Source organism: Demequina sediminis (assembly GCF_039545075.1).
Lineage (GTDB): Bacteria > Actinomycetota > Actinomycetes > Actinomycetales > Demequinaceae > Demequina > Demequina sediminis.
The window spans coordinates 169,563-224,941 of the sequence record NZ_BAABRR010000001.1 but is presented as its reverse complement, the minus strand read 5'-3'; the positions used below and the strand labels follow the sequence as shown (position 1 = coordinate 224,941).

The window sequence follows — 55,379 nt, the reverse complement described above, 5'->3', positions numbered from 1 at the left end:
ATCACCTTGCCAAGGTGAGGGTCGCGGGTTCGAATCCCGTCGTCCGCTCGGAGCGCCGGCGCCGGTGACGGTGGCGGCACTACGGTGGAGTGGCCGAGAGGCGAGGCAGCGGCCTGCAAAGCCGTATACGTGGGTTCGAATCCCATCTCCACCTCGGGCGATTGGCGCAGCGGTAGCGCGCTTCCCTGACACGGAAGAGGTCACTGGTTCGATCCCAGTATCGCCCACGACGAGGACGAGTCACCCGAGAAATCGGGCCTCGGCCTGTCGGCCGGTTCCGACCGGCAAACGCGGACGTGGCTCAGTTGGTAGAGCATCACCTTGCCAAGGTGAGGGTCGCGGGTTCGAATCCCGTCGTCCGCTCGAATGATCGCCCCTCGGGGCGATCTTCGTGTTTTACCTGGCTTCTTGCCGGGCGATTGGCGCAGCGGTAGCGCGCTTCCCTGACACGGAAGAGGTCACTGGTTCGATCCCAGTATCGCCCACTCCCCTGATCTCCACGCGGCTCGCACGCAGCCCGCGGACATTCCTCAACGACTCACGCGCACCGCGCCCCTCACGGACTCGGCGGCACCCCGCAGGTCGCCGGTGTCCACGGGCGCGGCGAGGCCACGGCAGCGGGCCGCGAGCGCCGTCAGCGCCGCCATGTCCCTCATTCCCTCTCCCAGCCGTGCATCGATGGGGGCGAGGCCTGCCGACAGCCGCTCGCCCACTCCGCTGCGCACCACCAGGGTGCGCCAGTTCGCGAGCAGTCGCTGGAACTCGAGCAGCCGCTGGTGCGCGTCGTCGACCGCGTCCGCCGCGGCCAGCAGGCCCGCGGCGGCGGCACGGCGGGTCTCCTCCCCCTCCTCGATCGACACGGCGACCGCGCTCGCGAGATCGCCGATGCTGCGGGCGGGGTCGCCGATCGCGGTGCCCGCGATGAGGTCGGCCGCGACCAGCAGCGCCATGTCGGTGTGGAGCACGGACAGCGCGAGCGCCGCGCGCAGATCCAGGAGACGCGTGCGCTGCGCGTCGAGAGCGACACTCAGCGGCCGCACCGTCTCGCGAAGTGCCCGAGCAAGGGTCACCGTGGCGCGCGCGGTGGGCGGCAGCACCGGAGCGGACGCCGCGACGGCCTCGGATGCCTCCGCCGCGGCGTCCGCGGCACTGGCCAGCGCGTCGAGGCTGACGTGAAGCGTTCCCGCGACGCGGCCGAGCTCCGCGGCGACCTCGGCGGCGTCCTCGTAGCGCGCGCGAAGTTCGCCGAGCTCATGATCGATCGTGATGAGCCCCCGTACGACGTCGTGCCAACGGTCCCCGGGCCGCGTGAGGGGCCGAGCGGAGCCTCCCCCCGCGGCGCGGCGCCCGTCGACCTCGGCGGGCAGCAGCGTCCTGATGACGTCGTCATAGTCGTCGAAGCCCAGTCCGCGGAGTCTCCTCAGCAGGTCCTGTGCGCCGATCGTCGCCGCCTCCGCACGGCTCGCGCCCGCGCGGCGCACGCCATTCTCGAGCGCACGCGTGAGCCGATACGCGTCGACCACGGGCTCCCAGAGGTCGGGGCACGTGACGGCCGACCTCACCGAGAGGAAGCCGTCGCCCAGCGGCGTCACGGTCGAGAACGTGCGGTAGGGCACGCCATCGGCGGCGAGGTTCACCACGTAGGCCGCCATCGACCGGCCGGCGAGCAGGCGGTCCCACATGATCCGGAAGGCGCCGCCGGGCATATCGGGGTGGCGGATGAGGTTGTGCGGGGCACCCACGAGCGCGTCCTCGCTGAACCGCGAGAGCCGCACGAACGTGGAGTTCACCGTCTCGATCACCCCGCGCCGATCGGTGGTCGAGTAGAAGACCTCGTCGACTCCATACGGCCGTTCATGCTCCATCGACAGCAGCGCCACTGACACCGGGCACCTCCTTGTGAGCCAGGCATGGGGGACCTGGTCCGACGCTAGACCCGCGGCCGGGACGTGGGGCTCGCGACGCGCCGCTCTCCGCCCGCAGGTCGCCGCCGGTCAGCCCGGAATGGGCGCGAAGAGCTCTCCCACCTCGACCGCTTCCGCGAGCGTGTTTCCCGGTCCGGGGAGCGGGCACACCCAGTCCGAGGAATACGCGCACGACGGCTGGTAGGCAAAGTTGAGGTCGATCACGAGCGCGTCTCGAGTGCCTCCGAGATCGGCCCCCTTCACGGTGTCGAGCACGTATCGTCCTCCACCGTAGGTGCGTGCCGAGGGGTCGCGCAGGGGCACAAAGATCCCGCCGCCGTACGAGTCGAGCCACCACACGTCGAGCCCTCCGAGGCCCGGAAGCTCGACCCTTCCGACGCGTTCGAACGGGACCACGCCATCGGTCGCCGTGGGCACCTCACGCCGCTCCGGCGGCGCGTCGAGGACCGGCACCACGAAGCGGGCGGCGGGGTCGTACGGGGCGACGCTGGGACGGAACGATGCACGGGCGGCCGGAGGCACGGGCGTCGCCGGGTGGTCGCGGAGCAGCGTCGCGCGACGCTCGCGCCACTCCTCGTGGGCCGCACGCGGGTCGGAGTGCGCGCGCACCGCGGCGTACATCTCGGCGACGCGCAAGCGCCAGTCCCTGATCTGCCACGCGGCGCTCACGGACGCCCGCCCAGGAGCGTGCCCATCGCGTTCGCGAGGCCCCGCGTGACGGCATCGGGATCGCGGTCGAGGTAGCCAGCGACGAGCGCACCATCGCGCAACATCATGATCTGATGCGCGAGCAGCGCCGTGTCGGCACCGTCGCGCGCGACGCCGGCGGAGACGAGCCAGCCCTCGATCGCGCGCATCATCACGGCGCGGAAGTCCGCGACGACGCGGCGGACGGGATGCTCCGCGTCGGGGTACTCGGCCGCGGCGTTGATGAAGGGACACCCGCGAAAGCCGGGGCCGCACATGTCCTCCGTCAGCGCGGCCGCGATCGTCGTCAGGTCTGGCGGCACCCCCGTGCCCTGTGCGATGGCCGCTCGAACCCGGGCGAGTTCGCGCTCGAGATAGGCGACCACGACATCGTCCTTGCTGGGGAAGTGACGGTAGAAGGTGACCTTGGAGAACCCGACCTCGGCGAGAATCCGATCCGCGCTGACCGCACGGATCCCGTGCGTGGCGAAGAGCCGGGACGCCGCCTCCACGATCTCCTCGGCCACGGCGGGACCTCGCCGTGGCGCGATGCGGGAGCCGAGCGAGCCCGTGGCCTGGGACGAGGCGCGGCGGTCGTCTCGCGTGCCGGTCGCGGTGGGCGCGTGCGTCGCGGTCATGGGTGCTCCTTGCGTGGGGCGAGTGCAGGGAATCGATTGTGCCTGCCCTGCGCTACAGTCGGTGTAGACGTACTAGTAACTCTACAGGACACGCCACGAAGGAGCACTCATGACCCTCGACCCCACGGCCGAATCCCCCGCTACCGACGACCTCGCCGCGGCGGCCGCCGAAGACGAGCAGCCGCGCGGCAAGGCCCCTCGCCGCCCCAAGGCCTTCTACACGGCCGAGGCCACCGCGACCGGCGACGGACGCAACGGCCGCGTCGCCTCGAGCGACGGCCTGCTGGACCTCGACCTCGTGATCCCCAATCCGATCACGCAGCCCAAGAAGACCAACCCCGAACAGCTGTTCGCGGCGGGCTTCTCCGCGTGCTTTAACTCTGCGTTCCAGGGCGCGGCGAAGCTCCTCAAGGTCAAGCTGATCGAGTCGACCGTCACCGCGCGCGTAGGCATCGGACCCGTGGCGCTCAACCGCTTCGGCCTGGGAGTGAAACTCCACGTGACCGCCGTGGGAATCGACCAGGAGACGGCCGAGCGGGTCGCCGTGAAGGCCGAGCAGATGTGCCCGTACTCGAACGCGACGCGCGGCAACATCCCCGTCGACATCGAGGTCAGTGTCAGGTAAATCCCGCCTCAAGGGAATGCCAGCGCCTCGGGTCGCGTCTGTCATGATGGTCAGATCCGAGGAGGCTGGTTTTCTCTATGTCCGACGTCACGCACGAACGTACGAGAAGCACGAAGAGGCTGGGTCATCGCCCGGACGCGCCGGTGCCGCTGTCGACCTATCGCCTGCAGTTGAGCGCGGCATTCACCTTCGCCGATGCCGCGGCGCGGCTGGATTACTTCGCCGCGCTGGGCGTCACGCACCTGTACCTTTCCCCCATCCTCACGGCCGCTCCGGGATCGACGCACTTCTATGACGTGGTCGACCACGCGCGCATCTCCGACGTGCTCGGCGGGGAGGAGGGACTGCGCGAGCTGTCGTGGCAGGCAGGTGAGCGGGGAATCGGGCTCATTGCCGACGTGGTCCCCAACCACATGGCGGTTCCCACCCCCGCGTATCACAACCAGGCGCTGTGGTCGGTGCTCGAGGAGGGGCACGACTCGCCATTCGCGCACTGGTTCGACGTCGACTGGGAGTCGGGCGAGCCAGTATTGATGCCGGTGCTGGGCCAGCGTATCGGCACGGTGCTCGCCGCGGGCGAGCTGGCCGTCGACCGCATGGTCGTGCCGGGACTCGAGGACCGCGGAGAGGTGCCGGTCCTGCGGTACTGGGACCACGTCTTCCCGATTCGCGAGGGCACCGAACACCTCCCGCTGGCCTCGCTCGTCGAGCAGCAGCACTATCGCCTCGCGTACTGGCGGGTCGCCAACGAGGAGCTCAACTACCGCCGCTTCTTCGACGTGGGCTCGCTCGTCGCCGTGCGCGTCGAAGACCCCGACGTTTTCGATGCCACCCACGCGCGCATCGTCTCCCTCATCGAGGACGGAACGCTGCAGGGCCTGCGCATCGACCACCCCGACGGCCTCGCGGACCCCGAGGGCTACCTGGCGCGGTTGTCCGCCGCGACCCACGGAGCGTGGATCGTGGTTGAGAAGATCCTCGAGGACGAGGAGCGGCTTCCCACGCATTGGAAGACGGCCGGGACCACCGGATACGACGCCTCCTGGCGCGTCGGGGCGCTACTGAGGGACGCGGCTGGCGCCGCGCCGCTCGCTGGCACGCTCCATCGCGTCGCCGGGGACGCGATGGGCGAGCTGCCGGACATGATCGACGCCGCCAAGCGGGAGATCGTGAAGGAGTCGCTGTCGAGCGAGGTGCACCGACTCGCGACGATCGCGCACCACGTGTGCACGACGGACGTTCGGCTCCGGGACCACACGTGGCGCGCGCTCTACGACTGCTTGCGGACCATGCTCGTCACCTTTGATCGGTACCGCGCATACGTGGTCGCCGACGCCCCGCCGCGCCCCGACTCGCTCGAGACCATCGATCACGCCGCGGAGCGCGCGCGCCGCCTCCTCGACCCCGAGCGTCACGAGACGCTCGATGTGGTGGTGGACCTGCTCAAGGGCGCCGAGGTGGGTTCCGCCGGGCGCACGACGGACGCCAAGCGACGCGAGCTCATCACCCGCTTCCAGCAGGCCTGCGGCGCGACGATGGCGAAGGGCGTGGAGGACACCGCGTACTACCGCTGGACGCACCTGTTGCCGCTGTGCGAGGTGGGCTCCCCCGCGGGACGCTTCGCGATGCCGCCGGCGGCCTTCCACGCGTGGGCGCACGAGCAGCAGCAGCTCTACCCCCACGCGATGACGTGCCTCACGACTCACGACATCAAGCGCTCCGAGGACGTGCGCGCGCGGCTGGGAGTGCTGTCCGAGGCGGCCGACGAGTGGGACGAGTTGGTGCAGCGGCTGCGCGAGGTGACTGCCGAGTTGCGCCCCGCGGAGCTCGACGGTCGCACCGAGAACCTGTGGTGGCAGACGCTGGTCGGGACGTCCGACGAGGACGGGGTGATGGAGTGGGACCGCCTCGAGGGCTACCTGGTCAAGGCGATGCGTGAGGCCAAGTCGCACACCACGTGGACGTCGGTCAACGAGACCTACGAGTCGCAAGTGCTGTGGTTCGCGCAGACGACTCACGCCGACCCCGCCGTGCGGGACGAGCTCATCGCCTGGCACCGCGCAACCGCGACCGGCGTGCGCGCGGCGATCCTGGGCCAGAAGCTTCTGCAGCTCACGATCCCCGGCGTGCCCGACGTCTATCAGGGCACCGAGGTGGTCGCCCCGAGCCTCGTCGACCCCGACAATCGCCGGCCCGTCGACTTCGAGTTGCGGGCGGAGATGCTCGCGCGAGTGATGGGACGCGCCAAGCCGCGGGGCCTGACCGAGGAGAAGATGCTGGTGACGGCCTCCGCGCTGCGGTTGCGGCGCGCCCAGCCTGCCGCCTTCATTGGCGACGATGCCGGCTACGTCCCCTTGGCATCGTCCTCCGGCCACGCCGTGGTCTTCGCGCGCACGGTGGGCGAGGAGGCCGTCACCATCACCGTGGTGACCCGCGCGGCGCTCGAGCTCGAGCGGCTCGGCGGGTGGGGCGAGCACACCGTGCAGCTTCCGGAGGGTCGCTGGCGCGACGTGATTGGCCGTCACACGGTCGAGGGAGGCCCGGTGCCGCTCGCGCAACTGCTCAAGTCTCACCCCGTCGCGCTGCTGGAGCGCGCGTGAGTGCGCCGGTGCGGGTGTGGGCGCCCGCCGCGTCGCGTGTCGAGGTCCTCGTGGGACCGGCCGACTCCGCGGTCACTCAGGTGATGCATCCGGCCGGTGAGTCCGGGTGGTGGGAAGGCCCCGCGCTTCCCGACGGCACCGACTACGCGTTCGCGATCGACGGCGCGGGACCGTTCCCCGATCCCCGCAGCGCGTGGCAGCCCCATGGCGTTCATGGTCCGTCCCGCATCTTTGACCCGAGCGCATTCGCGTGGACCGACTCCGACTGGACGGGCCGCGACGCCCGCGGAGCCGTGCACTACGAGGTGCATGTGGGCACCTTCACGCCACGGGGCACCCTGGATGGCATCGACGATCATCAGTTGAGCGACCTCGCCGCGCGAGGCATCGAGATGATCGAGTTGATGCCCCTCGCGGCCTTCCCCGGCACGCGCGGATGGGGCTATGACGGCGTCGCGCTGTACTCGGTCCACGACGCCTATGGCGGACCGGCGGCGCTCCAGCGGTTCGTCGACCGCGCGCATCGGCATGGACTGGCCGTGTGCCTCGACGTGGTCTACAACCACCTGGGACCGGACGGCAACTACCTCGCACAGTTCGGGCCGTACTTCACCGACGCACACGAGACCCCATGGGGCTGGGCCGTCAATCTAGACCAGGCCCATGCGCAGGGGATGCGCCGCTTCATCATCGACAACGCCCTGCGGTGGTTCACGGACTTCCACGTCGACGCGCTCCGGCTCGACGCCGTGCACGCACTCGTGGACGACTCACCGAGGCACATCCTCGCCGAGCTCGCCGACGAGACCGCCGCGCTCTCCGCGAGACTCGCCCGACCGCTGTCACTCACGGCAGAGTCCGACCTCAACGACATCAGGATGGTCACGCCGACCTCCGCAGGCGGGCTGGGCATGACGGCACAGTGGGCGGACGATGTCCATCACGCGCTCCACGCGTATCTCACCGGGGAGCGGCACGGCTACTACGTCGACTTCGGCTCCGTCGAGGCCCTCGACAAGGTCTACCGCGACGTCTTCCTTCACGACGGCGGCTTCTCGACATTCCGCGGCACCGACTGGGGGCGGCCGGTTCCGCACGACGTCGATCGCCGCCGATTCGTGGTGTTTGCGTCCAATCACGACCAGGTGGGCAACAGGGCGATCGGCGACAGGCCGGCGAGCAGGCTCAGCCCTGGTGGGCAGGCGGCCTCGCTCGCCCTCGTCTTGCTGTCCCCCTTCACGCCCATGCTGTTCATGGGCGAGGAGTACGGGGAGACCCGGCCCTTCATGTTCTTCACCGACCACGACGAGCCGCTGGGCACCGCGGTATCCGAGGGCCGCATGGGCGAGTTCGCCGGGCACGGATGGGACGAGTTGTATGGCGGCCACGTCGAGGTTCCGGATCCGCAGGATCGCCAGACCTTCCTCCGCTCGAAGCTCGGCTCCGGGCTTGCCTCGACCACCACGACGAACGCCCGCATCGAACGGTGGGTCGCGATGGTCATGGAGGTCAGGCCCCGCACGCTGGCAGAGGGCGCGTGGTCCCGCCATCCGGCGGCGGTGACCGAGCAGGCGCCGCGCCAGCTGACGATGCACGGGCCGGTCTACGTTCATGCGAATCTGTCCGACGAGCCGATGCGCGTGCTCGGCGGCACTCTTCTGGGGGCCTTCGGCACGGTGACGGACGAGGGGCGCGAGATCGTGCTCGAGCCCGACGCCGTCGCACTCGTAGCCGCGTAGCGACGTAGCGACGTAGGGGCGCGACGCGTGAGGGCACAGCGCGCGGGTGGTGGGGGCGCGTCGGGTGGTCATGCTGCCTGTGGTGGTGCTTGGGGTGGGTGGATCTCGAGTGCGCGTTTGCCTCCTTGGACGGGGGTACGCGTGGGGTCGACCGATGCTGGTGGGATGAACCACACCTCGGTCGCTGTGGTGCGGACACTCCAGCCGTCGTCGTGGAGTCGATGATGGCAACGCGTACACAGCATCAGCCCGTCGCGCAGGTTGGTTTCACCGTGGTCGCGGTCCCATTCGTTGACGTGGTGGGCATCGCACCACGCGGCCGGGGCGTGACAGAACGCACATCCCCCATCGCGTTCGATCAGTGCGAGGCGTTGCGCAGGCGTGAAGAACCGCACCGCCCGACCCAAATCCATGGGAAGCGAGTCACCACCGCACACCATCGGCAGGATCTGGGCATCCACCGCCATCAGCCTCAACTGCTTCGCGGTCAGTGGTGTCGCCATCGAGTCGCAGTCCCCTACCCCCAGCCCGGTCCGGAGTGCCTCTTCCGACACGCGCACCACCACGGTCGTGGACACACCCGTGCCGGGCTGGGTGCAGCGCAGCCCATGCCTGGCGAGATCGGCGAGGGCGTCAACACGCATCCAACCGGCCTCCCGCGGATCACGCGACGTGTCGCCCGCATCGCGCTTGTGGGCGAACCCTGCCCGTACCCGAGCATCCAGGAACGCGATCAACGGCGCCGCGCAGACAGGATCAAGGAGCCCGTTGACCGCGACCATCCCATCCACGGTCTCCTTGAAATGCAGAAACCTGGCTTCGTGGACGCGTTGTTCACGCTCGAGCGTGTGATCCGCATCCCACGAGGCAAGAACCTGGCGACCGGCGTGACGCAGATCCTCCAGCGACACCTTCCTCGCCTTCACGACCAGCGCCTGCTCCACCTCGGCGCGCTCGGTGTCGCGCCCCTCACCGGAGCACTGGGCAATCACCTCACTCACCAGTGCCGCCTTCGCCGCCGACACCTCACCCGCCCTGAACGCCTCCGCCACCACCGCACCCAGCGAGCGGGCCCCGTCACCGTCACCGTCAGCATTGAGCAGCGTCCCGGCGGCGATCAGATCACGCGCCCCACCACGCGTACCACCCATCCCCGCAGCCACCATCGCCACCGCATTACGAAACCCCTGCTTACGGGCCAGGCCGCCACCGACCTCGGGAGAAGACCTCCGCGCCACCTCCCCCGCCACCATCGCGACAGGCACCTCCACCGCACGAGCCAGACCCGCCACCACCCCCTGCAACTCCACCAGCTCCGCATCCGACAACGAGCCCAACTCCCGCCCCTCGAACACCCGCAACTGCGCGACCACGCCAGCCACCACATCGGCCACCCCGGCAACCACCGGCCCAAGCGAAAGATCCATGACAACAGTCAACACACAAGGTCTGACAATCAGGACAAAAGGGGCTCCCCGCCAAGCGAAAAGACACGAATACCAGGCATCACCCTGGCGCCCCCCGCTCTACCCCGCGAGTGCCCTGAAGCCCTCGTAGACCATGAAGGCGGTCCAGAAGATGCCCTGAAAGATCGCGCCGACGTGCTCCCAGAACCCCTCAGCCTGCGTCCAGAACCAGACGATCCCGCCAAAGATCCCGAGCCCGTAGAGCGCGCCACCGCTCGCCGCCGCGCCGCCGTCCCTGCTCACCGCACACCTCCCTCGTGGCCACGCTGTGCGCCCCTCCTGCCAGGTCTATCAGGGCGTGAGCCCGCGTGCACGGCTACGGTGAGAGGACCCGATCCAACGGAGGACGACATGGTCAAGAAGTCCGGCAAGAAGCGGTCAGCCACGGCCGGCTGGGAGGGACGCGCCGCGGACGCGTTGCGCGTGGGTCCCGGCTTCGACCTCGGTGAGCTCGACACGTCCGCGACGCCCGGTTTCGATGGGGACGATGCCGCGGGAGAGGCCCTCATGAAGCGCCTGGGGCGCAGGCTGTCGGACCTTCAAGAGATGCTCTACGCAGAGGGGCGCTCGGGCGGCACCAGAGCGGTGCTGTTGGTCCTGCAGGGGATGGACACGTCCGGGAAGGGAGGCATATCGCGGCACGTACTTGGAATGGTGGACCCTCAGGGAGTCACGGTGCGGGCGTTCGGCGTCCCCACTGAGGAAGAGAGACGGCACCACTACCTGTGGCGCATTCGTCGCGCCCTTCCGCAGCCGGGGCGCATCGGCGTCTTCGACCGCTCGCACTATGAGGACGTGCTCGTCGTGCGCGTCGATGGACTGGTCGAGGACGACCCGTGGCTCGAGCGCTACGAGGAGATCATCCGCTTCGAGAGGGAGACCGAGGCCGCACGCATCACCGTGCTGAAGTGTGCCCTCATGATCTCTCCCCACGAGCAGCTCGAGCGGCTCTCGGAACGCCTCACGCGGCCCGACAAGTTCTGGAAGTACAACCCCAGCGACCTCGATGTGCGCGCGAAGTGGGACGACTACATGCACGCCTACCAGGACGTCTTTGATCACACGTCGACGGCATCGGCGCCGTGGCACGTGATTCCCGCGGACCACAAGTGGTACGCGCGACTCGCGGTCACCCAGCTCCTCGTCGACACGCTCGAGGACATGAACCTCACGTGGCCCGCGGCCGACTTCGACCTCGACGCCGAGCGCGCTCGACTGGCCCGCATGCTCGAGGAGACCCCCTGAGCTAGACGGGCCGGTGGTGCTCGATCGCGGCATGCACCATCGACTCGAGGCGCGAGAGCGCACGCAGGTACTTCTTCCGGTAGCCGCCGCGCATCATCTCGGCGGTGAAGATCGTCTCGAGTCCACCCCCGCCCGCGAGCACCCGCGCGTCCCGGTCATAGAGCCGATCGACGAGGCCCACGACGCGCAGCGCCTGGTTCTGATCGGCCAGCGGAAACACTCCGTCGATCACCAGGACCCGCACCCCATCCACGTAGGCGCCGAAGCGACTCGGGTGCACGTGCGCGAGATCCGCGACCAGCGCTTCCCACGCGACGCGCGCGGCCCCCTGCTCTGCCGCCGCGGCGTCCAACGCGCCGGCGTCCGCTGGAGCGGGGAAGTCGAGCGATCCACGGTGCCGGTAGTCGGGCCCATCGATACGAATGACCTCGAAGACGCGCGCCACGGCCTGGATCTCACGCTGGAAGTCCTCCGCCGCGAACCGCCCCTCACCCAGCGCATCGGGAAGCGTGTTCGACGTCGCCGCGACGCACACCCCGGCATCGGTGAGCTCGCGCATGAGGCGAGCCATCAGCAGCGTGTCGCCCGGGTCATCGAGTTCAAACTCATCGATGCACACCACCGCGAACGCCGAGAGCGCCTCGCGCGCCGCCGCAAAGCCCAGCGCTCCCACGAGGTTCGTGTACTCGACAAAGGTGCCGAAGGCAGCCCGACCGTCGAGAGCGTGCGCGATCGCGGCGAGAAGGTGGGTCTTGCCCACACCGAATCCGCCGTCGAGGTAGAGGCCCACCCCTGGACCCCGCCGGCTCCTCAGCCGCCGCTGATGCGGTCGCGCGAAGTCGCGCGCCGCTGCCAGCGCCTGTGCTTGACTGGGGTGGTCGGGATCGGGGACATAGGAGTCGAACGATGCCTCCGCGAAGTGCGGGGGCGGCACCAGGCCGGCGATGAGAGCCGCGGGTTCGACGACGGGCCTTCGACCCAGGACGGACACACTCACGTGCCCAGCCTACGGCGCACCTTCGGGCCGCGAGGACGGGTTCGCAGCGGGGAGGCGCGATGGCCGATCACACAGCGCCCGAGCACACGCCACCCGGCGCCACCCTGACGGGAGGCGCGCGAGGCGAGCCACCCGGGGAGATACCGCCCGACCCGGCGGAGGCCAGGCTGCGCGCGCTCTACCCCCACCGCGCGGGCATCGTCCGCCTGAACCTCATCGCCAGCGCGGACGGCAAGGCCGCCGGAGCCGACGGCACGTCACGAGGACTGGGCGGCCCCGAGGACCAACGCATCCTCGCGGTGCTGCGTGCGCTGTGCGACGTCGTGCTCGTGGGCGCGCAGACCGCCCGCCGGGAGCGCTACGCGGACCTCGCCGTGCGTCCCGGGCTCGCCCAGGCAAGGACGATGCTCGGGTTGCGCGAGCACGTGGATGTCGCCGTGGTGACGCACACCGGCAACCTTCCGCCCGGACTCACCCCGGCACGCACCTGGGTGGTGACCCACGCGGGCTCCCCCGCCACCGCGAGGCTCGGTCCCGAATGGGCCGAGCGCCTCATCATCGCCGGAGACCAGGACGTGTCTCCCCGCACCGCGATCGGCCAACTTGGCGCGCGCGGCCTGTCCCGCGTGCTGTGCGAGGGCGGCCCCACCCTCGCGGGCCGGTTGCTCAACCGCGGCGTGGTGGACGACTACTGCCTCACCGAGTCCCCTGTCGTCGGCGCCGCCGCGGCACCCGCGATCCCCCCGGTCCCCGCCGGAATGGACGAAGCCGCCACCCTGGAGGGCGGCGGCTTCGTCATGCGCCGGTGGACCCGGCGCTCCTAGAGCGAGCGCAGACTCAGGCCTCGATCTCGGTGCGGTCACCCGACCACAGCGTGTGGAAGGTGCCCTCCGCGTCGACGCGCTTGTACGTGTGCGCTCCGAAGAAGTCGCGCTGGCCCTGAATCAGGGCGGCAGGCAGACGCTCCGCACGCAGCGAGTCGTAGTACGCGAGCGAGGATGCGAACGCGGGCGCGGGCACGCCCGTGAGCGCGGACTGCGCCACGACGCGGCGCCACGCACCCACGCCGCCCGCAATCTCGTCGACGAAGTACGGGTCGACCAGCAGGCTCGGCAGTGCCGCGTTGCGCTCGAACGCCTCCGTGATGCGGTCGAGGAAGCGCGCACGGATGATGCAGCCCGCACGCCAGATCTTCGCCATGTCACCGAGCGTGATGTCCCAGCCGAACTCGTCGGACGCGGCGCGGATCTGGTCGAAGCCCTGCGCGTACGCGACCACCTTGGACGCGTAGAGCGCGAGCCGAACGTCCTCGATGAATGCGGCGCGGTCCTCGACGTCGAAGGCCTGCGTGTCGCCTGCGAGCACGCCGCGCGCGGCCTGACGCTGGGCGACCTGGGACGAGATCGCACGCGCGAACGTGGCCTCGGCGATGCCGGTGACGGGCACGCCCAGGTCGAGGGCGGACTTCACGGTCCAGCGACCGGTGCCCTTCTGGCCCGCCTCGTCCTTGATGACGTCGACGAGCGCCTTGCCGGTGCGGGCATCGGTCTGGCGCAGCACCTCGGCCGTGATCTCGATGAGGAAGGACTCCAGGTCGCCCTGGTTCCACTCCGCGAAGATGTCGGCGATCTCTGCGGGCTCGAGGTCGAGTCCCGTGCGCAGCAGGTCGTACGCCTCGCCGATCAGCTGCATGTCCGCGTACTCGATGCCGTTGTGGACCATCTTGACGAAGTGGCCGGCACCGTCGGGACCCACGTGCACGCAGCACGGCGTCCCGTCCTCGGCCTTGGCGGCGATCTTCTCGAGGATCGGGCCCAGCGTGACGTAGGACTCGGCGGGACCACCCGGCATGATCGAGGGGCCCAGCAGCGCACCCTCCTCACCGCCCGAGACTCCCGAACCCACGAAGTGCAGGCCCTTGGCGGCGAGGTCCTTCTCGCGACGCATCGTGTCCGTGTACAGCGCGTTGCCCGCGTCGACGATGATGTCTCCGGGCTCGAGCAGCCCCGTGAGCTGGTCGATCACGGCGTCGGTCGGACCGCCGGCCTGCACCATGATGACGACGGTGCGCGGCGTGGCCAGCGCTCCCACGAAGTCCTCGAGGCTCTCGCAGCCGATGAACGCGCCCTCGTCGCCGTGCTCCTCGATGAGCGAGCGCATGCGCTCGACCGAGCGGTTGTGCACCGCGACCGTGAAGCCATTGCGTGCGAAGTTGCGTGCGAGGTTGCGGCCCATCACCGCAAGTCCGGTCACGCCAATCTGAGCAAGCGCCATCGTCCATCCTTTTCGAGGGTTCCGGGGTACGGAAACAGCCTAGACGGTCCGCTGTCGCGTGGCGTACGGTCACGCGCGCGACGCGGGCTTAGGCTCCGGATATGGCAAGCGACCTCGGCGCGGCGCCCGCGGACTTCCGCGCGGCGCTGCTGTCGCTGCGCGACGCCCCCACGCATCCGCTCGTGGCCCTCACCGAGGTGCCAGCCCCCGGGCGCATCGCGCCCTTCGCCGCCGCGATCTCTGGTGACCTCGACGGTGACGGCTTCGACGCGTCCGGGCGGTTCGTGATCCTCCACGACCCCGCGGGACAGCCCGCGTGGGAGGGGACGATGCGCGTGATCGCCCTCGTGAAGGCGACGGTCGAGTCCGAGGTGGGCCGCGACGACCTGTGGGGAGAGGTCGCATGGTCGTGGCTCACCGAGTCGCTCGCCGGTGCACCGCACCGCGCCAGGGGCGGTACCGTCACCAAGGTGACCTCGGAGTCGTTCGGCGAACTCGCGGACCGACCCGACGAGGTCACGATCGAGCTGAGGGCGTCGTGGACGCCCACCACCACCGACCTCGCGCCGCACATCGCGGCGTGGACAGAACTGATGGCGGCCTGCGCGGGCGTCCCGCCGACACCCGAGGGTGTGCGCGCGCTGCCGGGAAGGACCGCGTGACCCAGCCCGCCGCATCGTCCCCTGAGGACGCCGCTACCCCTCCGTCCGAGGACGCCTCACCACTCATCCCGCTCACCGAGCCCGAGGGAGGCGTGCCCGACATCATCGACACGCCCGAGGCTCTCGCGCGGGCGTGCGAGGCATTCGCCGCGGGCACCGGTCCCGTGGCAGCGGATGCCGAGCGCGCCTCGGGCTTCCGGTATGGCCAGGCCACGTACCTCGCGCAGTTCAAGCGCGAGGGCGCGGGCATCGCGCTGATCGACACCGATGCGCTGCCTGACCTCAGCAGCTTTGGCGAGGCGCTCGGCGACGCGGAGTGGGTCTTCCACGCGGCGAGCCAGGACCTGCCAGGCATGAGGGACCTGGGGATGCGCCCGGCGCGGATCTTCGACACCGAACTGGGTGCGCGGCTGCTCGGGTGGCCCAAGGTGGGCCTGGCGGCGGTGGTCGAGCGCGAACTCGGATTCGTGCTCGCCAAGGAGCACTCGGCGCAAGACTGGTCGACCCGCCCGCTTCCCCACGCGTGGCTCGTGTATGCCGCTCTCGACGTCGAGGTGTTGCTCGACCTGCGTGTGCGCCTAGGCGCGCACCTCGACGCCGCGGGCAAGAGCGAGTGGGCGCGCCAGGAGTTCGAGGCCGTGCGCCTCGCTCCCCCGCCCGAGCCTCGCGAGGAGCCGTGGCGGCGCACGTCCGGATCTCACCTGTTGCGCGACCAGCGTCAGCTAGCGATCGTCAAGGCGCTGTGGGAGGCACGGGACGCGGAGGCCCGTCGCCGCGACATCTCCCCCGGTCGTGTGCTGCGCGACCAGGCGATCGTGGCCGCGGCCATGGCCAAGCCGCGCACGCTCGACGACCTGATCGCGGTGCGCGAGTTCCAGTCGAAGGGCACGCGCCGCCGCGCCCCGCAGTGGCACGCGGCGATCGCGCAGGCGCTCGCTCTCGAGGAGCGCGAACTGCCCGCACGACGCGCGCCTCAGGGCGACGGTCCACCGCAGCAGCGCATGTGGAAGGAGAAGCGGCCCGAGGCCTTTGCCCGGCTCAACGCCGCGCGCGCCATCATCGGCGCTCTCGTGGAGCGTCACGACGTCCCCGCGGAGAACCTCCTCCAGCCCGACGCGTTGCGTCGCGCGTGCTGGGAGTACCCGGGCGGCGGCGAGACGTGGATTCGCACGTTCCTCGCGTCGCGCGGAGCCCGCCCGTGGCAGATCGACCTGGTGGCCCCCGAGCTCGCGGCTGCCTTCGACGCGCTCGCCCCTGCTCCTGCCGCCACCCCCGCGCCCGCGGAGGACTGAGGCCTCGGCCTCGCGCCCCGCGGCGTCGGGAGACGCCGCGGGTCAGTCCTGCTCGAGCCTCGCGAGAGTCGCATCCGCGATCGCGGACGGGTCGAGACCCAGGTCGTCCACGATCTGCGCGCGTGTCGCGTGCTGGAGGAACTCGCGCGGCACGCCGTGGTGTGCCCACTCCGCGCGTACGCCCGCCAGCCGCGCGTACGCGGCCCACTCCTCGCCGATCCCGGCATCGGTCAGGCCATCCTCGACCGTCACGACCAGGTCGGCGCCCGCGATGAGTTCCTCGAGCCCCTCGGGCACCGGGTGCACCCACGTCGCCGTCGCGGCGAGGGTCGCGAACCCGTCCGCGGCGATCTTCTCGGCGGCGCCGACCGCCGTGGTCGCCATCGATCCCAGGCCCACGACCACCACGCGGGGGTTGTCGCCGTGCTCGGCAATCACGTCGAGGTCGCCGACCCTACGCAGCGCAGGCACGGGCGCCCCGACCGCTCCCTTGGGGTAGCGCACCACGGTCGGCGCATCGTCGACCTCGATGGCGTCGCGCAGCGCGGACCTCAGGGTCGGCTCGTCGCGCGGCGCGGCGAGCCGCAGCCCGGGCACGTGGCGCAGCAACGCCATGTCCCACATGCCGTTGTGGCTCGGGCCGTCGTCGCCCGTGATTCCCGCGCGGTCGAGCATGAAGGTCACGCCCGCGCGGTGCAGCGCGACGTCCATGAGCACCTGGTCGAACGCGCGGTTGAGGAACGTGGCGTACACGGCGACCACGGGGTGGAGGCCCGCGTATGCGAGTCCCGCGGCGCTCGTCACCGCATGCTGCTCCGCGATCCCGACGTCGATCACGCGCTCGGGATAGCGGTCCGCGAGCGGCTGGAGACCCACGGGAGCGAGCATCGCGGCGGTGAGCGCGACCACGTCGGGTCGCTCCTGCGCGATCTCGACAATCTCGTCCGCGAACACCGACGTCCACCCGAAGCGCGACGCCTCGATAGGCAGGCCCGTCTCGGGGTGGATCTGGCCCACCGCGTGGAAGCGGTCGGCCGCGTCCTGCTCCGCGGGAATGTACCCGCGACCCTTCTCGGTGAGCACGTGCACGATCACGGGGCCGCCAAAGTCCCGCGCCTGCGCGAGCGCGGTCTCGACATGGCGAAGGTCGTGGCCGTCGATCGGGCCGATGTACTTGAGCCCCAGGTCCGAGAACACGCCGGGGTCGGTGAGCAGGCCCTTGAGCGCACGCTTGCCGTGCATCACGGACAGGTACGCGAAGTTGCGCAGCCGTCCGCGGTTCTCGAAGGTGCGCTTGCCCCAGCCCAGGAAGTCCTCGTAGCGACGGTCGATGCGGATGCCGTCGAGCTTGCGCGCGAGACCGCCGATGGTCGGCGCGTACGAGCGCCCGTTGTCATTGACGACCACCACGACCCGGTCGCGCGAGTCGCCGAGCGAATTGAGCGCCTCCCAGGCCATGCCTCCCGTGAGCGCGCCGTCGCCGATCACGGCGACCGTGGTGCGGCCGGTCTCGCCGCGCAGGGTGTGCCCCCGCGCGATGCCCGCGGCCCACGACAGCGCGGTCGAAGCGTGGGAGTTCTCGACGATGTCGTGGACGCTCTCCTGGCGCGCGGGATAGCCCGCGAGCCCTCCGCGCCTGCGCAGCGACGAGAAGTCCTGGCGTCCCGTGAGGAGCTTGTGCACGTACGACTGGTGGCCGGTGTCGAAGACGATCGAGTCGTGGGGCGACTCGAACACCCGGTGGATGCCGATCGTGAGCTCGACCACGCCCAGGTTGGGGCCCAGGTGTCCCCCGGTGCGTGACACGTTGTCGACCAGGAAGTCGCGAATCTCCGAGGACAACTCGGAGAGCTCCGGATAGGTCAAGCCACGCAGATCACGAGGCGACCCGATGCGCTCCAGCACGCGACACTCCTTACCTGTGGGACCTCCCACTGTACGACCTGACGGGTACGGCCCCGCCTGGCGTAGACAACGCCGGACGGGGCCGTTCCGTTTCCTCCGTGCTAGACCAGCGACCTCAGCACGTACTGCAAGATGCCGCCGTTGCGGAAGTAGTCCGCCTCGCCGGGGGTGTCGATCCGCACGGTCGCGTCGAACTCCACGACCGAGCCGTCGGCCTTGGTCGCGCGCACGGGAAGCGTGCGCGGGTGCTCGCCTGCGGAGAAGGCGGACACTCCGACGATGTCGAAGGCCTCGGTCCCGTCGAGTCCGAGCGAGGCGGCGGACTCGCCGGCGGGGAACTGCAGCGGCAGCACGCCCATGCCGATGAGGTTCGAGCGGTGAATGCGCTCGAAGCTCTCCGTGATGACCGCGCGCACGCCCAGCAGGCTCGTGCCCTTGGCCGCCCAGTCGCGCGAGGATCCCGATCCGTACTCCTTGCCCGCGAGCACCACGAGCGGCACGCCGGCCTCGGCGTATGCGACGGACGCGTCGTAGATCGTGGTCTGCTCGCCCGTGAGCAGGTTGCGGGTGAAGCCACCCTCGACGCCCGCGCCGTTGTTCTCCTGCGCGAGCAGTAGGTTGCGCAGGCGAATGTTGGCGAAGGTGCCGCGAATCATGACCTCGTGGTTGCCGCGGCGAGAGCCGTAGCTGTTGAAGTCCTTGCGGTCCACACCGTGCTCGGCAAGGTAGCGTCCGGCCGGGCTGTCGGGCTTGATCGATCCCGCCGGCGAGATGTGGTCGGTCGTCACCGAGTCACCCAGGAACGCGAGCACCCGCGCGCCCGCAATGTCCTCGACGGGCTCGGGCGTGAGGCCCATGCCCTCGAAGTACGGGGGCTTGCGCACGTACGTGGAGTCGGCGTCCCACTCGAAGGTCTTCCCCGCCGGGGTGGGCAGGGTCTGCCAGCGCTGGTCGCCCGCGAAGACGTCGGCGTAGTTCTTGTCGAACATCGCCTGGTCGATCGAGGACTGCACGATCGCCTCGACCTCGGACGCGTCGGGCCAGATGTCCCGCAGGTACACCGCGTTGCCCTGCGAGTCCGTGCCCAGGGGCTCGGTCTCGAAGTCGTGGTCCATCGTGCCCGCGAGCGCATACGCGATGACCAGCGGCGGCGAGGCCAGGTAGTTCATCTTCACGTCGGGGTTGATGCGGCCCTCGAAGTTGCGGTTGCCCGACAGCACCGAGACCACGGCGAGGTCGTGGGCGTTCACCACGTCGGAGACCTCCTGCGGCAGGGGGCCCGAGTTGCCGATGCACGTGGTGCAGCCGTAGCCCACCAGGTGGAAGCCCAGCGCCTCGAGGTCGGGCCACAGCCCGGCCTTCTCGTAGTAGTCCGTGACCACCTGCGAGCCGGGAGCCATCGACGTCTTGACCCACGGCTTGACCGAGAGGCCCTTGGCGTTGGCGTTGCGCGCGAGCAGCGCCGCGGCGAGCATGACGGACGGGTTCGACGTGTTGGTGCACGACGTGATCGAGGCGATCACGACGGCGCCGTGGTCGAGCTGCGTCTGCGTGCCGTCTGCCATGGTGAGCGGGACGTGCTTGTGCGGACGCGTGAGGGTCGTGGTGGCCTGCGCGTGCGCGGGCTCGGGCTCGTCGCCCGCGTGCTCCCCCGCCGCAATCGGGTCGGATGCGGGGAACGTCTCGTCGACCGACTCGTCGAGGCCGTGGAGGTCCTCGTGTGCGGCGTAGTCGAGGATCGACTCGCTGAACGCGGCCTTGGCCGAGGTCAACTCGATGCGGTCCTGCGGGCGCTTGGGTCCCGCGATGGACGGCACCACGGTCGACAGGTCGAGCTCGAGGTACTCGGAGTACGCGGCCTCACGCGAGGGGTCGTGCCACAGCCCCTGCTCCTTGCTGTACGCCTCGACCAGCGCGACCTGCTCGGGAGAGCGCCCCGTGAGGCGCAGGTAGTCGATGGTCACGGAGTCGATCGGGAAGATCGCGGCGGTCGAGCCAAACTCGGGGCTCATGTTGCCGATCGTCGCGCGGTTCGCGAGCGGCACCTGGCCCACGCCCTCGCCGTAGAACTCCACGAACTTGCCCACGACGCCGTGCGCGCGCAGCTTCTCGGTGATGGTCAGCACGACATCGGTCGCGGTGGCCCCCGCGGGGATCGCTCCCGTGAGCTTGAAGCCCACCACCTTGGGGATGAGCATCGACACCGGCTGGCCCAGCATCGCGGCCTCCGCCTCGATGCCTCCCACGCCCCAGCCCAGGACGCCCAGGCCGTTGATCATCGTGGTGTGCGAGTCGGTGCCCACGCACGAGTCGGGGTACGCCTGGGTCACCCCGCCCGCCTCGCGCGTCATGACGCCGCGCGCGAGGTACTCGAGGTTGACCTGGTGCACGATTCCCGTGCCGGGCGGCACCACCTTGAAGTTGTCGAAGGCCGTCTGGCCCCAGCGCAGGAACTGGTAGCGCTCGCGGTTGCGCTCGTACTCGAGGTCCGTGTTGCGCGCGAGCGCGTCCTTGCGCCCGAAGATGTCGATGACCACGGAGTGGTCGATGACCAGCTCGGCGGGAGCGAGCGGGTTGATCGACGTCGGGTCGCCGCCCAGCGCGGAGACCGCCTCGCGCATCGTCGCGAGATCGACGACGCAGGGCACCCCGGTGAAGTCCTGCATCACTACGCGCGCGGGGGTGAACTGGATCTCCGTGTCGGGCTCGGCGGTGGGATTCCACTCGGCGAGGGCCCGCACGTGGTCGGCGGTGATGTTCGCGCCGTCCTCGGTGCGCAGCAGCGCCTCCGCCAGGATCTTCAGCGAGTACGGCAGGCGCTCAAGCCCTGGTACCGCATCGAGCCTAAAGATCTCGTAGTGCTGATCGCCTACCGTCAGCGTCGACTTGGAACCTAGGGTGTTCGCGCTCATGCGTCTCCTCCGCGCTCGGGGGTCTCCCCACATCGGGCCTTCGCTCATCCTATCGGCCCTGCCTAGGGCCGAGGTCCCGGGGGTGCGGTCCTCCTCGGGTGGCGCCGATGCGGGGATTCAGTCGCGCTCGAAGGTCGCGACGGACTCGACGTGGTGGGTCATGGGGAACAGGTCGAAGCCCTCGGCCTCGGTCAGCCGATAGCCGTGTGCGTGCAGCAACGCGGTGTCGCGTGCGAGCGCCACGGGGTCGCACGCGACGTACACGAGCCGCCGTGCGCCGACCGCCGCCATCGCGTCGACCGTGCGCGCCCCGGCCCCCGACCGCGGCGGGTCGAGCACGATCGCGTCGACACCCGTGGGCCCCGACTCGAGAAAGGCACGGGTGTCCCCGTGGACGATGCTCGCGCCGGGAAGCGCGTGCACGTTGCGGCGCGCGTCGCGCGAAGCCCGCGCGTCCGACTCGACGGCGGTGACGGCGCGCCCCTGAGAGGCGAGTGCGACGGTGAAGAGCCCGGCACCCGAGTACAGGTCGAGCACGCTCGACGCGTCGCCCACACGGCGCAGCACCGCGTCGACCAGCACGCCGGGCGCCTCGCGATGCACCTGCCAAAAGCCCTCGACGTCGAGCTGGAAGTCCCATGCGCCCGCGGCGATCGCGACGTGCTCACGCACGCGGCGCGGCGCGTTGGGGCGGTGATCCGCGCGCCCCCCACGCCACGGCACGCCGTCGACCACGAGTCGCGGGTCCTCTCCGCCCGGCGCGACCGCGTGGATGCGGCTGCCGGCGGGGAAGCGCGACTCCAGGAGCGCGTCCTCGAGTGCGGGCGACGCGATCGGGAGGCGCGACAGCGCCCGCACCTCGCGCGAACGATGCAGGTGCATCGCGGGCCGCCCCTCGCTGTCCGCCACGACATCGGCGCGCGTGCGCCATCCCCACCCGGCCCTGGCATCGTCCCCCGGCGCGGCCGCGACCCCACCGGGAAACTCCCGATCCGCGAAGCGCACGAAGGACTCGCGCAGCACGGCGAGCTTCCACTCGCGCTGCGCGGGCAGCGCGACGTGGGACAGCTCTCCGCCGCCCACTCCCCCCGGCCCCGCCTCGGGCCACGCCGAGTCGACTCGGTCGGGCGAGGCCTCGAGCACCTCGACGGCGTCGGCGCGCCACAGCCTGGCGTCATCGCCTGCCTCGGTGAGGCGCGCGCGCACCATCTCACCCGGCAGCGCGTGGCGCACGAAGACCACGCGGCCCTCGTGCCGCGCGACGCAGTGGCCGCCGTGCGCGACGGCCCCGATCGACAGTTCGATCAGGTCAGTCATCACTGGGCCTCCGTTGATTCGACGTGCGGGATCTCGCGGGTGAGCGTGTCGGGCGCCTCGTAGGACAGCGCCGACTCGAGGTGCCACGGCACAGCGGCCACCACCACCCGCGGGATGGACAACAGCTTCTGGCGCAGTCGCATCGACGCGCGGTTGTGGAGGAATCGCTCCCACCACCTGCCCACGATGTACTCGGGAACGTAGACGACCACCATGTCGCGCGGAGAGCCACGGTGAATCGACTTCACGTGCTCGAGCACGGGCGCGACCAGGTCACGATACGGGGAATCGAGGACCACGAGCGGGATGCTGAGGCGCAACTCGCTCCAGCGGCGCTGGAGATCGCGTGTCGCCGCCTTGTCGACCTGCACCGCGACCGCCTCGATCGTGGAGTGGCGCGCCGCGTTGGCGTACGCGATCGCTCGCAGCGCGGGCCGGTGAAGCTGGGCGACGAGGACGATTCCGTGGGTGGCGGAGGGACGCGCGGCGGCCGGGTCGTCGGGCAGGATCGCGAGCTGGCGGCGGACGTCGGCGTAGTGCGCGTCGATGCCGCGCATGAGGAAGACGAGTCCGGTCACGAGCACGAGCGCGAACCACGCGCCTGCGAGGAAGTTGAAGACGGCGATGACGATCCACACCGCGGCCGCGACGCCCGCGGCCGCCCCGTGCAGGACGCGGGCGCCCATCATGCGCAGGCGGGTGCGCCCCGTGGGCTGCAGCGCGATGCGCGCGGTCTGCAGGCGGATCATCGCGAGCTGGCTCAGCACGATCGCGGCGAAGGCGCCGATCAGGTACATGTGCACGAGCTGCTCGAGGCGTGCCCCCGTCGCGACGACGATCACCGCGGACGCGCACGCGACCCACAGCACGCCCCCGCGGAACACGAGCCGCTCGCTCTGCTGGCCGAGCTGGCGCGGCAGATACGAGTCGCGCGCGAGCAGCGACGTGAGACCGGCAAAGCGCCGGAACACGGCCGATGCCGCGGCGTAGAGGATGCCGACGGTCGGGATCGTGACCGCGAGCACGACCCAGAACGAGCCGGAGATGCGCTCTGTGACCTGCAGCAGCGCGGGCCCCTCTTGCCATCCCGAGACGCGATAGCGCCACATCATCAGCGTGACGCCGAGGAAGGCCACCGCGCCGACCAGGACCGCCACGATCACGGTGCGTCCCGCCCGCTGACCGCGCGGCTCGGCGTGATACGGCGCGGAGGACGACAGGTGGTCGATGCCGGTGAGCATCACCGCGCCCGAGGCGATCGCCCCCGCGAAGGCGAGGGCCGAGGACCAGGTCGCCTGCGCGGGGCTGGTGGTGAGCGGCGTGACGTCGTCGCGCAGGACGCCCGCGATCACCACGAGAACCACGACGAGGAGGAAGCCGAACCACACGCCGAGCAGGACGCGCGAGCGCTCGCGGATGCCGCGCAGGTTTGCGAGCGTCATGACCGCGATCGCGGTGAGGGCGAGCGGCACGTGCCAGCCGTCGATCGCGGGCACCACGAACCCCACGAAGTGCGCGATCGCCGCAACCGACACCGCCACGGTGAAGATGTAGTCGACCAGCAGGGATGCGCCCGTGACCACGCCCGCGCCGGGGCCCAGCCGGTCGCGCACGATGCCGTAGTCGCCGCGCTCGTCGGGCTGCTTGCGCACGTTCGAGCGATACGCGAAGCCGAGCAGCACCATGATCGCGACCACGGCGCCGGCCATCCACGGCAGGCTCGACTGCACGCCGCCTCCGCGCAGCGCGTCGATCACGGCGTCGGGCGCATACGCGACCGTCGACAGCAGGCTCGCGCCGAACACCGGAAGCGCGACGCGCGTGCGCAGGGCAGCGCGATACGCACGCTCTGTCGCGATGGGACGCCCGAACACCAGCAGTTTCAGGCCCTCGAGAAACCTCCGCACGTCGCACCATCCTAGGCTCATCGGGTATAGCGTGGGTTGCCGTGCACATCGTGATCATGGGCTGCGGCCGAACAGGGGCCACCCTCGCGACCGAGTTTGAGGCCCGCGGCCACACGGTGGCGGTCATCGACCAGTCGGGAGACGCGTTCCGCCGGTTGCCCTCGAGCTTCAAGGGCCAGCGCATCACCGGCATCGGCTTCGACCGCGACACGCTGGTATCCGCCGGTGTCGAGGACGCGTACGGCTTCGCGGCGGTGTCCGACGGCGACAACTCCAACATCCTCGCGGCGCGCGTCGTGCGCGAGACGTACGGCATCGAGAACGTCGTGGCGCGCATCGCCGACTTCGGGCGCGCCGAGGTCTACCGCCGCCTGGGCATCCCCACGGTCGCGCCGGTGCCGTGGACCGCCGCGCAGATCGTCACGCGCCTCCTGCCGGGCGGCAGCGACGACCTCTTCGATGACCCCTCGGCCGGAGTGAGCCTGCGCCGGCTGCCCGTCGACCCCGCATGGGTCGGGCGCCGCTACACCGAGCTTCAGGAACGGTCGGGGGCGCGGGTCGCGTACCTCGTGAGATTCGGAGAGCCGCTCCTGCCGGTCACCGACACCCGCGTCCAAGAGGGCGACGAGGCCTACTTCGCGCTCGTGCGCGGCGCGGAGCTCGATCCCGCGCGCGTCACGGGTCGCTCCCCGGAGGTCACCCGATGAAGGTCATGATTGCGGGAGCGGGATCGGTCGGTCGGTCGATCGCCCGCGACCTGCTCGAGCACGGCCACGAGGTGCTGCTCATCGACTCGAGCCCCGCCGCGATGCGCGTCGCCCAGGTCGCGGAGGCGGAGTGGATGCTCGCCGACGTGTGCGAGATGTCGGCGCTTCGCGACGCGCAGATCGAGACGATGGACGTCGTCGTCGCCGCCACGGGAGACGACAAGGCCAACCTGGTCGTGTCGTTCCTCGCCAAGACGGAGTTCGGGGTGCCGCGCACCGTCGCGCGCGTCAACAATCCCCGCAACGAGTGGATGTATGACGCCCAGTGGGGCGTCGACGTCGCGGTCTCGACGCCGCGCATCATGACCGCCATGGTCGAGGAGGCCGTTGCGGTGGGCGACCTGGTGCGGGTCTTCACGTTCCGCCAGTCGGGCGCCTCGATGATCGAGGTCACCCTGCCGGCGGCCTCACCCGTCGTGGGCGTGATCCTGCGCGAGATTCAGTGGCCGGTCGACATCGTGCTTGCCGCGATCGTGCGCGGCGACAGGACCATCGCGCCGTCGCCCGATGACACGCTGGAGGCGCACGACGAACTGATGTTTATCGTGTCGTCTGAGGCGGATCCTGAGGCTCTGGAGCACCTTCTGCGCCACGGGCCAGCAGCCATACGCCCCACAGCGTGAGCGCGAAGAGCGGCACGCCCATCGCGAGTTTCGCGGTGCCGAGGGCCGCGACAGCTCCCGCCAAGTACAGCGGCACCTGGACGGCGAGGCGCAGCACAAACATGCCTGCCACCACGCCCGAGGCCAGCTGATACCTGCGCCGCTCGGCAGGGCGCTCGCGCCACGACGTTCCCTCACCGCGAATGAGGCCCATGACCACGCCGACGATGGGCCATCCGACGGCCATCGACAGCAGCACGCCTGCGAGGTACGCGGCGTTGACCCACAACCCGGGCACGAAGTACCCGGAGGCGTCGCCCGAGCGCCAGGCCCACACGGCACCGATCGCGACGCCCACGGCACCGGACAGCGCCTGGGTCGCGGGGGTGCGCTGAATGAGTCGCACCGCGACGAGCACCGCCATGACCGCGACGGACGCGATGACGGGGATTCGGAAGCCTCCCCAGCCCAGATAGGCCACCACGAAGACGATGCCCGGTGCGGCGGATTCGACGAAGCCCCGCCACCCCCCGATCGCGTCCTGCACCGAGAACGAGTCGCCCCCGAGCAGTCGCGCGGCCTTCGAGTCCTCGGCGCTCATGCGACGGGCGCCAGCTCGTAGCGCGGGTTGTACAGGCGCATGACCGAGTCCGACTCGCACACCCGGCCCTCGAGAGCAATCCGCGAACCGGGCGTGATGCCGGGCACCTCGCGCCGGCCCATGAACACGGCGTCGATGCGGCCCGTGCCGTCGTCGAGTCGGAGGGTGAACGCAGGAGGCGCGTCACTCGGTTCGACCTGGACCGCGAGCACGCGGCCGGAGACGCGTGCCATCTCGCGCGGTCGCACCTGCGCGATCGTGATCGTCGGGGTCGAGGTCACGACTGCCCCGTCGATCCAAAGCCGCCCTCGCCCCGGTGAGACCCGGGAAGGGACTCGACGGGCACGAACAGCGCGCGCTCGACGCGCTGGATCACCAGCTGAGCGATCCTGTCGCCACGCTTGAGCGTCACGGTGTCGCGCGCGTCCGTGTTGAGGAGCGTCACCGCGATCTCCCCGCGATAGCCGGCATCGACCGTGCCGGGGGCGTTGACGATCGTGATCCCCGCGCGGGCCGCGAGGCCCGAGCGGGGGTGAACGAACGCCGCGTAGCCGTCGGGCAATGCGACGCGCAGTCCCGTGGGAACGGTCGCCCGCTCCCCCGGCGCCAGCGTGACGTCGACCCGCGTGGTGATGTCGGCCCCGGCGTCGCCGGGGTGCGAGTACTGCGGGAGCGGCACGCCCGGCTCGGTCGTGCTGACGAGGATCTCAGGGGTGGCCATGCGTCAGGCCGCGCACTCCGAGCAGATCGGCTGGTCGCCCTTGAAGGTCGCGAGCTGGCTGCGGTGGTGCACCAGGAAGCAGGACATGCAGGTGAACTCATCCTGCTGAGGAGGAAGCACGCGAACGGACAGTTCCTCCCCCGACAGGTCGGCCCCGGGGAGTTCGAAGCCCTCGGCGGCCTCCGTCTCGTCCTCGTCGACCACGCCGGAGCTCTTGTCCGCGCGGCGAGCCTTCAGCTCCTCGATGGAGTCTGCCGAAATCTCGTCGTCGGTCTTGCGCGGCGCGTCGTAATCCGTTGCCATGCGGCCTCAGTCCCTTCCACGATGCCAGCGGCTCGGCTGAGCCTGTGGCTGTCTAATGCCCCAGAGGCAACATTTGTTCCCTTGCGGCGCACGCATTGTGCCCCATCCCACGCGAGAAAGCGACTCGTGCGCTCTCGCGGGGGCGGCGCGCCGCCGTCAGCGGTCCCCCGCCCCCGACTCGAGGAGGGCGTCGCGCAGCCCTGGCCACGCATCGGGATGCGCCGCGATGAGCATGCGGGAGTCGGCGGGGCCACCGTCGAGACCGCCCACACGCAGTCCCGACTCCTGGGCGATGAGCGCCCCTGCCGCGAAGTCCCACGGGTGCAGACCCTCCTCGTAGTAGGCGTCGACCATGCCCGCGGACACGTGGCACAGGTCGACCGAGGCCGCGCCGAGCCGGCGGATGTCCCGCACCCGCGGGAGCAGCCGCGCCACCACCTCGCCCTGTCGCGCGCGACGCTCCGCGGTGTACTGGAAGCCGGTCGCGACGAGCGACTCGTCGAGCGAGGGCCCGCGATCGCGCCACAACGGCACCCCCGCGCGCCGCGCGCCTTCTCCGCGGGCCGCGGTCCACACGACCCCCGAGGCGTCGACCACCGCCCCGGCCTCGAGGCGCCACTCGCGCACGTCGCGCGGTCCGCTGACCGCGGCAACCGAGACCGCGTAGTGCGGGAGGCCGTAGAGGTAGTTCACCGTGCCGTCGATCGGGTCGACCACCCAGGTGATGCCCGAGGTTCCACCGACGTCCTCGCCCTCCTCGCCCCACACGCCATCGGCGGGTCGTAGCGCGGAGAGCCGCTCGCGCAGCAGTCGCTCCGATGCGAGATCCATCTGGGTGACCACGTCCACCGCCGAGGACTTGGTGTGGGCGACCCTCGCATCGGCCCTCCCCTCGACAATGAGGCGTCCGGCCTCCCTCGCGACGGTGGCGGCGACCTCGAGCAGTGCGGAGGGTGTGACCATGGGCTCATCGTAGGCGGAGGGCAATGCGGCCGGTCCGGGGTGTCGCGCTCCCCCATGAGTCGCGCCGTGGCACCCTGATGCCATGACTCGCCTCACCCTCGTGGGTCCCTCCGAGGACGGTCTCCACCTCGTCGTGGAGTCCGAGTCGGGCGACCGCTTCGAGCTTCCCCTGTCCGACGAGCTCCGCCACGCGGTGCGCTACACCCGACCGAGCCACGTGAGGCCCGCGGCGGACGAGGACGCGGATGCCCCGTCGATGTCGCCGCGCGAGATCCAGCAGCGCATCCGTGCGGGACTCACGGCAGCCGAGCTCGCGGAGCTGACCGGCATGACCGTCGCGACGATCGAGAAGTACGAGGGCCCCGTGGCGGCCGAGCGCGGCTACATCGCGGGCCTGGCGCGCGAGACCAGGATCGGCCGCGACGCGAGCGCTCCTCAGCTCGGGGAACTCGTCACCGATCGCCTGGCGGCGCGAGGCGTCGACCCCGAGACGGTGGTCTGGGACGCGTGGCGCGAGGCCGACGAGCCGTGGAAGGTCGCGGCCGACTACCGCGTGTCCGGCCGGTCGGTGCGCGCGCTGTGGACGTTCGATCACACCGCCCGCACGGTCACGGCGGAGGACGAAGAGGCGCGCTGGCTGTCGGAGACGGAGCTGCTCGACGTGCCGATCCCCCGCCGCCACCTCAGCGCGGTGCGCGAGGCGGAGGCGGACGCCGCGCTCCCTCTCCAGGCGACGCGCCCCCCTGCCCCCGCGACCGAGCCCACGCCCGTGGTGCGCGTCGAGGGAGACCAGGCCGAGGTCGACATCGTCTTCGCGGCTCCGGTCGAGACCCAGACCGAGCTTCTCCTCGAGGACCTCGACCTGCGCCGCGGCACCCGCGAGGCCGTCGCCGAGCCCGACGAGGATGACGACGAGTTCGAGGGCTTCGGACCGGCACGTCGGCAGCGCGAGGCGGAGACCGGCTTCACCCACCCTGCCGGCCGCGCGCGCACGCCTCGGGTGGCTCCGGCCGTCGCTCCGGAGCCTGTGGCCGACGCCGAGCCGGCCGAGCGCAGGACTCCCGCCAAGCGCGGACGGGCCTCGGTGCCTAGTTGGGACGAGATCGTCTTCGGCGCGAAGAACGACCAGGGCTGAGCCCGCTCCCTACGCCGCGACCAGCAGCGGGACGTCGAGTTCGTCGCGCGTGAGCGAGCCGTGCACTCCGATCAACGCGAGGGCCTGATCCGACTGCGTCCGTGAGTCGACCACCGTCGCGCGACCCGCCATCGCGACCACGACGTCGCCGATCCGCTCGGTCACGTGCGCCGAGACGGGCCCGAACAGGCCCAGCGCGATCGCCTCGTGTCGCTCCCACACCGCGGCATCGTCGCCCAGGATCTCGCGCCATCGCGACGCGACCGCCCGCGCCTCACGGGCATCGTCCGTGTGGAGGTGAATCGCGCGGGGCTCCCCCGCCACGAGGCGCACACCCCGCGCGAGTTCGGGCTCCCGGCCCACGTCCCAGCGCGGTGCCCCGGTCACGTCGACCATGCCGTGGTCGGCCGTCACCACCATCGCCGCGCCCCTCGGGAGCCGCGCGCGCAGGCGGCGCAGTTCCCCGTCGGCCGCCTCGAGAGCGGACACCCACGCGTCCGACTGCCATCCGTGCTTGTGCCCTGCGGCGTCGATGTCGCCCCAGTAGCAATACGTCAGCCCGGGCGTGCGGGCCTGGGCGATCGCCTGGTCCACGCGCGCCTCAAGGGTCTCCGCGCCCACGAACCGTCCGCCCGACAGTGCCGCGCGCGTGAGTCCCGAGCCGGCGAAGCGTCGCTTGCCGAGCGACACGACCGCCACCCCTGCGGCCTCCGCCGCCGCGAGCAGTGACCGCTCGCGCTGCCACTCGTGCGGCTCCTCGGCCCCTTCCCACGACACGAGGTTGGCCGCGCCACCCGTGTGAGGATTGTGCGCCGTGTATCCGGTCATGCCCGTCGCGCCCGCGGCCCGTCCCGTGCCGAACAGCGCGAGGGACGTGGCGGTCGTGGTGGGGAAACCTGCGGTGATGACCGCCGACTCGGTGGAGCGCAGGAAGGGCGCGTGACCGCGGCGCGCGTCGAGCTGGTGGTGTCCGAGCCCGTCGAGCAGGACCACGACCACGTGCTCGGCGTGCGGGATGCCGAGGCGCGCGCGATCGGCCTCCGCGTCTCGGGTCACGACCGCGTCGCCCACGCCGATCGCGGCCAGGGCGGCGGGGAGCACGGCTCCGAGCTCGAGGCCGCCGTAGTCGGGGACGGACAGTCCGGCCGCAGCCAGCCGCCCGTCCGGGGTCACCCGCGCGCCCCGATCGCGCGCTGAAGTGCGCCGGCGAAGTCCTGGAGCGCGCGGATCGAGTCCGCCCCGTCGGCAATGAGGCTCACCCGGACCAGGATGTCGTCGGACGTGAGATTGCCGGTGTAGCCGTGGTCGGCCTCGCAGTTCTCGTCACCGCAGTTCGCCGGCTCGAGATCGAGTCGCGAGTGGACCGAGCCGCCCACCGCGAGCACCAGCTCGCTCGGCAGGTCGCCGGCGCGGAAGCGCTCGGGCTCGTGAACCACGTGGGTCATCGCGGTGTTGCGGATCGCGGTCAGCGCGGTGGTCTCGACCGTCGCCGACGCCTCATGGCCACCGCCGGGGACGTGTCCGGCACCGTCGTCCATGTGCACGCGCAGCAGCCGGGTGTCCGTGATGACCAGCACGGTCATGTGGCGGCGGACCTCGCGGTCGTCGAATGTGGTCTCGGCGTGGACAAAGTGGCCGCGCACGGACTCGTCGCCGATCGCGCCCCGCAGGACGGTGGTCGCGAGGGCGGGGTAATATCCGGCGGTCGTGACGGCCTGGTCAAGCGTCTGCGTCATGGCCGCTATTGTCTCACCTTCGAGGGCGGACCGGCCGCGTCCCCACCGGGAAGGCCCGTGGGGACGATGCGCGGGCCGGGTCTGCGGCCCGCGCGCCTGTGCGCGGGTGTCGGGACGGCACGAGACAATACGGTCCGGACCCTGACGGCCACCGCAGGGCCACACGGGTAGGACAGACGAGAGACAGAGGCGAAGAGATGACCGACGGACCGGACACGCAGATCGTCGACATCGACGTGAGCGCGGAGATGGAAGCGTCGTTCCTCGAGTACGCGTACTCCGTGATCTACTCGCGCGCCCTGCCCGACGCGCGCGACGGACTCAAGCCCGTCCAGCGGCGCATCGTCTACATGATGCAGGACATGGGACTGCGCCCCGACCGCGCCTACGTGAAGTCCGCGCGCGTCGTGGGCGAGGTCATGGGCAAGCTCCACCCGCACGGCGATTCCGCGATCTACGACGCGCTGGTGCGCATGGCGCAGTCGTTCTCTTTGCGCCTGCCGCTGGTCGACGGTCACGGCAACTTCGGCTCGCTCGACGACGGGCCTGCGGCCTCGCGCTACACCGAGGCCCGCCTCGCGCCCGCGTCGCTCGCGATGACGGAGAACCTCGATGAGGACGTGGTCGACTTCGTCGCGAACTACGACAACAAGCTGACGCAGCCCTCCGTCCTGCCCGCCGCGGTGCCCAACCTGTTGGTGAACGGCGCGGCGGGAATCGCGGTCGGCATGGCGACCAACATGGCGCCCCACAACCTCATCGAGGTGGTCGCCGCCGCACGCCACCTGCTCGACAACCCGCGCGCGACCCTCGACGAGCTCATGCGTTTCGTACCGGGCCCCGACCTTCCGGGCGGCGGAAAGATCGTGGGACTCGAGGGCGTCCGTGAGGCGTACGAGACGGGCCGAGGACGCTTTGTCACGCGCGCGACCACACGCGTCGAGAAGGTGTCGGCGCGCCGCCAGGGAATCGTCGTCACCGAGCTGCCGTACATGGTGGGACCCGAAAAGGTCATCGAGAAGATTAAGGACGGCGTCTCGAACAAGAAGCTTGAGGGAATCTCGGCCGTCACCGACCTCACGGACCGCCACCACGGCCTGAGGCTGGTCATCGAGGTCAAGAACGGCTTCAACCCCGAGGCCGTGCTCGAAAAGCTCTACCGCTACACGCCGCTCGAGGAGTCCTTCTCGATCAACAACGTCGCGCTCGTCGACGGCGAGCCGCGCACTCTCGGGCTCAAGGAGCTGCTGCAGGTGTGGGTCGCGCACCGCCTCGAGGTGGTGCGCAGGCGGTCGTCGTACCGGCTGCGCGCGCGCCGCGACCGGCTCCACCTCGTGGACGGCCTGCTCATCGCGATCCTCGACATCGACGAGGTCATCCAGATCATCCGTGCGGCCGACGACTCGGCGGTCGCGAAGGAGCGCCTGCGCACGGCCTTCGACCTGTCCGACATCCAGGCGGAGTACATCCTCGAGTTGCGCCTGCGGCGACTCACCAAGTTCTCGCGACTCGAGCTCGAGAACGAGAAGTCGCAGTTGCTCGCCGAGATCGCCGAACTCGAGGAGATCCTGGGGTCGGAAAGCGTCTTGCGCGCGGTGGTCGCACGCGAGATGGACGCCGCGGCGGCGGCACACGGCACGCCCCGTCGCACGATCCTCCTCGCGGACGGAGGTGCGCTTGCGCCAGCGGCCGCGGTCGGCGCGCGTGCCGGCACGAAGGCGCCCGCGCTCTCGATGGAGATCGAGGACTCCCCGTGCTACGCGCTGCTGTCCACGACGGGTCTCGTGGCGCGCACCACCTCCGACGAGCCGCCCGTGCGCGAGGGGCGCCGCAGCGCGCACGATGCCCTGCGCTCCGTGCTTCACACCTCGGCCCGCGCGGAGGTCGGCGTCGTGACCTCTCAGGGGCGCATCGTCCGCCTGTCCCTGCTCGACGTGCCCTCGCTCGCGCCCACGTCGGAGCCGCCGAGCCTCGGCGGCGGAACTCCCCTCGCCGAGCTCGTGACACTGGAGCGGGGCGAGGACGCGATCGCGCTCGTGCCGCTCGACGGCGCGGCGCCGATCGCGCTCGGGACCGCGCTCGGCGTGGTCAAGCGTGTCAAGGCCGACGACATCCCGTCGAAGGACGCGTGGGAGGCGATCACGCTCCAGGACGGCGACTCAGTCGTGGGTGCCGGGGCGGCCCCCGACGGCGACCGCCTCGTGTTCATCACGACCGACGCAAGCCTGCTCTACTTCGATGCCGCCCTGGTGCGCCCGCAGGGTCGCGCGGGCACCGGCATGGCGGGCATCAAGCTGGGACAGGACTCCCGCGTGACGTTCTTTGGCGCTCTCGGTGCCGACCTCAACGCGGCCGTCGCGACCATCGCCGGGCCCTCGGACGGGCTGCCCGGCACCGCGCCGGGCTCCGCAAAGTGGACCCCGCTCGCCGAGTACCCGACCAAGGGACGCGCGACGGGCGGCGTGCGAGCGCATCGCTTCCTCAAGGGCGAGGACACGCTCCTGCTCGCGTGGGCGGGACCTTCCCCGGCGCGCGCGAGCTCCGCTGCCGGACAGCCCATCGACCTTCCTGCCGAGCCGGGCAGGCGCGACGGCTCGGGCGCGGCGCTCACGGTCCCGGTCGCCGGAATCGGCTGAGCCGCGCGCGGCTCGGGCGGCTCGGGCGGCTCGGGCGGCCCGGACCGCTCGGTTGGCCAGGACCGTTCGCCTTGCGGAAGTCACACATCTGACGCCGGGTGTGACCGCGTTTACGCACGAAACACGACACACCTGCTCTCAGATGTGTGACTTGCGCACGCGTGGGCGGGGGCGATGACCCGGGGCGGGGCGCACGCGCGGTTCCGGGCGCACGCGCCGCCTACGTGAGCGGAGCGGCCTCGAGGATCGCGTCCCGACTGCGGCCCTCGCGCAACCGCACCGTGTCCCCCACGAACAACACGTCCCCGCGGAAGAAGCGCAACAGCCACAGCACGGCGTCCACGTTCGCGTCGTGGTGAATGCGGGCGGGTGCTCCCGGCTCGGCGCGCGTCGACCGGCGCCCGATCACGTCGAGCACCGAGTGGACCGCCAGCGTGTACTGACCGCGCAGCACCGTCTCGAGCGGACGCGCGACCTTGCGGTAGCGAACCTTGACCTCTCCGCCCGCCTCGACGCTCGCCCGATGCCCGACCTCCGCCGCCCGGCGGACGTACAACCCGTTCTTGGGCAGGATGCGGACCACGTCGACTCCGCGGCGCAGCGCAATCTCGAGCGCGAACGCCAGGCCGTAGCCCGAGGCCTCGCCGGTGTTCGAGAACACCGCGACGTCGCCCTCGACCTCGTGGTCGCGCATGACCAGCACCGCGACCGTGGGATGGCCGGCCGCCGCCGCGTCGATCGCGCCGTTGACTGCCTGGTGCACGAAATAGCGGCGGCGCAACGGGGTTGCCATCGCTAGCAGGACGCAGTCCGCCTCGGCGGCACGCACGATTGCCTCCCGCACGTCGGCCTTGACGATTCCGCCGTCGACCACGTCGACGTCGGGCCGGAGCGAACGGAAGCGCTCGGTCGCGTCGAACAGCGCGTCGGAGCTGTACAGCACGATCGCGGCGGCGGCGCCCGCGATCCGATGCACGGCGCGGTCGCTGAGGCGGTGGCCGTCCAGGACCGCGATCCGCCGCGTGCGCTCGATTACCCGCGTCACGCACGCTCCCCCATCACGGCCAGCCTCGCCTCGATGATCGCGGTCCAGGCGCGCGCTCGCCTGCGTGTCTCCACTACCGAGAGAGCGGACAGGCCCGCGACGACCGTGGCGGCCGCGGCACGCGTCCCCTGACCCGCGAGGGCAAGCGCCGCGGCGGCAGTCGCTCCGATCACGACCCCACCCAGCACGCCGGCGTACGATCTCGCGTACCCCAGCATGAGGCCCAGCGCGACGGGATCCTCGGCGCGGCCCACTGCCAGGGCATCGTCCACCGTGGGGCGCCGTGGTCCCCACGCGGCACCACCCATCCACGGCAGCGACGCGTCGACCTCTCGGTAGCGGGAGGTTCCCATGCCGCTCTCCTTCTTCCGGTGGGGTCAGCCGCGGTCGAACGACCACTCGCGATCCGTGATGAGCTTGGCGATCACCAATCCCACCATGATGGACAACACCACCAGGAGCACCTGGAGGATGGCGCCGATCGTATCGGTGTAGTTGCCCTCGTTGAGGCTCACCACCGAATGAAACGCGAGCACGCCCGGAATCATGACCAGCACCGCGGGTACCTGAAGCGTGATGATGGGTGACGGCGTGCGAGGCGCGGCGACCGCGACCAGCACCCCCACGAGGACGCACGCGATCACCGTCGCCATCTGTATGACGACCCCCTGGTCAACCAGCATCAGGCGGAAGGTGTTCGACACCATCCCGATCAGCGCGGCGGACAGCGCCATCCGCCACGGGGAGTTGAACATGAGCGCGAAGCCCAGCACGCCGATGAGGCTCGCGATCGCGATCACGGTGTAATGCGGCACCGGATCCAGCGTCAGCGGCTCGCGCTCACTCGCGTCGAGCGCATCGATCAGTGTCATTCCCCACACCGACAGCGCGGCGCCCACGATCATCATCGTGGCGAACACCAGCCGCGAGATCCCCGCGGAGAAGTCGAGCTTCGCAAGATCCAGCGCCGCCGTAATGAGGGGGAAGCCTGGCAGCAGGAACAGCGTGCACGCGATGTACCCCGACGCGTGGACGTCGACGTCCGCACCGACGATTCCATAGAGGGCCACCGAGGCGAGGTACAGGCCGCACGCGAGAGCGGCGGCGGCCATCGTGGTGCCGAACGGGTTGAAGCCACGGTGAGCGAGCGAGCGGCGCAGCAATTGGCCCAGCGTCGCCGCAACGAGCACCGCAAGCACCTCGAGCGGCCGAGCGTTGTTGAGCACGGCGAACGCGGCGCATGCGGCGCCGGCCGAGAGCGCGTTGACGGCGGGGTGGTACAGGGCCGGCTTCGCCTCGATGGCATCGAGCGCGGCGTGGACATCCGCGGCGGTCGTGTGCTCGGGGATTCCCGACCGGAAGTCGTCGAGAAGCTTGATGCGCTCGGCGTTGACGCCGAACTTGCGGACCTCGGTCACCTCGGTACGGAAGATGGCTCCGCGGTGCGTCGTCGCCGTGATCTCGGTGAAGGTGACGGCCGCGGTGTGGCGGTCGATACCCAGGGCGCGTGCGACGGCCTGCATCGCCTCCTTGACGCGATAGCTCGCGGTTCCCGAGGCCAACATCATGCGTCCGACGCGGAGCACGGCTCCCGATTGGCGGATGAGCTCGACGGGCTCGAGCGAGTCCTCGTGGTCGCGGTGAGAGGCGCGATCGTCAGCCATCAGTTCCCTCGTGTCGTTGGCGCGGACAGGCGGCGTGGTCCTCCGGGGATTTCATTGTGGCAAACCTGAGTCGGGACCTTGCACCCGCCGCACCCGAAAAGGGTCAGTGCGGGATACCCACGCGACGATGCCAATCGCGGATGCGGCGCAGCCTCGCACGATCCACCGCGGCCTCGGCGTGCGCCACCCCGAGGGTCGCGGCCGCGCCCAGGACGCCGAGCACGACCCACACGGTCGCGCCGTCGATCACGGCGATCACGAGGGCGGCCGCGGTGAGTGCCGCCGTCAGTGCGGTGAATCCGCGGCTCCCCGACGCCCTCTCGCGCACCCACAACTCGTCGATGAAGTCGAGCTCGCGGTCGGACTCGAGCAGTTCCTCCTCCAACAGCGGGCAGCGCGCAGGGAGGCCCAGCACGGATCCATCCCGGAACACCGTGCGCGAGCCGGCTCCGGCGACTCGGGGGCGCAGGTGATAGCCGTAGGGGTGCACGGGGCAGGGCGCGGCCCCGTCGACGGCCTCGGGTGCGCGCGCCGGCAGGCCGCTCATGCGTCGATCCGCGAGTGGTCGAGCGAGGCGGCGCCCGCGACGATGAAGTCGCGCCGGGGGGCAACCTCGTTGCCCATGAGCAGCTCGAAGACCCGCTCGGCGGCCGCGGCGTCCGCGCTCGTGATGCGCCGCAGGGTGCGCTTGCCGGGATCCATGGTGGTCTCGGCGAGCTGGTCCGCGTCCATCTCCCCCAGTCCCTTGTAGCGCTGGATGTCGTCCTTGTACTTGCGGCCCGCGCGCTTGAGGTCGCGCAGCGTGTCCTGCAGCTCGCGCTCCGAGTAGGTGTAGAGGTACTCCTTCTCGCGCCGCGCGGAGCCCGACACCTCGACGCGGTGCAGCGGCGGGACCGCGGCGAACACGCGGCCGGCGTCGACCAGGGGGCGCATGTACCGGAAGAACAGCGTGAGCAGCAGCGTGCGAATGTGGGCGCCGTCCACGTCCGCGTCGGTCATGAGAATGATCTTCCCGTAGCGAGCCTGCTCGAGATCGAAGGTGCGTCCCGAGCCCGCGCCCACGACCTGGATGATCGACGCACACTCCACGTTGTGGAGCATGTCGGTGACAGAGGCCTTCTGGACGTTGAGGATCTTGCCACGAATCGGGAGAAGGGCCTGGTAGTCGCTCCGCCGAGCAAGCTTGGCCGTGCCCAGCGCGCTGTCCCCCTCGACGATGAACAGCTCGGACTGCTCGACGTCGTTGGAGCGGCAGTCGGCGAGCTTCGACGGCAGCGAGGAGGTCTCGAGCGCGTTCTTGCGACGCGAGATCTCCTTCTGCTTGCGCGCGGCGACGCGCGCGCGCATCTCCGCCACGACCTTCTCAAGGACGATGCTCGCCTGCGCCTTGGTGTCACGCTTGGTCGAGGTGAGGATCGCCGTGAGCTCCTGGTCGATCACCTTGGCGACGATGCCGCGCACGGGACCGGTGCCGAGCACCTCCTTGGTCTGCCCCTCGAACTGCGGCTCGGGGATGCGCACCGTGACGACGGCCGTCAGGCCAGCCATGATGTCGTCCTTCTCGATGCGCTCGACGCCGTCCTTGCCGGTGAGCTTGAGTCGACGCGCATTTGCCGCGATCTGCGTGCGCAGCGCCTTGACGAGCCCCTGCTCGAAGCCAGCGAGGTGAGTGCCGCCCTTCGGGGTCGAGATGATGTTGACGAAGGACCTGGTCTCGGTCTCGTATCCCGTGCCCCAGCGCAGCGCGACGTCGACGATGCACTCGCGCTCGACCTCCTCGGACTCCAGGTGACCGTTCGCCTTGAGCACCGGCACGGTCTCGGTGTACGTGCCGCGGCCCGTGATCTCCCACGTGTCGGTGATCGCGGTGTCCGTGGCCACGAAGTCGACGAAGTCGCGCGCGCCGCCCCCATAGCGGAACGTCTCCTCGTGAGGCTCGAGCGGGTTGCGCTCGTCGCGCACCACGAGCGACAACCCGGGCACCAGGAACGCAGTCTGGCGCGCGCGCACCAGCAGGTCCTCGTACGTGAACGTCGCGGACTTGTTGAAGATCTGGCGGTCCGCCCAATAGCGGATGCGGGTACCCGTGCGACCCTTCGCGACCTTGCCGACCACCGCGAGCTCCGAGCCCGTGACGAAGGGCACGAACTCCGCGTCGGGGGTGGCGCCCGAGGCGGGGTCCTTGAAGTAGCCGGGCTCTCCGCGCCGGAAGCCCATGTGGTGCGTCTTGCCTCCGCGGTCAACCCACACGTCGAGACGCTCGCTCAGCGCATTGACCACTGATGCGCCCACACCGTGAAGACCGCCCGATGCCGCGTACGAGCCGCCGCCGAACTTGCCTCCCGCGTGCAGTTTGGTCATGACGACCTCGATGCCGCTGAGCCCCGTCTTGGGCTCGATGTCCACCGGGATGCCGCGGCCCTGGTCGCGCACCTCGACGGAGTCGTCGGGGTGCAACACGATCTCGATCCTGTCGCCGAACCCGCCGAGGGCCTCGTCGACGGAGTTGTCGATGATCTCCCACAGGCAGTGCATGAGGCCGCGCGAGTCGGTGGTGCCGATGTACATGCCGGGGCGCTTGCGGACCGCCTCGAGGCCTTCGAGGACGGAGAGGTGCCGTGCGGAGTAGTCGTTTGCCACGGCGGCCATCCTAGTTGCGCGGTCAGACACCGCCGCCCCGGCTCACCGCGCGCCCGATGGATGATCCGCGACGCGGTGCGCGTTGGCCCTCGTCACAGTCCACGGCGAGGAGGCGCGCATGACCACAACGGAGAGGTCGATGGACGGCACGAGGACGCAGCGGATCGCGGCCGCGTGCGGCGCGGTGATCGCCGTGGTGGCCGCGGCATGGGGCTCGGGCGCTTTCGGTGGCACGCCCATCGCGCAGGCGGCCGATGGTGCGTTCGACGCCGACGCCACCCTGCTCGCCCCCGCGACCGCGGCATTCGGAGTGTGGTCGCTCATCTACGCGGGGCTGCTCGCGTTCGCCGCCGCTCAGGCGACCCCGATGCTCGGCACGCGCGAGCGCGTGCGCGGCGTCGCGTGGCCGCTCGTGGGATCGATGGCGCTCAACGCCGCGTGGATCGCCGCGGTGCAGGCGGGAGCCGTGGTGGTGTCCGTGGGGATCCTCGCGGGAATCGTCGCGACGCTGAGCGTGGCCGCCGTACGGCTGACGCGGACGGCGCCCGGCTCGGCAGTCGAGGCGCTCGTGGTCGACGTTCCGACCGGCCTCTACCTGGGGTGGGCGAGCGTCGCGACGGTCGCGAACGTGGCCGCGGCCGGCGCGTGGCTCCTGGGAACCGCTCCCGAGGCCGGCACGACCGCGGCGACGGGAGCGCTGGCTGCCGTCGGCCTCCTCGCGATCGCGATCTCGCGCGATCTCGCGGTGCGGCCCGCGCTCGCGTGGGCGACCACTGCCACTCTCGCGTGGGGACTCGCGTGGATCGCGGCGGGGCGGCTGGCTGGCGCGCCGGCCGATGCCGTGGTGGGGTGGGCCGCCGCGCTCGCGGCCGGCGCGGCGGTGCTGTCCACCGCGATCACGACCGCCGCGGCGGGCTGGCGAGCGCGCCGCGCGCGCCGTCGCTGACTACCGGCGAGGGCGCAGCCGCTGCGAGGTCATCGCGACATTGTCGTGCTTGATGAAGAAGCCCAGATCCCGGTACAGGTGAAGTCCGGCAGGGCTCGCGTGGAGCTCGACCACCTCGATGCCGCGCCGGTCGGTCTCGGCCAGCAACGCCTCCATGATTGCGCGCGCGTAACCCTTGCGCTGGTGCTGGGGCGCCGTCGACATCCACTGGATGTAGCCAGTCTCGTGTGCCTGAGCGCCCGGGCGCGCGAGGCGCGGGGCGATGTTGACGAGCCCGCACGCCGCGAGGCCGCCCTCGGGCGCGTCGATCACCATGCCGAAGAGGTCGCGACCGAGCCGCTCCTGCACCGTGCGCGTCGACTCGACCGCCCATGTGGGGGTCGGCTTCGCGCCGACGGCCTTGTACATGAGCGCTCCGAGGTGCACGATCTCGGCCGCGTCACCCGTCGTCGCGGGCCGGACCTCGACCATGTCAGCGCCAGAAGACGGCGAGCACGATGTTGACGACCGTGAGCGCCGCGACCGTGGGAACGGCCCACGCGACGCCCTCGGTGCGCTTGCGCGTCGCCTCAGCGATTCCCGCGATCGCGAGGGCCACCAGGAACTTCGCGGCCACCTTCACGTGGTCGAGGTCGGCATCGTTCGCCATCGCGACACCCACGAGAGCCAGTCCCGTGACCAGCTGCGCACGCGCACCCCACACCATGACGGTCGTGACGCGGCGCGCGTCGCTGCGTAGCTGCTCGAGCGCGGGCCCGAGGATCGCGGCGAGGCCAACGAAGTGCAGGACCAGCAGGGCGTAACGGACGGCGTCCACGGTGTCTCCTTGGATAGGGGTCGTACGCGATGACTGTAGTGGCCCGAGGGGCCACGCCGGGAAGAGGCCCGCCGGAACAGGCCCTCGCCGCCCCTACGCTGGTGCGGTGACCACGGCAGCACCCGCGCATCGGCGCTCCCCCGCACTCGGCGCGACCTTTGCGCTCACGGGGGCGCTGCTCTTCGGCATCAACGGCTCGGTGTCAAAGGTCGTGATGGCGGCTGGCATCTCGCCCGAGCAGCTCACGTTCGCGCGCGCGGCGTCGACCGCGCTCATCGCAGGGGTGGTGTTGGCGGTCACGGGCCGCGAGCATCTGCGCCTTCCCGCGCGCGACGCCGCGTTCTTCGCCGCGCTCGGCGTCGCGGGGCTCGCGATGATCCAGTGGCTGTACTCGGTGGCCATCTCGCGACTGCCGGTGGGGGTCGCGCTGCTGTTCGAATACACCGCGGTGGTGCTGGTCGCGCTCGCCGCGCTCGTGCTCTTTCGAGAACGCGTCCACCGCAGGCTGTGGTGGGCGATCGGCGGCGTGCTCGTCGGCCTCGCCGTGGTGGCCCAGGTCTGGGACACGCACCTCGACGGTCTCGGGGTCGCCGCCGCGCTCGGCGCCGCGGTCGCCTACGCGTTCTACTTCCTCGCGGGCGAGAGGGGCGTCGCGGCGCGGCCACCCATGGCGGTGGCATTCTGGGCCGCGCTCTTTGCCGCGGGGTTCTGGGGCGCGCTGTCGGGCTGGTGGCGCATCGACCCGGCGACGCTGGCGACGCGCATCTCGCTCGACGGCGCCCTGTCGGGAGTCGAGCTGCCGCTGTGGGCGCCGCTGCTGTGGATCGTCACGCTCGGCGGCTTCGCCCCCTTCGTGCTGATCTTCATGTCGCTGCGCCACGTCAACGCGACCGCGGCAGGCATCCTCGCCTCGTCGGAGGTGCTCTTCGCCTTCCTCGTCGCGTGGGTGTGGCTGGGCGAGTCGCTCTCCCCCGTGCAGGTGGCCGGGGCGAGCCTCGTGCTCGTCGCGATCGTCGTCGCGCAGACGGCGCGCGAGCGCACCCGCGCGGACGCCACGCCCGCCGTCGTGTCGCCGGAGGTGCCTCCCGAGGTCCCGTGACCCCGGCATCGTCCCCCTTCGCGTCCCCCGACGACGCGAAAGGGCCCGCCGTCACGGCGGGCCCCCTCACGATGCGTGTCAGTCCAGGTAGTCGCGCACTCGTCAGGCATATGCGCTGTGCAACCAAGCACAGCGAACGGGCCTGGTAGAAGCGCTGTGCGACGAAATATCATGGACTAGCGGCACCAAGAAGAGCCCGCCTCGGTGTTGGAGCACCGGGCGGGCGAGACGGACCACAAGGAGGGCCGCCATGCTTGAGACTACCGCCGCACCCCGACACTCGACCAGCCCTGAGCTGCTCGCCGCGACCGCGACCGATCTGCGCGACCTCGCGGCCCTCGAATGGGAGTCCCTGAACGTCCCCACCGCTGAGCGCCTCGACGTGCGCGCTGCGGGATACGCCATTGCCGCCGAGCAGGCATGGTACGACCACCGTGACGCGTTGCGCTGGTTCGCCGAACGCTTCCCACAGTTCGCCGCCTAGCGGTCCTACGTCGCCCCCTGGCGTGCTGTCAGGTGGCGGCGTAGGGCCTCTAGTCCTCGGCGCTTTCTCTACGTCTCAGCCGCTAACCGAGACGTCCCGTGAATGGAGTGTGACGGGCCTCCCGCCTCGCGCGTGCGATCGTCCTGGCCAGGGCGTGCGCGGGGTCCCGGTAGGCCTGTCTCCCCACGGTGACGGGTCTACGGGCGCTGTCCGAACAGCGGCAATGGCTCGGGGGCGGCTTGAGGGCCGGGGTGAGGGGTCGATCCGGGACAGGTGCGCGTAGCGCACACCTCGCCTTGTCAGACCGCCGCAGTAGACCAGGAAGACCAACTAGCAACGGAGGATGAAATGCCCAGGTCCAATGGAACTGTTGACCTCAGCCGAGTCAGTGAGATCATGGCGCCGAAGCTCGAGAAGGCAATCAACGCTGACGGGCGCGACCGGTCCACACTCGCCCAACTGTCGGGCATGGCGCTCAAGCGCTTCGAGCGGGTGGTCGCCGACCCTGGCAAGGCGTCCGTGCCCGAAGTCATCGACATCATGAAGGCTCTTGACCTCAAGTACGAGGACGTGTTCCCCACCGAAGCCGAGATGTCCGCCTAGAGAACTCGCGCCCTACCACCGCGGGACAACCACAACTGAATAGGGAAACCGGGCCTGTGCTCGGTTGGAGGATCCACAACGGCCCGCCCCTCATCTGAGGAGCGGGCCGTCGCCGTTGCTAACCTCAGCCCATGACCGAATGGTTTGGCGAGAACTGGCAGTGGGTTGCGCAGTTCCTTGCAATACCCCTGCTCGTATGGCTAGGAGCACGCTGGGCGGAGTGGCGGCGCAAGCGCCGTGAGGTCAAATGGCACATCCAGCTATCTCGCGTCGTGGGCGAACTGCGCGTGCAGGTCATCGCAACACGAGTTCAACCCGACCTGGCGCTCAATGTCCGGATTGAGTTTTCGGACGGCGTGACGCGCACGTCTATGGGCGGATCAACCAAGCCTGTGATGAAGCCGGGCGACAAGATCTCCGCCACCGCCAGGTGGGAGCGAACGACGAAGAAGCCGCATGCAACCTTGCGTTGGCAGGAACGCACGGACGGCACGAACAGGCGCCAGAGAGTTGGTCTCGATATGCCAGTTCCTCGCGAGGTCACCGCAGCGATCGCCACGGCAAGTGGAGATCTCGGGGCGTAGAAGTGGGGCAACAGCGGCTCGAATACACCCCGGCACGTTTTCGATTGCCACGCATGCCCAGGTACCTCGTCGCACTTGCGCTTGAGGCGGCGCCGTTCGCTGCATAGACCCGCAGCAACACGCCTTGCCCCTCACGTAGGGGACGAGCCGAGTACGCCTGTCTCCCCGTCTTCCGAGCCCTCGAACGTTGCGCGCGCGCGCAGCGCCATCGTTGAGGTGACTAGCACGGCGATGGCGCCGAGGATCAGTAGGGCTACGGTGGCGCCGGAAGCCCATATGGCCAGAGCAGAGAACACCTCCGCTTCGTCGGAGGCGCTCGCCTGTGCTGCGCGCGCGGTCACTTCGCCTGCCAGGGATTCTGCGAGTCTTGCGCTCGTCACTTCGGCGTCCGAGGTTGTGCTCCGATAGTCGGCGTTCGCAGCGTCGCTGGCAGTTGCGGCAGATTCCACTAGAGAGCTGGCGTAGTTGTAGTCGGCCACACATCTCTCGCAGCCCATATACCAGTCCCAGTACGCCTGATCTGCGCGCGACTGTGCGGCCTTCAGTTGGGCAGTCGCGGTATCGGCTGCGCTCTTCGCCTCCGTGAGAGCCGCCTTGGCTTCGGCATCGGCCTGACCGGCTGCGATCGAGCTCGCACTCGCCAGGAACAAATCGGCATCGGCACCGCTGAGCGTCTCCCGCGCCGACACAGATGCCCACCAGAGCAAGCCTGTGGCGACGATCGCCAACAGCCCGACCGAGACGGCAGACCACTTCGTCACGGTGGCAACTCGACGCGTACGCCGAATGTAGTCAGATTTCGCCGTTCCCCCAGCCATGCAGTGCAGGTTACTCCGGACCAACGTCATTGCGAACACGCGGGATCCCTGGGGTCTGCGTTTGAGCACTCAACCCCACTGCGGCATCACGGCGGCGGCCCTGATCGCTTGCGGCACCGTCTCGACAGGATCGGACCTCCAGGACCGACGGCGCGCCCGGAGCATCCCGTCGGGCAGTACCTCGACCCATGCGACGATGCGGCCCGATGCGGTCTCGAGGATCGCGGTGCGGCCGGCTCGAGCGGCGGCGTACAGGAGTAGTTGTTCACCTGGCATGACCGAATGGTCGCGGCGACGGCTGACAGGAGGGGCGTGGGCATATGGTGTGAACCAACGCATCTGAGGGGGCAATGATGGCAAGGTCTTCACGTCGACAAACGCGGATCGGGTGCCTGCCGGGATTCCTGATCATCGGGCTGTTCGTGGCAGGCATCTGGTGGTTCACGGACGCGATCACGGGCGGAAGCGATCCGCAGTCGACCACGGCCAATACGACGCCCGCCACGGTCGAGACGGGTATTGCTGACCCCGAGCCCACCGCGCCCTCGGCTGACGTGCCGTGGGAGGACTACGACACAAGTGTGCGGGAGCGCATCGACGCGATGGGCGCTGACGCCGACTGCGCGGGGCTGCAAGCCGAGTTCGACACCGCAGATGCAAACAACGGCATCACGATGGATCGCACGGGGCACAACAACGCCGACCTGATGGGGTACATCGACGAATGGATGCAGCTCGCGAGCTGCTACTAGTCCTCGAGCGCTCCCATGCGCCTCGCACGTCCACGCGCAGACTGCTCGAGGCGGACGTCGCGCGGGAGAAGCGTCATCCAGCCGTTGAGGTTGCCCAGTGCGGCGCGGGACCATTCGCGGCCCGCGTCTTGCCACCTCGAGCGCGCGCCATGGTCGTCGGGATCACCCGTGCCGCCCCATGCCGGATGCGTGGGGCCAGCGGCGACCTCGGGAGGAAGCCCTGTGGGGTCGAATGCTGCACGGCGAACGCGGGCCATCACGCACCACCCTCGAGGTCGCGAACGGTGCGCAGTCCACGCGAGTGAAGCCACGCGCGTCGTGCGGCACTCCACAGCGACCGGGACACGATGGCGGCCATGCGGGCACGACCCCAAGTAGCGGCCATCGGCTCGACGCGCTCGAGAGGCGGGGGCCAGTCGCCCGGGTGGTACTCACGCAGGCTGGCAGGCATGTCGTCGGCTGTGGGGGTCGTGGTGCGGCGTGCGCGGGCCATTATTTCCCCACCGCCTTGAGGGCACGCTCGGACGTGTGTCCAGCCCAGCGCTTCGCCGCTGACGCCTTGCCGCGCTGCTGTGCGCCAGTGGGGATTGCTTCGCCATCCTCATCAGGGAGTGCCAGCGCTGCGAGTAGCCGGTGCAACACGATCCGCTGGCCTCGCGCCTCGGTGAGTGCAGGGTTCACGACGGGCTGTCCCATGCTTCCTACGGTCATGGCGCCGTGGTCGGCGACAGCCTGGGCGAGCGCGTCGAGGTTGTCGAGGGTCCTGCACGCCTCAAGCAACAGTGGCGTCTCTGAGTCGGACAGCTCATACGCCTCGAGGGTCGCGGTCCAGAACCTCGCACCCCGCGAACCGAGGCCATCAGGGGTCTCTACGTCGGTCATTCCTTTACCTTTCGGTGGCGAAAACTGAGCATCATTTACCGTTGCCAACTCTTCCCTCCTCTCCGGCGGTCAAGCACGGGAAGGGCTCGACGGGCCTGTCCCCACCCCTTGACGGCTCCTTTACCTGAGCCTTTGCCTTCGTGGCGGGGCCGCGCGCTCGCGCCGTTGTTGACACGAGCGCGCGGCGTGGCTCACGCGGTGGTGAAGTCCTCGGCACGCACTCGCGCTCCGGTGGTGTTGGCTACTCGGGCCTGCTCCTGCTCGGTGCGCCATGCCTCGACGGCGTGGGCCTCGGTGGCGATCTGGTCGGGCAGTGCTGCGGCGGCGTCGAAGTCGACTGCTGCGACAGCGAAGCCCGGTAGTCCCTTGCCTGCGGTGCGCAGGTTCGGGATGGTGCCGCCGTACAGGGCGAGGCGGCGCATGGTGAGCGCGGTTCCTGCATGCTCGCGGTAGTCGGCCTCGGCGAGTGTCAGGGCTTCGTAGGCATCGCGGGCACGGGTGACGGCCTCGCGTGCCAGGTTCTCGGATGCGAGGGCCACGGGAATGGCGACGTCCTGCATGGCGGCGGCGAGGGCTCGACCCTGACGCTCGAGCTGGCGTGCGTCGTCGTCGTAGGCGGCCTGCACCTGTGCGATCTGCTCGACGATCTTCGGGGACTTGTCGACGACCTTGCCAGGGTCCTCGCCAGCGTCGGCGGCTGCGTGTCGTGCGGCCCGATACTCGGCGGCTGCATTCTCGGCCTTAGCGCGCAGGGCGGCACGTTCGCGGCCTCGCTGTGCCATGCGCTCGAGGGTGGCCGTGTAGGCGTCGTGGCGTGCCAGGGCGTCGGGGTGGTCGAGGTACAGCTCGCGGGGAGGCAGTCCCGAGGTGCCTGCGATGAGGCGAGGCTCGGACACGCGGTGGTCACGCTGGAAGTGCTTGAGGCTGCGGCGGGTGGTTTCGGCCATGGTCAGTTCTCCTTGGTGGTGATGCGGCGATCGTCGACGGCTGCCGCGATCAGGTCGTGTCGGCCCAGTCGGGCCAGGTCTGCAATGTCGGCGCGGGTGATCGCTCCGTGTCGGGCACGGTCGATGAGGGGGGCCTCGTCGGGCGCGTACTGCCCGAGGGTGACCGCGAGGCGTCCGGCGTCGAGCGCGTCGGTGATCTGCTCGGGTGTCATGCCGTCGAGGTCGGCCCTGGTGAGTTGGTCGGTCATTCGTGGGGCTCCGTGTCGTAGAGGTATTGGGGTGAGTTGCGCACCGCTGCCGCGTGTGGGCAGTCGGCGACTGGTGAGGGGCCGTGGATGTCGCATCGAAAGTTCGCCGGCGGGGTCCACCGCACACGCACTTCGTCTTCGCCGGGGATGGTTACGAACGCAACCAGGTCACGCCCGCTGGTCCGGATCCGGGTGGCGGCGGGCATCATGCGGGCGCCTGCTCTCCCGCGCTGACTGCTCGCCATGCAGGCGTGCGAGCGACAGCCTTGGTGTGTGGGCAGCCGGGGATGCTCTGCGGCCCACACGCCGTGCACGACCACCCCGAGGGACGCCACGCGACACGGACATTGCCGCCATGTGTTGCCACGCGCGCCGTGCCGAACAGGCCGTGCGTCTCCCGGATGTGGACTGCACTCACCTTGTCCAGTGGGCGGGTCGGCGGCTTGGTGAGCATCCCGCGGCTGACCTGTAGCGCGATAAGGTCACGTGCCAGGCCTTCCGCGAAGGATCGTCCCGGCTGCGTTGCAGCACCCTTGCGACGTCGACGCCTAAGCTCACGACGCGCCTTCGTGGGCCAGTTCGGCCCGCTATCCCTGTTCTTCGTCACGAGCGGATCTCCTTCGGTCGCGGCGCAATCGGTGCGCACTGGTGGGTCAATGTCGAGGGACTGGCGGCTGACGGGGAGCTCATGCCGTGCCCCCTGACGGAGTTGACGGAGTTGACGCTCTGGGCGGTTTCACTCCGAGGCGGCCCCACACCGTCAGGAACGCGGCATGGAAGTAGACGCGCTCGCCGGTTGAGGTCTTGCCTGTGTGGATTCCGAAGTTGCTCGAGAGCATGCGCCCGAGCCGTTGCGGAGTGAGTGCGCGTCCGTAGGAACTTGTCGCGCCCCACTGTTCGGGGCTCTCGGCGATCAGGAAGCGGACCAGGGTTTCCGATGTCAGGTGCTCGCGGCCCTCGGGCCAAACTGTCATGACGTCCTTGAGTGCGACGATGGCGGGCTTGTCGCGCACTGCGCCGTCCTCGCGCTCGAGGGACTCGCGCTCGAGGTCCCGCATGGCGAGCTCGTCGACCTTCTCGGGCCAGCCGTAGCCAACCGCCTGTGCAACCTTCTTGAGTGGCTTCCAGCGCTCGCGCGCGCGGCCCTTCACCTCGCCAGGCAACTCGCCTGATGCGCCCGCAACGGCCTCGCCGTAGTTCGCCGCCCATTCCTCGATGAGTGCCTTCAGATCCGCGGCATTCGGCTCGATCTGCTCCCAGTCGGATTCCTCAACGGTGCCGTCAAGATCGGGCATGAGCAACACGCGCAGTGTCCTTGAGCGTGTGTCGTCGGGGAGATCGGGCTGATTGCCCGCCATCGCGATAGGCGCGAACGTGCTCATCTCAGACACCTCCCACTCACTGCCCCGCACCTGCACAAGGACGGGACGTGTCGCGCCGCGCTTGTATCCCGAGTTGATGACGGCCACGAGCTCTCCGACGCCTTCCCGCTTCGGGTCGAGGTTGCGGTCGCACTCGTCAATGCAGATGGTCCGCACACCCTGATCGATGACCCTGGCGAGCAATGCGGGTGAGGACAGGCTCGCGGCCTGCATGGGCCGGAATCCAAGGCGCTGGATGTGCTCGAGCACGGTGGTCTTGCCTGAGCCTGGCATCGGCGAATCGATGAGCAGGCGGGGCGTCGTGTAAACCTTGTCGACCACGTGAGTGTGGAGGACCCACAGGGCGAGTAGTTCGATGTCGTAGTCGGATGTCGTGCGGATGTACCGCGCGAGCCATCGGACGGTTCGCGACAGAACGTCAAGGGGGGTCCCGTCCGAACCGCCCAGACCGTCCGAACCGTCAACTCCGTCAACGCTCACCGCCCGGGGCGGGAGGTCGAGCCACGCGGCGCTCACGCGACACCACCGAAGTGCTCGAGAGGCATGCATCGCCGTGCAGCCTCCTGGCGGCGCTTCAGTCCTTCGAGTAGCGCATCGAGGCAGCGGTCGCATCGGCGTGTGTTGCGGGGTGCCGGGGCGTCGCAGTCGAGGCACGGCACGGAGGGAGGCGGCTCAGGTAGGCGCTCGCCACGGGCAAGCATGCCGCTGATGGCGATGGCACCCCGAGAGGGGTCGAGGGGGACGCGATTCACCGGGCATCAGCGCTCCCGAGTGCGGCGAGCTCGACCGCGGCAGCGTCGCCCTCTGCCACGATCAGGCGAGCCGCGCGGGCCTTCGCGGACTTGAGCGCCAAGCGGGCAAAGTATGCCTTCCTAGCGTGCTCGGCGCGTCGTGCGCGCTCGTCAGGGCTGAGAGAGCGGTCCGGATCGACCTGATCCTCAAACTTCCGCATAAGAGCGGCACGCGCGGGCGCCGTACGTCGGGAGCGGTCGGCAGTGGTTGCCCAAGACTCGTGGGCGGCGATCTGAGCGGCAAGGCGTCGCTCGGCTTGCAAGGCCATCGTGATTCCTCTCGGATACACGAACACCGAGCACACAGTTACGAGCCTCTTGCTCGTTCTGTGAACTCGGTGTTTGGGCCTTGCGCCTACTTCAACCGCCCCGGTCCAGCATTCCTACGTAGCCCATTGCGGGCCTTGCAGAAGGCTGTCCCATCGGGGGCCTAGAACCTCTTTATCCGGCAATCGCATTGCGCGATGTAACTCCGGTCCATCGGACTAGGTGTCGTCGATGTTCTGGTCGGTTGAGCATCAACTCAACCTCTTGTATTTCCATGTTCGCAGACAACTGAGCGCTATGCAAACCGCGACCCACAGCGCTCACCAACCTAGATGTCACCCAGGTTCAGCGAGCGCGACTCCACTGCCGCCCGTTCGGCAGCACGCGCCTTCGTGTAACGCTGGAGCATGTCAGGGCGCGTCCATCCGGCCACCGCCATGAGTCCACCCTCAGAGCCACCCGCCGCGAGCCAGCGATGGGCGGCCGTGTGACGCAACTTGTGGGGGTGGAAGCCTGCAATCCCAGCGGCCTTCGCCCGCCCCTCGAGCGCCTTGTGAAGTGCGTCATAGGTGAAGCCGCGCTTCCGCTCCCCTAGCCAGAGGCTCGGCAAGCCCGCTAGCGCGTGACCTGCACGGCGTCGACGGTAGCGGTCGAGTGCCTGGACTGTTTGCGGGCCGATGGGCACCACGCGGCCCTTGCCCCCCTTGCCTCTCCGGACAACTACAGTGCCCGCCATGAGGTCCAGATCGTCGAGGGCGATCACGGCGCACTCCCCCGCTCGGATCCCCGTCTCAGCCATGAGGCGCACGATCGCGGTGTCGCGAATGTCGCGGAACTCCTTGCCAGCGCACGCCTGAATAAGCGCTTTGAGCTCGGCATCGCTCAGCGGCTCAACGATGGGCGCGTCGAGCTTGGGCGGCTTAAGTCCCACGAGCGGATCCGCCTCAATCTCGCCCTCGTCGGCTAGCCATCGAGTGAACCGCCGGATGCCGAGTTGGCGTGACCGCGCGGTGGCAGGTTGCTTCCCACTGTCGAGCAGGGCCGCGATGTACCCGTTCACGCTCGCGCGCGTCGGCTCCCGCGCCGCGCCTTGTTCATCGCACCAGGCAAAGAGCCCACGAACGCCATCCGTATAGGACTTGATTGTCGCCGGCGACTTGCGTTCGGCGCGCAGTGCGAGCACCCACGACTCGAGCAGGGCGCTGTATTCGATGTCAGTAGGCACGAGGCCAGTCTATCGAATATCTGGACTAGAAGCGCTGTGCGGGTGTATGGTGCTGACATCGGCCCGACAATCCAGCGATTTACCTGCTGAATAGTCGGACCGATGCACAACCGCTAGTCCAGGTAGTCGCGCAGCACCTGCGAACGGGACGGGTGGCGCAGCTTGGACATCGTCTTCGACTCGATCTGGCGGATGCGCTCGCGCGTGACGCCGAACACGCGGCCGATCTCGTCGAGCGTCTTGGGCTGGCCGTCGGTGAGACCAAAGCGCATGCCGACCACGCCAGCCTCGCGCTCGCTGAGGGTGTCCATGACCTTGCTCAGCTCCTCCTGGAGGAGGGTGAAGCCCACGGCGTCCGCGGGGACCACGGCCTCGGAGTCCTCGATGAGGTCGCCGAACTCGCTGTCGCCGTCCTCGCCAAGCGGCGTGTGGAGCGAGATGGGCTCGCGGCCGTACTTCTGGACCTCGACGACCTTCTCGGGGGTCATGTCGAGCTCGCGCGCCAGCTCCTCGGGCGTGGGCTCGCGGCCCAGGTCCTGCAGCATCTGGCGCTGAACACGCGCGAGCTTGTTGATGACCTCGACCATGTGGACGGGGATGCGAATCGTGCGCGCCTGGTCGGCCATCGCGCGGGTGATGGCCTGGCGGATCCACCACGTCGCGTACGTCGAGAACTTGTAGCCCTTGGTGTAGTCGAACTTCTCGACCGCGCGGATCAGGCCCAGGTTGCCCTCCTGGATGAGGTCGAGGAAGAGCATGCCGCGACCGGTGTAGCGCTTGGCGAGCGACACGACCAGGCGCAGGTTGGCCTCAAGAAGGTGGTTCTTGGCGTGGCGACCGTCGTTGGCGATCCACTCGAGCTCGCGGCGCAGTTTGGGAGCGAGCTTCTCACCCGACGCGAGCGTCTCCTCCGCGAACAGTCCGGCCTCGATGCGCTTGGCAAGGTCGACCTCCTGCTCGGCGTTGAGGAGCGCGACCTTTCCGATCTGCTTGAGGTAGTCCTTGACCGGGTCGGCGGTGGCGCCTGCGGTCATGACCTGCTGGACGGGAGCGTCGTCATCGGTGGCCCCGATGACGAAGCCGCGCGTGTCGGACTCGTCGTCATCCTGGGCGGCGGGCTCGGCGGCACCGTCGCCCGCGGTCGCGGGGTCGGCGTCGGGCTCGACGTCCGCCTCGACGTCGACGGCCTCGACCTCCTCGACGGCGTCGGCATCGGCGTCGGCGGCCTTCTTGGCGGCGGCGAGCTCGGCGCGCGTGGGCGCCTTCGCGGCGGTCTTCGCGGCGGCACGCGGCGCCGCCTTGCGGGTCGGGGCCTTCGGCTGCGCGGCTGCGGTCTCCTCGACCGCGTCGGACTTGGCCTTGGCGGCGCGCTTCGGCGTCGCCTTCGCGGCGCCGGTGGACTGGGAAGCGGCTGCGGTAGTCGTGGCCTTCTCCTTCTGGGTATTGCTGCCAGCATGCGGCAACGAAGCGTCGGACGTGAGGGGAGGTGCGCCAGCCGAGCGTCGGGTCTGACGCGACTGTCCGTCCCCGGCTGTGCCGTGGGCGGTGCCCGGCTGATCTGGCGACACGGCTTCCCTCTCGACCTGTCACGGAGTGGATGGTGAGGCCCGCTGATCGCCTCGCGCAAATCCATTAGATTGTAACGCCCCCATCGCCGGAAACGTTCCGCGACTCGCGTCACCGCTCCTGAGAATCGCTTGCCACGAGCGCGAGGGTGAGAAGGGCGAGCCTATACGCGGGGTCGTGCTGGAGCGCGATGGCGCACCACGCGCCGGCGGCCGCGGCCTGATCCGTCCACCACGCGATCACGCCGCGAGTCGCCGCGACCGGCGCGAGCAAGCGTCGCGGCGCCACGTCGAGCAGGGCGTCAAGTACGGCCTCCAGCCCGGCGGTGCGCGCGGCGTCGGGCGGGCGCGTGGGCCGCATCTGCGCTCCCAGTGCCGCGCCGATGCGCACGGTGTCGGCCCCGTCGAGGGCGTCGAGTGCGGCGTCCTCCGCACCGGGGATGAGCAGAAACAGCACGGCGTCGCGCACCCGCACGTCCGCGAGCCCTGCGGCGAGGCGTCCGAGCGGCGCCGGCCCCTCCACCCCGTCCGCGAGCGCGCTCCTCCACAGGTCGAGCGACGCGCGGCGCCACGCGCCCTCGTCGCCGAGCCGTCGCCTCTCCCACCGCGTCGCGGCTCGGGAGGCCAGCTTGCGCACCTGAGCGCTCGCACGCCCCGCGTCGCCTCCGGAGCCGGCCGTGCGCGCGAGGGGTCTGCTCCGCGGCGCGGGCACCGCGCGCCCGCCGGGCGGGCAGCACAACGGATCGATGCAGTGCGGGCAGAAGTAGCGTCCGTGCGCGACCACCCAGCTGTCCGCGGCCACGACCACACCCTCGAGCTCCGCGAGCACGGGCTCCACGGCGAGACGGCCCACGTCGGCATCGGACGTGTACGCGAGCACCACGGCACGGCGCGCGCCGTCGCACACAGCCTCCGTCGCGATCGCGCGCGAGATCTCCTCGGCGCCATCCGACAACAGGTCCGCGGCGTCGACCCTCATGAGAGTGCCCAGCGTGCCGCCCACGCGGACCAGGACCACGACGACGCTGTCGAGGGGCTCGAAGCCCAGCAATCCGGGGACGCGTGCGACGAGGTCGCCTGGGCTCGTGATCACTGTCATGGCCCCAGCGTCGCGCCGGGTCCCCGAGGACGCACTCGCGCCACCAGCATCTGGGGATAGCCACGATGCTCGTGCGGGCCGGGGGCATCGGTGCGGGCGCCTCGCGCCTACGCTGGGGCCCATGACGGCTGAGGACCCCCGACACGAGATCAACGACCGCGTCGCGCGCGCCCTGACGTGGGCGGAGACGGCGATGGCCCCCGCGGGACCGGCGGCGGCGGAGATTGCGGATCGCCTCACCCGCTCGGCCGAGGGCGGCAAGGCCTTCCGCGGGCGGCTCCTGCTCGCGGCCTTCGAGGCGTGTGGAGGGGTGGATCGCGACGCTGCCATCGAGCTCGCCGCGGCCGTCGAGCTCTTCCAGACGGCGGCCCTCATTCACGACGATGTCCTCGACGGCTCGGACACCCGTCGCGGGCGGCCCTCCGCTCACCGCGCCTTCGAGGCGCTCCACCGCGACGCGGGGTGGCACGGCGACCCCGCGGCCTACGGACGGTCCGGCGCGATCCTTTCGGGCGATGTCGCGCTCGTCGCCGCTCAGCGCGGCGCGACACTCGCCGCGCGCCGCGTCGGCGACGTGGTTGCCGACCTCTTCGACGAGATGGCGGTGCTGGTCACCGCCGGCCAGCACCTCGACATGCGTGTCGCGGTGTCACCGCTCGCCGCCCTGCCGGGCCTCGAGGGCGACATTCGCGCCACGATGCGCGCCAAGACGGCGTCCTATACGGCCGAGTTCCCGCTCGCGCTCGGTGCCGCCGCGGCGGGAGCCGACCCCGACATCGTCGCGGCAGTGCGGGAGGCGGGGGTTCCGCTCGGGGTGGCGTTCCAGCTCCGCGACGACATCCTGGGTGTTGCGGGATCCCCCGCGGTCACCGGCAAGCCCGTCGGCGACGACCTGCGCGAGGGCAAGCGCACCCTGCTCGTGTGGCACGCGGCCACGCGAGGCGACGATGCGCAGCGCGAGGCCGTACTGAGCGTGCTCGGCCGCGCGGACGCCACGGCGAGCGACATCGAGGCGGCGATCACCGCGATCGAAGCCTCGGGCGCCTATGCGTTCGTCGAGGCCGAGATCGCGGCTCATGCCGCCGCGGCGCGGACGGGCCTCCGTGACGCGCTCGCGCGGCCGGTGGCCGTGCTCGACCTGGTCGACGCGGCGGTCGACCGCGTCGCGTAAAGGTCCCGCCCTCGGCTAGAGCATCGCCTGAGCGATGCGGCGCACATGGGCGCGGCGACCCTCACGCAAGGCGGCGAGCGGAGACATGCCCAGCTCGGGCTCGTCCGACATCAGCCAGTCCGCGGCCTCGCCGTCGCCGAAGCCCGCGTCGCGCAGCAAGGTGAGGGTGCCCCGCAGCGTGGGAAGGACCGTGGGACCCTCCTCTCCGTCGACGATGAAGCCGGCGGGGATCTGCACGGTCTGGCGTTCGCCGCGGCGGACCGAGAGCAACTCGCCCTCGCGCACCATTTCGCGCACCTTGCTGGCCGTGGTGCCCAGCTGTTCGGCGAAGTCGGGAACGGAGAGCCACGCGGAGTCGTCAGTCATGGCTCCAGGGTACTGAGGGCCGGCTTCCTCCTTGCCACTGCCCGTGCCCTTGTCACCACGCCCGCGCCGAGATACCGTCACTTGTGTCACATCTGTCACATCCTTCACTTCCGATCTCCCATTCGGAACCGACACCCCACGGAGGCGCGCATGCCACGCATGACCCCGGCAGCGACCAGGATGACCCGACCCGCGGGACGCCTCGCGGCGGCCGCCGCGCTCGCCACCGCCTTCGGCGTCGCCGCAGCGGTGCCCGCTCAGGCAGACCAGTCGCACCGCGTGGAGCCGGGCGACACCGCGTCGCGACTCGCGCAGCGGTACGGATCGAC

56 protein-coding genes and 5 tRNA genes (2 of these 61 cut by a window edge) are annotated in these 55,379 nt (G+C 70.2%); 24 read left to right on the top strand and 37 right to left on the bottom strand.

Annotation, left to right across the window (positions count from 1 at the left end; all coding sequences use genetic code 11):
* The 5 genes from ABEA62_RS01125 to ABEA62_RS01105 all read left to right on the top strand — a co-directional run.
* Window positions 1–48: transfer RNA gene (locus tag ABEA62_RS01125), tRNA-Gly, on the top strand; it begins 25 nt to the left of the window's first position.
* 35 nt (window positions 49–83) lie between these two features.
* Window positions 84–154 (top strand) — tRNA-Cys (locus ABEA62_RS01120).
* A 1-nt stretch (window position 155) separates the two neighbouring features.
* Window positions 156–227: transfer RNA gene (locus ABEA62_RS01115), tRNA-Val, on the top strand.
* A 63-nt stretch (window positions 228–290) separates the two neighbouring features.
* A tRNA-Gly gene (locus ABEA62_RS01110) sits at window positions 291–363 on the top strand.
* Window positions 364–413: 50 nt separating this feature from the next.
* Window positions 414–485: transfer RNA gene (locus ABEA62_RS01105), tRNA-Val, on the top strand.
* Window positions 486–530: 45 nt separating this feature from the next.
* Here the strand turns inward: ABEA62_RS01105 and ABEA62_RS01100 are convergent.
* The 3 genes from ABEA62_RS01100 to ABEA62_RS01090 form a co-directional block, all read right to left on the bottom strand.
* Window positions 531–1,886, bottom strand: a complete 1,356-nt coding sequence (locus ABEA62_RS01100; RefSeq protein WP_345378120.1) for a hypothetical protein — start codon at window positions 1,884–1,886, stop codon at window positions 531–533.
* A 108-nt stretch (window positions 1,887–1,994) separates the two neighbouring features.
* On the bottom strand, window positions 1,995–2,546 hold the full coding sequence (locus ABEA62_RS01095; protein ID WP_286216652.1) for a DUF1684 domain-containing protein: 552 nt from the start codon (window positions 2,544–2,546) through the stop codon (window positions 1,995–1,997).
* A 44-nt stretch (window positions 2,547–2,590) separates the two neighbouring features.
* Window positions 2,591–3,250 (bottom strand): TetR/AcrR family transcriptional regulator, encoded by a 660-nt coding sequence (locus tag ABEA62_RS01090; RefSeq protein WP_286215856.1) that lies wholly within the window; start codon window positions 3,248–3,250, stop codon window positions 2,591–2,593.
* A 109-nt stretch (window positions 3,251–3,359) separates the two neighbouring features.
* Here ABEA62_RS01090 and ABEA62_RS01085 point away from each other — a divergent pair, with 109 nt between their 5' ends.
* The 3 genes from ABEA62_RS01085 to treZ all read left to right on the top strand — a co-directional run bounded on the left by ABEA62_RS01085 (window position 3,360) and on the right by treZ (window position 8,214).
* Window positions 3,360–3,875, top strand: a complete 516-nt coding sequence (locus ABEA62_RS01085; RefSeq protein WP_286215854.1) for an organic hydroperoxide resistance protein — start codon at window positions 3,360–3,362, stop codon at window positions 3,873–3,875.
* A gap of 143 nt (window positions 3,876–4,018) precedes the next feature.
* Window positions 4,019–6,475: a malto-oligosyltrehalose synthase gene (gene treY / locus ABEA62_RS01080; RefSeq protein WP_345378115.1), complete on the top strand. Its 2,457-nt coding sequence runs from the start codon at window positions 4,019–4,021 to the stop codon at window positions 6,473–6,475.
* On the top strand, window positions 6,472–8,214 hold the full coding sequence (treZ, locus tag ABEA62_RS01075) for a malto-oligosyltrehalose trehalohydrolase (RefSeq protein ID WP_286215850.1): 1,743 nt from the start codon (window positions 6,472–6,474) through the stop codon (window positions 8,212–8,214). Before treY ends, treZ begins: the two co-directional genes overlap by 4 nt.
* Window positions 8,215–8,282: 68 nt before the next feature.
* Here the strand turns inward: treZ and ABEA62_RS01070 are convergent, their stop codons facing one another.
* Window positions 8,283–9,641: a DUF222 domain-containing protein gene (locus tag ABEA62_RS01070; protein WP_286215849.1), complete on the bottom strand. Its 1,359-nt coding sequence runs from the start codon at window positions 9,639–9,641 to the stop codon at window positions 8,283–8,285.
* A gap of 99 nt (window positions 9,642–9,740) precedes the next feature.
* Window positions 9,741–9,923, bottom strand: a complete 183-nt coding sequence (locus ABEA62_RS01065) for a hypothetical protein (protein WP_286215848.1) — start codon at window positions 9,921–9,923, stop codon at window positions 9,741–9,743.
* A gap of 108 nt (window positions 9,924–10,031) precedes the next feature.
* Here ABEA62_RS01065 and ABEA62_RS01060 point away from each other — a divergent pair, with 108 nt between their 5' ends.
* Window positions 10,032–10,925, top strand: a complete 894-nt coding sequence (locus tag ABEA62_RS01060; RefSeq protein WP_286215847.1) for a PPK2 family polyphosphate kinase — start codon at window positions 10,032–10,034, stop codon at window positions 10,923–10,925.
* A 1-nt stretch (window position 10,926) separates the two neighbouring features.
* On the opposite strand, the gene zapE is transcribed toward ABEA62_RS01060, so the two are convergent.
* On the bottom strand, window positions 10,927–11,922 hold the full coding sequence (gene zapE / locus ABEA62_RS01055) for a cell division protein ZapE (RefSeq protein WP_286215843.1): 996 nt from the start codon (window positions 11,920–11,922) through the stop codon (window positions 10,927–10,929).
* 59 nt (window positions 11,923–11,981) lie between these two features.
* Between zapE and ABEA62_RS01050 the strand changes: the two genes are divergently transcribed.
* Entirely contained in the window at window positions 11,982–12,746 is a 765-nt protein-coding gene (locus ABEA62_RS01050; RefSeq protein WP_345378110.1) for a dihydrofolate reductase family protein, read from the top strand.
* 13 nt (window positions 12,747–12,759) lie between these two features.
* Here ABEA62_RS01050 and gndA read toward each other — a convergent pair whose 3' ends face one another.
* Window positions 12,760–14,196, bottom strand: coding sequence for an NADP-dependent phosphogluconate dehydrogenase (gene gndA, locus ABEA62_RS01045; RefSeq protein ID WP_286215841.1), 1,437 nt, complete (start codon window positions 14,194–14,196; stop codon window positions 12,760–12,762).
* 101 nt (window positions 14,197–14,297) lie between these two features.
* Here gndA and ABEA62_RS01040 point away from each other — a divergent pair, with 101 nt between their 5' ends.
* Both ABEA62_RS01040 and ABEA62_RS01035 read left to right on the top strand, forming a co-directional pair.
* Window positions 14,298–14,858, top strand: a complete 561-nt coding sequence (locus tag ABEA62_RS01040) for a DUF3000 domain-containing protein (protein ID WP_286215840.1) — start codon at window positions 14,298–14,300, stop codon at window positions 14,856–14,858.
* The gene (locus ABEA62_RS01035) at window positions 14,855–16,150 is read left to right on the top strand and encodes an HRDC domain-containing protein (RefSeq protein ID WP_286215839.1); all 1,296 of its coding nucleotides are present in this window, start codon (window positions 14,855–14,857) and stop codon (window positions 16,148–16,150) included. The genes ABEA62_RS01040 and ABEA62_RS01035 overlap by 4 nt, the downstream gene beginning before the upstream one ends.
* A gap of 42 nt (window positions 16,151–16,192) precedes the next feature.
* Here the strand turns inward: ABEA62_RS01035 and dxs are convergent, their stop codons facing one another.
* The 4 genes from dxs to ABEA62_RS01015 all read right to left on the bottom strand — a co-directional run bounded on the left by dxs (window position 16,193) and on the right by ABEA62_RS01015 (window position 24,212).
* Window positions 16,193–18,085: a 1-deoxy-D-xylulose-5-phosphate synthase gene (gene dxs, locus ABEA62_RS01030; RefSeq protein WP_286215838.1), complete on the bottom strand. Its 1,893-nt coding sequence runs from the start codon at window positions 18,083–18,085 to the stop codon at window positions 16,193–16,195.
* Window positions 18,086–18,156: 71 nt separating this feature from the next.
* Complete coding sequence (locus tag ABEA62_RS01025; RefSeq protein ID WP_286215836.1) at window positions 18,157–20,967, bottom strand: aconitate hydratase; 2,811 nt, start codon at window positions 20,965–20,967, stop codon at window positions 18,157–18,159.
* A gap of 117 nt (window positions 20,968–21,084) precedes the next feature.
* Window positions 21,085–22,284 (bottom strand): class I SAM-dependent RNA methyltransferase, encoded by a 1,200-nt coding sequence (locus ABEA62_RS01020; RefSeq protein WP_345378104.1) that lies wholly within the window; start codon window positions 22,282–22,284, stop codon window positions 21,085–21,087.
* Complete coding sequence (locus tag ABEA62_RS01015) at window positions 22,284–24,212, bottom strand: APC family permease (protein ID WP_345378101.1); 1,929 nt, start codon at window positions 24,210–24,212, stop codon at window positions 22,284–22,286. Before ABEA62_RS01015 ends, ABEA62_RS01020 begins: the two co-directional genes overlap by 1 nt.
* Window positions 24,213–24,232: 20 nt before the next feature.
* Between ABEA62_RS01015 and ABEA62_RS01010 the strand changes: the two genes are divergently transcribed.
* Both ABEA62_RS01010 and ABEA62_RS01005 read left to right on the top strand, forming a co-directional pair.
* Window positions 24,233–24,898, top strand: coding sequence for a potassium channel family protein (locus tag ABEA62_RS01010; RefSeq protein WP_286215834.1), 666 nt, complete (start codon window positions 24,233–24,235; stop codon window positions 24,896–24,898).
* Window positions 24,895–25,581, top strand: coding sequence for a potassium channel family protein (locus ABEA62_RS01005; protein ID WP_286215831.1), 687 nt, complete (start codon window positions 24,895–24,897; stop codon window positions 25,579–25,581). Before ABEA62_RS01010 ends, ABEA62_RS01005 begins: the two co-directional genes overlap by 4 nt.
* Here the strand turns inward: ABEA62_RS01005 and ABEA62_RS01000 are convergent.
* The 5 genes from ABEA62_RS01000 to ABEA62_RS00980 form a co-directional block, all read right to left on the bottom strand.
* Window positions 25,499–26,161 carry a DUF3159 domain-containing protein gene (locus ABEA62_RS01000; RefSeq protein ID WP_345378099.1) on the bottom strand — a complete coding sequence of 221 codons (663 nt, stop codon included), beginning with the start codon at window positions 26,159–26,161 and terminating at the stop codon, window positions 25,499–25,501. The genes ABEA62_RS01005 and ABEA62_RS01000 overlap by 83 nt on opposite strands.
* Window positions 26,158–26,442, bottom strand: coding sequence for an OB-fold nucleic acid binding domain-containing protein (locus tag ABEA62_RS00995; protein WP_286215829.1), 285 nt, complete (start codon window positions 26,440–26,442; stop codon window positions 26,158–26,160). Before ABEA62_RS00995 ends, ABEA62_RS01000 begins: the two co-directional genes overlap by 4 nt.
* Entirely contained in the window at window positions 26,439–26,882 is a 444-nt protein-coding gene (gene dut / locus ABEA62_RS00990) for a dUTP diphosphatase (protein ID WP_286215828.1), read from the bottom strand. Before dut ends, ABEA62_RS00995 begins: the two co-directional genes overlap by 4 nt.
* A gap of 3 nt (window positions 26,883–26,885) precedes the next feature.
* Window positions 26,886–27,185 carry a DUF4193 domain-containing protein gene (locus ABEA62_RS00985; protein WP_286215827.1) on the bottom strand — a complete coding sequence of 100 codons (300 nt, stop codon included), beginning with the start codon at window positions 27,183–27,185 and terminating at the stop codon, window positions 26,886–26,888.
* A gap of 156 nt (window positions 27,186–27,341) precedes the next feature.
* Entirely contained in the window at window positions 27,342–28,148 is an 807-nt protein-coding gene (locus ABEA62_RS00980) for an inositol monophosphatase family protein (RefSeq protein WP_286215826.1), read from the bottom strand.
* A gap of 82 nt (window positions 28,149–28,230) precedes the next feature.
* Here ABEA62_RS00980 and sepH point away from each other — a divergent pair, with 82 nt between their 5' ends.
* A complete protein-coding gene (sepH, locus tag ABEA62_RS00975; RefSeq protein ID WP_345378066.1) occupies window positions 28,231–29,283 on the top strand; it encodes a septation protein SepH in 1,053 nt (350 codons plus the stop codon).
* A gap of 9 nt (window positions 29,284–29,292) precedes the next feature.
* On the opposite strand, the gene ABEA62_RS00970 is transcribed toward sepH, so the two are convergent.
* Together ABEA62_RS00970 and ABEA62_RS00965 are read right to left on the bottom strand one after the other, a co-directional pair.
* Window positions 29,293–30,456 carry an alkaline phosphatase family protein gene (locus tag ABEA62_RS00970; RefSeq protein WP_286215825.1) on the bottom strand — a complete coding sequence of 388 codons (1,164 nt, stop codon included), beginning with the start codon at window positions 30,454–30,456 and terminating at the stop codon, window positions 29,293–29,295.
* Window positions 30,453–31,019: a DUF5998 family protein gene (locus ABEA62_RS00965; RefSeq protein WP_286215824.1), complete on the bottom strand. Its 567-nt coding sequence runs from the start codon at window positions 31,017–31,019 to the stop codon at window positions 30,453–30,455. Before ABEA62_RS00965 ends, ABEA62_RS00970 begins: the two co-directional genes overlap by 4 nt.
* A 197-nt stretch (window positions 31,020–31,216) precedes the next feature.
* Here ABEA62_RS00965 and ABEA62_RS00960 point away from each other — a divergent pair, with 197 nt between their 5' ends.
* On the top strand, window positions 31,217–33,655 hold the full coding sequence (locus ABEA62_RS00960; protein WP_345378060.1) for a DNA gyrase/topoisomerase IV subunit A: 2,439 nt from the start codon (window positions 31,217–31,219) through the stop codon (window positions 33,653–33,655).
* Between the two features lie 220 nt (window positions 33,656–33,875).
* Here the strand turns inward: ABEA62_RS00960 and ABEA62_RS00955 are convergent, their stop codons facing one another.
* The 5 genes from ABEA62_RS00955 to ABEA62_RS00935 form a co-directional block, all read right to left on the bottom strand.
* The gene (locus tag ABEA62_RS00955; RefSeq protein ID WP_286215823.1) at window positions 33,876–34,700 is read right to left on the bottom strand and encodes a hypothetical protein; all 825 of its coding nucleotides are present in this window, start codon (window positions 34,698–34,700) and stop codon (window positions 33,876–33,878) included.
* Window positions 34,697–35,053, bottom strand: coding sequence for a hypothetical protein (locus ABEA62_RS00950; RefSeq protein WP_286215821.1), 357 nt, complete (start codon window positions 35,051–35,053; stop codon window positions 34,697–34,699). The genes ABEA62_RS00955 and ABEA62_RS00950 overlap by 4 nt, the downstream gene beginning before the upstream one ends.
* Window positions 35,054–35,077: 24 nt before the next feature.
* On the bottom strand, window positions 35,078–36,364 hold the full coding sequence (locus ABEA62_RS00945) for a threonine/serine exporter family protein (protein ID WP_286215820.1): 1,287 nt from the start codon (window positions 36,362–36,364) through the stop codon (window positions 35,078–35,080).
* Window positions 36,365–36,467: 103 nt separating this feature from the next.
* The gene (locus ABEA62_RS00940; RefSeq protein ID WP_286215819.1) at window positions 36,468–36,911 is read right to left on the bottom strand and encodes a hypothetical protein; all 444 of its coding nucleotides are present in this window, start codon (window positions 36,909–36,911) and stop codon (window positions 36,468–36,470) included.
* Window positions 36,908–39,013 (bottom strand): DNA gyrase/topoisomerase IV subunit B, encoded by a 2,106-nt coding sequence (locus tag ABEA62_RS00935; RefSeq protein WP_486304397.1) that lies wholly within the window; start codon window positions 39,011–39,013, stop codon window positions 36,908–36,910. Before ABEA62_RS00935 ends, ABEA62_RS00940 begins: the two co-directional genes overlap by 4 nt.
* 109 nt (window positions 39,014–39,122) lie before the next feature.
* On the opposite strand from ABEA62_RS00935, the gene ABEA62_RS00930 reads away from it, so the two are divergent.
* Entirely contained in the window at window positions 39,123–39,950 is an 828-nt protein-coding gene (locus tag ABEA62_RS00930) for a tryptophan-rich sensory protein (protein WP_286215818.1), read from the top strand.
* On the opposite strand, the gene ABEA62_RS00925 is transcribed toward ABEA62_RS00930, so the two are convergent.
* Both ABEA62_RS00925 and ABEA62_RS00920 read right to left on the bottom strand, forming a co-directional pair.
* Window positions 39,951–40,421: a GNAT family N-acetyltransferase gene (locus ABEA62_RS00925; RefSeq protein WP_286215816.1), complete on the bottom strand. Its 471-nt coding sequence runs from the start codon at window positions 40,419–40,421 to the stop codon at window positions 39,951–39,953.
* 1 nt (window position 40,422) lies between these two features.
* Window positions 40,423–40,767, bottom strand: a complete 345-nt coding sequence (locus ABEA62_RS00920; protein ID WP_286215815.1) for a hypothetical protein — start codon at window positions 40,765–40,767, stop codon at window positions 40,423–40,425.
* 106 nt (window positions 40,768–40,873) lie between these two features.
* On the opposite strand from ABEA62_RS00920, the gene ABEA62_RS00915 reads away from it, so the two are divergent.
* The 4 genes from ABEA62_RS00915 to ABEA62_RS00900 all read left to right on the top strand — a co-directional run bounded on the left by ABEA62_RS00915 (window position 40,874) and on the right by ABEA62_RS00900 (window position 43,537).
* On the top strand, window positions 40,874–41,866 hold the full coding sequence (locus tag ABEA62_RS00915) for an EamA family transporter (protein ID WP_345378053.1): 993 nt from the start codon (window positions 40,874–40,876) through the stop codon (window positions 41,864–41,866).
* 250 nt (window positions 41,867–42,116) lie between these two features.
* Window positions 42,117–42,350 (top strand): hypothetical protein, encoded by a 234-nt coding sequence (locus ABEA62_RS00910; protein WP_286215814.1) that lies wholly within the window; start codon window positions 42,117–42,119, stop codon window positions 42,348–42,350.
* 396 nt (window positions 42,351–42,746) lie between these two features.
* The gene (locus ABEA62_RS00905; protein ID WP_286215813.1) at window positions 42,747–42,953 is read left to right on the top strand and encodes a hypothetical protein; all 207 of its coding nucleotides are present in this window, start codon (window positions 42,747–42,749) and stop codon (window positions 42,951–42,953) included.
* 131 nt (window positions 42,954–43,084) lie between these two features.
* Window positions 43,085–43,537 carry a hypothetical protein gene (locus ABEA62_RS00900; protein WP_286215812.1) on the top strand — a complete coding sequence of 151 codons (453 nt, stop codon included), beginning with the start codon at window positions 43,085–43,087 and terminating at the stop codon, window positions 43,535–43,537.
* Between the two features lie 131 nt (window positions 43,538–43,668).
* On the opposite strand, the gene ABEA62_RS00895 is transcribed toward ABEA62_RS00900, so the two are convergent.
* Together ABEA62_RS00895 and ABEA62_RS00890 are read right to left on the bottom strand one after the other, a co-directional pair.
* The gene (locus ABEA62_RS00895; RefSeq protein ID WP_286215810.1) at window positions 43,669–44,298 is read right to left on the bottom strand and encodes a hypothetical protein; all 630 of its coding nucleotides are present in this window, start codon (window positions 44,296–44,298) and stop codon (window positions 43,669–43,671) included.
* 126 nt (window positions 44,299–44,424) lie between these two features.
* Window positions 44,425–44,631, bottom strand: a complete 207-nt coding sequence (locus ABEA62_RS00890) for a hypothetical protein (protein WP_286215809.1) — start codon at window positions 44,629–44,631, stop codon at window positions 44,425–44,427.
* A gap of 77 nt (window positions 44,632–44,708) precedes the next feature.
* Between ABEA62_RS00890 and ABEA62_RS00885 the strand changes: the two genes are divergently transcribed.
* A complete protein-coding gene (locus ABEA62_RS00885) occupies window positions 44,709–45,107 on the top strand; it encodes a hypothetical protein (protein ID WP_286215808.1) in 399 nt (132 codons plus the stop codon).
* On the opposite strand, the gene ABEA62_RS00880 is transcribed toward ABEA62_RS00885, so the two are convergent.
* The 9 genes from ABEA62_RS00880 to ABEA62_RS00840 all read right to left on the bottom strand — a co-directional run bounded on the left by ABEA62_RS00880 (window position 45,104) and on the right by ABEA62_RS00840 (window position 53,513).
* Window positions 45,104–45,367: a hypothetical protein gene (locus ABEA62_RS00880; RefSeq protein ID WP_345378049.1), complete on the bottom strand. Its 264-nt coding sequence runs from the start codon at window positions 45,365–45,367 to the stop codon at window positions 45,104–45,106. The genes ABEA62_RS00885 and ABEA62_RS00880 overlap by 4 nt on opposite strands.
* Window positions 45,364–45,600, bottom strand: coding sequence for a hypothetical protein (locus ABEA62_RS00875; protein ID WP_345378047.1), 237 nt, complete (start codon window positions 45,598–45,600; stop codon window positions 45,364–45,366). The genes ABEA62_RS00880 and ABEA62_RS00875 overlap by 4 nt, the downstream gene beginning before the upstream one ends.
* Entirely contained in the window at window positions 45,600–45,989 is a 390-nt protein-coding gene (locus tag ABEA62_RS00870; RefSeq protein ID WP_286215805.1) for a hypothetical protein, read from the bottom strand. The genes ABEA62_RS00875 and ABEA62_RS00870 overlap by 1 nt, the downstream gene beginning before the upstream one ends.
* Window positions 45,990–46,180: 191 nt before the next feature.
* Window positions 46,181–46,936, bottom strand: coding sequence for a hypothetical protein (locus tag ABEA62_RS00865; protein WP_286215804.1), 756 nt, complete (start codon window positions 46,934–46,936; stop codon window positions 46,181–46,183).
* Between the two features lie 2 nt (window positions 46,937–46,938).
* A complete protein-coding gene (locus ABEA62_RS00860; RefSeq protein ID WP_345378044.1) occupies window positions 46,939–47,184 on the bottom strand; it encodes a hypothetical protein in 246 nt (81 codons plus the stop codon).
* 686 nt (window positions 47,185–47,870) lie between these two features.
* Window positions 47,871–49,082 carry a DUF3631 domain-containing protein gene (locus tag ABEA62_RS00855; protein ID WP_345378041.1) on the bottom strand — a complete coding sequence of 404 codons (1,212 nt, stop codon included), beginning with the start codon at window positions 49,080–49,082 and terminating at the stop codon, window positions 47,871–47,873.
* Between the two features lie 870 nt (window positions 49,083–49,952).
* Window positions 49,953–50,849: a tyrosine-type recombinase/integrase gene (locus ABEA62_RS00850; protein WP_345378039.1), complete on the bottom strand. Its 897-nt coding sequence runs from the start codon at window positions 50,847–50,849 to the stop codon at window positions 49,953–49,955.
* Between the two features lie 113 nt (window positions 50,850–50,962).
* Window positions 50,963–52,417 carry an RNA polymerase sigma factor gene (locus ABEA62_RS00845; protein ID WP_425557935.1) on the bottom strand — a complete coding sequence of 485 codons (1,455 nt, stop codon included), beginning with the start codon at window positions 52,415–52,417 and terminating at the stop codon, window positions 50,963–50,965.
* Window positions 52,418–52,526: 109 nt separating this feature from the next.
* The gene (locus ABEA62_RS00840) at window positions 52,527–53,513 is read right to left on the bottom strand and encodes a DUF4192 family protein (RefSeq protein WP_286215798.1); all 987 of its coding nucleotides are present in this window, start codon (window positions 53,511–53,513) and stop codon (window positions 52,527–52,529) included.
* Window positions 53,514–53,634: 121 nt separating this feature from the next.
* Between ABEA62_RS00840 and ABEA62_RS00835 the strand changes: the two genes are divergently transcribed.
* A complete protein-coding gene (locus tag ABEA62_RS00835) occupies window positions 53,635–54,684 on the top strand; it encodes a polyprenyl synthetase family protein (protein ID WP_286215797.1) in 1,050 nt (349 codons plus the stop codon).
* 15 nt (window positions 54,685–54,699) lie between these two features.
* On the opposite strand, the gene ABEA62_RS00830 is transcribed toward ABEA62_RS00835, so the two are convergent.
* The gene (locus ABEA62_RS00830; protein WP_286215795.1) at window positions 54,700–55,050 is read right to left on the bottom strand and encodes an Rv2175c family DNA-binding protein; all 351 of its coding nucleotides are present in this window, start codon (window positions 55,048–55,050) and stop codon (window positions 54,700–54,702) included.
* Between the two features lie 150 nt (window positions 55,051–55,200).
* Here ABEA62_RS00830 and ABEA62_RS00825 point away from each other — a divergent pair, with 150 nt between their 5' ends.
* A protein-coding gene (locus ABEA62_RS00825) for a LysM peptidoglycan-binding domain-containing protein (protein WP_345378035.1) crosses the window boundary here: on the top strand, window positions 55,201–55,379 show its start. 1,159 nt of this gene lie beyond the right edge of the window; the window shows 179 of its 1,338 coding nt (coding positions 1–179); the start codon lies at window positions 55,201–55,203; its stop codon lies off the right edge, out of view.

Coding starts and splice junctions, on each gene's coding strand:
- ABEA62_RS01015 (WP_345378101.1), bottom strand. CDS start 24,212: ATGAGCCTAGGATGGTGCGACGTGCGGAGGTTTCTCGAGGGCCTGAAA.
- ABEA62_RS00965 (WP_286215824.1), bottom strand. CDS start 31,019: ATGACGCAGACGCTTGACCAGGCCGTCACGACCGCCGGATATTACCCC.
- dut (WP_286215828.1), bottom strand. CDS start 26,882: ATGGCCACCCCTGAGATCCTCGTCAGCACGACCGAGCCGGGCGTGCCG.
- ABEA62_RS01090 (WP_286215856.1), bottom strand. CDS start 3,250: ATGACCGCGACGCACGCGCCCACCGCGACCGGCACGCGAGACGACCGC.
- ABEA62_RS00950 (WP_286215821.1), bottom strand. CDS start 35,053: ATGGGAACCTCCCGCTACCGAGAGGTCGACGCGTCGCTGCCGTGGATG.
- ABEA62_RS00875 (WP_345378047.1), bottom strand. CDS start 45,600: ATGGCCCGCGCACGCCGCACCACGACCCCCACAGCCGACGACATGCCT.
- ABEA62_RS00890 (WP_286215809.1), bottom strand. CDS start 44,631: ATGCCAGGTGAACAACTACTCCTGTACGCCGCCGCTCGAGCCGGCCGC.
- ABEA62_RS00980 (WP_286215826.1), bottom strand. CDS start 28,148: ATGGTCACACCCTCCGCACTGCTCGAGGTCGCCGCCACCGTCGCGAGG.
- ABEA62_RS00835 (WP_286215797.1), top strand. CDS start 53,635: ATGACGGCTGAGGACCCCCGACACGAGATCAACGACCGCGTCGCGCGC.
- ABEA62_RS01005 (WP_286215831.1), top strand. CDS start 24,895: ATGAAGGTCATGATTGCGGGAGCGGGATCGGTCGGTCGGTCGATCGCC.
- ABEA62_RS00865 (WP_286215804.1), bottom strand. CDS start 46,936: ATGGCCGAAACCACCCGCCGCAGCCTCAAGCACTTCCAGCGTGACCAC.
- ABEA62_RS01000 (WP_345378099.1), bottom strand. CDS start 26,161: ATGAGCGCCGAGGACTCGAAGGCCGCGCGACTGCTCGGGGGCGACTCG.
- ABEA62_RS01025 (WP_286215836.1), bottom strand. CDS start 20,967: ATGAGCGCGAACACCCTAGGTTCCAAGTCGACGCTGACGGTAGGCGAT.
- ABEA62_RS00985 (WP_286215827.1), bottom strand. CDS start 27,185: ATGGCAACGGATTACGACGCGCCGCGCAAGACCGACGACGAGATTTCG.
- ABEA62_RS01040 (WP_286215840.1), top strand. CDS start 14,298: ATGGCAAGCGACCTCGGCGCGGCGCCCGCGGACTTCCGCGCGGCGCTG.
- ABEA62_RS00905 (WP_286215813.1), top strand. CDS start 42,747: ATGGCGCCGAAGCTCGAGAAGGCAATCAACGCTGACGGGCGCGACCGG.
- ABEA62_RS00830 (WP_286215795.1), bottom strand. CDS start 55,050: ATGACTGACGACTCCGCGTGGCTCTCCGTTCCCGACTTCGCCGAACAG.
- ABEA62_RS01085 (WP_286215854.1), top strand. CDS start 3,360: ATGACCCTCGACCCCACGGCCGAATCCCCCGCTACCGACGACCTCGCC.
- ABEA62_RS00885 (WP_286215808.1), top strand. CDS start 44,709: ATGGCAAGGTCTTCACGTCGACAAACGCGGATCGGGTGCCTGCCGGGA.
- gndA (WP_286215841.1), bottom strand. CDS start 14,196: ATGGCGCTTGCTCAGATTGGCGTGACCGGACTTGCGGTGATGGGCCGC.
- sepH (WP_345378066.1), top strand. CDS start 28,231: ATGACTCGCCTCACCCTCGTGGGTCCCTCCGAGGACGGTCTCCACCTC.
- ABEA62_RS00925 (WP_286215816.1), bottom strand. CDS start 40,421: ATGGTCGAGGTCCGGCCCGCGACGACGGGTGACGCGGCCGAGATCGTG.
- ABEA62_RS00840 (WP_286215798.1), bottom strand. CDS start 53,513: ATGACAGTGATCACGAGCCCAGGCGACCTCGTCGCACGCGTCCCCGGA.
- ABEA62_RS00860 (WP_345378044.1), bottom strand. CDS start 47,184: ATGACCGACCAACTCACCAGGGCCGACCTCGACGGCATGACACCCGAG.
- ABEA62_RS01020 (WP_345378104.1), bottom strand. CDS start 22,284: ATGACTGACCTGATCGAACTGTCGATCGGGGCCGTCGCGCACGGCGGC.
- ABEA62_RS01070 (WP_286215849.1), bottom strand. CDS start 9,641: ATGGATCTTTCGCTTGGGCCGGTGGTTGCCGGGGTGGCCGATGTGGTG.
- ABEA62_RS01095 (WP_286216652.1), bottom strand. CDS start 2,546: ATGTACGCCGCGGTGCGCGCGCACTCCGACCCGCGTGCGGCCCACGAG.
- ABEA62_RS00910 (WP_286215814.1), top strand. CDS start 42,117: ATGCTTGAGACTACCGCCGCACCCCGACACTCGACCAGCCCTGAGCTG.
- ABEA62_RS01050 (WP_345378110.1), top strand. CDS start 11,982: ATGGCCGATCACACAGCGCCCGAGCACACGCCACCCGGCGCCACCCTG.
- ABEA62_RS00935 (WP_486304397.1), bottom strand. CDS start 39,013: ATGGCCGCCGTGGCAAACGACTACTCCGCACGGCACCTCTCCGTCCTC.
- ABEA62_RS00870 (WP_286215805.1), bottom strand. CDS start 45,989: ATGACCGACGTAGAGACCCCTGATGGCCTCGGTTCGCGGGGTGCGAGG.
- ABEA62_RS01060 (WP_286215847.1), top strand. CDS start 10,032: ATGGTCAAGAAGTCCGGCAAGAAGCGGTCAGCCACGGCCGGCTGGGAG.
- ABEA62_RS00900 (WP_286215812.1), top strand. CDS start 43,085: ATGACCGAATGGTTTGGCGAGAACTGGCAGTGGGTTGCGCAGTTCCTT.
- ABEA62_RS00940 (WP_286215819.1), bottom strand. CDS start 36,911: ATGAGCGGCCTGCCGGCGCGCGCACCCGAGGCCGTCGACGGGGCCGCG.
- ABEA62_RS00960 (WP_345378060.1), top strand. CDS start 31,217: ATGACCGACGGACCGGACACGCAGATCGTCGACATCGACGTGAGCGCG.
- ABEA62_RS00945 (WP_286215820.1), bottom strand. CDS start 36,364: ATGGCTGACGATCGCGCCTCTCACCGCGACCACGAGGACTCGCTCGAG.
- ABEA62_RS00930 (WP_286215818.1), top strand. CDS start 39,123: ATGACCACAACGGAGAGGTCGATGGACGGCACGAGGACGCAGCGGATC.